Annotated in this window: 57 protein-coding genes and 1 pseudogene (1 of these 58 running past the window's edge); 20 read left to right on the forward strand and 38 right to left on the reverse strand. The window is 45.8% G+C overall.

Annotated elements, in window-relative coordinates; genetic code table 11:
• Nucleotides 1-597 (forward strand): annotated as a pseudogene (locus L5M10_RS10570) (IS3-like element ISSba5 family transposase); the annotation flags it as partial.
• 136 nt (nucleotides 598-733) lie between these two features.
• On the opposite strand, the gene L5M10_RS10575 reads toward L5M10_RS10570, so the two are convergent.
• The 10 genes from L5M10_RS10575 to ffh form a co-directional block, all read right to left on the reverse strand.
• Nucleotides 734-1,069, reverse strand: a complete 336-nt coding sequence (locus L5M10_RS10575; protein ID WP_028760805.1) for a hypothetical protein — start codon at nucleotides 1,067-1,069, stop codon at nucleotides 734-736.
• A 156-nt stretch (nucleotides 1,070-1,225) separates the two neighbouring features.
• Nucleotides 1,226-2,401 carry a hybrid-cluster NAD(P)-dependent oxidoreductase gene (locus L5M10_RS10580; RefSeq protein ID WP_263180815.1) on the reverse strand — a complete coding sequence of 392 codons (1,176 nt, stop codon included), beginning with the start codon at nucleotides 2,399-2,401 and terminating at the stop codon, nucleotides 1,226-1,228.
• A 74-nt stretch (nucleotides 2,402-2,475) separates the two neighbouring features.
• Nucleotides 2,476-4,140 carry a hydroxylamine reductase gene (gene hcp, locus L5M10_RS10585; protein ID WP_263165645.1) on the reverse strand — a complete coding sequence of 555 codons (1,665 nt, stop codon included), beginning with the start codon at nucleotides 4,138-4,140 and terminating at the stop codon, nucleotides 2,476-2,478.
• A 216-nt stretch (nucleotides 4,141-4,356) separates the two neighbouring features.
• Nucleotides 4,357-5,496 carry a bifunctional chorismate mutase/prephenate dehydrogenase gene (gene tyrA / locus L5M10_RS10590; RefSeq protein ID WP_263160814.1) on the reverse strand — a complete coding sequence of 380 codons (1,140 nt, stop codon included), beginning with the start codon at nucleotides 5,494-5,496 and terminating at the stop codon, nucleotides 4,357-4,359.
• Nucleotides 5,497-5,523: 27 nt separating this feature from the next.
• Nucleotides 5,524-6,615 (reverse strand): 3-deoxy-7-phosphoheptulonate synthase, encoded by a 1,092-nt coding sequence (locus L5M10_RS10595; RefSeq protein ID WP_263160815.1) that lies wholly within the window; start codon nucleotides 6,613-6,615, stop codon nucleotides 5,524-5,526.
• A 260-nt stretch (nucleotides 6,616-6,875) separates the two neighbouring features.
• Nucleotides 6,876-7,229 carry a 50S ribosomal protein L19 gene (gene rplS, locus L5M10_RS10600; RefSeq protein WP_006080791.1) on the reverse strand — a complete coding sequence of 118 codons (354 nt, stop codon included), beginning with the start codon at nucleotides 7,227-7,229 and terminating at the stop codon, nucleotides 6,876-6,878.
• Nucleotides 7,230-7,263: 34 nt separating this feature from the next.
• Nucleotides 7,264-8,010 carry a tRNA (guanosine(37)-N1)-methyltransferase TrmD gene (gene trmD / locus L5M10_RS10605; protein WP_028760810.1) on the reverse strand — a complete coding sequence of 249 codons (747 nt, stop codon included), beginning with the start codon at nucleotides 8,008-8,010 and terminating at the stop codon, nucleotides 7,264-7,266.
• 15 nt (nucleotides 8,011-8,025) lie between these two features.
• Nucleotides 8,026-8,556 (reverse strand): ribosome maturation factor RimM, encoded by a 531-nt coding sequence (rimM, locus tag L5M10_RS10610; RefSeq protein ID WP_006080789.1) that lies wholly within the window; start codon nucleotides 8,554-8,556, stop codon nucleotides 8,026-8,028.
• A 20-nt stretch (nucleotides 8,557-8,576) separates the two neighbouring features.
• Nucleotides 8,577-8,828, reverse strand: coding sequence for a 30S ribosomal protein S16 (gene rpsP, locus L5M10_RS10615; protein ID WP_006080788.1), 252 nt, complete (start codon nucleotides 8,826-8,828; stop codon nucleotides 8,577-8,579).
• Between the two features lie 217 nt (nucleotides 8,829-9,045).
• The gene (gene ffh, locus L5M10_RS10620) at nucleotides 9,046-10,419 is read right to left on the reverse strand and encodes a signal recognition particle protein (RefSeq protein ID WP_006080787.1); all 1,374 of its coding nucleotides are present in this window, start codon (nucleotides 10,417-10,419) and stop codon (nucleotides 9,046-9,048) included.
• Between the two features lie 289 nt (nucleotides 10,420-10,708).
• Between ffh and L5M10_RS10625 the strand changes: the two genes are divergently transcribed.
• Both L5M10_RS10625 and L5M10_RS10630 read left to right on the forward strand, forming a co-directional pair.
• Nucleotides 10,709-11,497, forward strand: coding sequence for an inner membrane protein YpjD (locus tag L5M10_RS10625; RefSeq protein ID WP_028760813.1), 789 nt, complete (start codon nucleotides 10,709-10,711; stop codon nucleotides 11,495-11,497).
• Between the two features lie 99 nt (nucleotides 11,498-11,596).
• On the forward strand, nucleotides 11,597-12,871 hold the full coding sequence (locus L5M10_RS10630) for an HlyC/CorC family transporter (protein WP_263255248.1): 1,275 nt from the start codon (nucleotides 11,597-11,599) through the stop codon (nucleotides 12,869-12,871).
• Between the two features lie 100 nt (nucleotides 12,872-12,971).
• Here the strand turns inward: L5M10_RS10630 and L5M10_RS10635 are convergent, their stop codons facing one another.
• The 12 genes from L5M10_RS10635 to rpoE all read right to left on the reverse strand — a co-directional run bounded on the left by L5M10_RS10635 (nucleotide 12,972) and on the right by rpoE (nucleotide 23,062).
• Complete coding sequence (locus L5M10_RS10635) at nucleotides 12,972-13,493, reverse strand: DUF962 domain-containing protein (RefSeq protein ID WP_006080784.1); 522 nt, start codon at nucleotides 13,491-13,493, stop codon at nucleotides 12,972-12,974.
• 210 nt (nucleotides 13,494-13,703) lie between these two features.
• Complete coding sequence (gene acpS, locus L5M10_RS10640) at nucleotides 13,704-14,087, reverse strand: holo-ACP synthase (RefSeq protein ID WP_012088606.1); 384 nt, start codon at nucleotides 14,085-14,087, stop codon at nucleotides 13,704-13,706.
• The gene (gene pdxJ / locus L5M10_RS10645) at nucleotides 14,087-14,824 is read right to left on the reverse strand and encodes a pyridoxine 5'-phosphate synthase (protein ID WP_263255249.1); all 738 of its coding nucleotides are present in this window, start codon (nucleotides 14,822-14,824) and stop codon (nucleotides 14,087-14,089) included. Before pdxJ ends, acpS begins: the two co-directional genes overlap by 1 nt.
• A 70-nt stretch (nucleotides 14,825-14,894) precedes the next feature.
• Complete coding sequence (gene recO, locus L5M10_RS10650; protein WP_263255250.1) at nucleotides 14,895-15,605, reverse strand: DNA repair protein RecO; 711 nt, start codon at nucleotides 15,603-15,605, stop codon at nucleotides 14,895-14,897.
• Between the two features lie 28 nt (nucleotides 15,606-15,633).
• Complete coding sequence (era, locus tag L5M10_RS10655; RefSeq protein ID WP_028760819.1) at nucleotides 15,634-16,650, reverse strand: GTPase Era; 1,017 nt, start codon at nucleotides 16,648-16,650, stop codon at nucleotides 15,634-15,636.
• Nucleotides 16,647-17,327 (reverse strand): ribonuclease III, encoded by a 681-nt coding sequence (gene rnc, locus L5M10_RS10660; RefSeq protein ID WP_012088603.1) that lies wholly within the window; start codon nucleotides 17,325-17,327, stop codon nucleotides 16,647-16,649. The genes era and rnc overlap by 4 nt, the downstream gene beginning before the upstream one ends.
• A gap of 1 nt (nucleotide 17,328) precedes the next feature.
• The gene (lepB, locus tag L5M10_RS10665) at nucleotides 17,329-18,246 is read right to left on the reverse strand and encodes a signal peptidase I (RefSeq protein ID WP_028760821.1); all 918 of its coding nucleotides are present in this window, start codon (nucleotides 18,244-18,246) and stop codon (nucleotides 17,329-17,331) included.
• Nucleotides 18,247-18,429: 183 nt separating this feature from the next.
• Entirely contained in the window at nucleotides 18,430-20,220 is a 1,791-nt protein-coding gene (lepA, locus tag L5M10_RS10670) for a translation elongation factor 4 (protein ID WP_028760822.1), read from the reverse strand.
• 166 nt (nucleotides 20,221-20,386) lie between these two features.
• Entirely contained in the window at nucleotides 20,387-20,860 is a 474-nt protein-coding gene (locus tag L5M10_RS10675; protein WP_105249858.1) for a SoxR reducing system RseC family protein, read from the reverse strand.
• Between the two features lie 10 nt (nucleotides 20,861-20,870).
• Nucleotides 20,871-21,803, reverse strand: a complete 933-nt coding sequence (locus tag L5M10_RS10680; protein ID WP_028760824.1) for a MucB/RseB C-terminal domain-containing protein — start codon at nucleotides 21,801-21,803, stop codon at nucleotides 20,871-20,873.
• Nucleotides 21,804-21,815: 12 nt separating this feature from the next.
• Complete coding sequence (locus tag L5M10_RS10685) at nucleotides 21,816-22,442, reverse strand: sigma-E factor negative regulatory protein (RefSeq protein WP_028760825.1); 627 nt, start codon at nucleotides 22,440-22,442, stop codon at nucleotides 21,816-21,818.
• 41 nt (nucleotides 22,443-22,483) lie between these two features.
• Nucleotides 22,484-23,062, reverse strand: coding sequence for an RNA polymerase sigma factor RpoE (gene rpoE / locus L5M10_RS10690; RefSeq protein WP_028760826.1), 579 nt, complete (start codon nucleotides 23,060-23,062; stop codon nucleotides 22,484-22,486).
• Nucleotides 23,063-23,252: 190 nt separating this feature from the next.
• Between rpoE and nadB the strand changes: the two genes are divergently transcribed.
• Nucleotides 23,253-24,866, forward strand: a complete 1,614-nt coding sequence (gene nadB / locus L5M10_RS10695; protein ID WP_168823426.1) for an L-aspartate oxidase — start codon at nucleotides 23,253-23,255, stop codon at nucleotides 24,864-24,866.
• A gap of 34 nt (nucleotides 24,867-24,900) precedes the next feature.
• On the opposite strand, the gene L5M10_RS10700 is transcribed toward nadB, so the two are convergent.
• The 10 genes from L5M10_RS10700 to rppH all read right to left on the reverse strand — a co-directional run bounded on the left by L5M10_RS10700 (nucleotide 24,901) and on the right by rppH (nucleotide 33,641).
• The gene (locus tag L5M10_RS10700; protein ID WP_263255251.1) at nucleotides 24,901-25,341 is read right to left on the reverse strand and encodes a protein YgfX; all 441 of its coding nucleotides are present in this window, start codon (nucleotides 25,339-25,341) and stop codon (nucleotides 24,901-24,903) included.
• Nucleotides 25,322-25,570 (reverse strand): succinate dehydrogenase assembly factor 2, encoded by a 249-nt coding sequence (locus L5M10_RS10705; RefSeq protein ID WP_028760829.1) that lies wholly within the window; start codon nucleotides 25,568-25,570, stop codon nucleotides 25,322-25,324. The genes L5M10_RS10700 and L5M10_RS10705 overlap by 20 nt, the downstream gene beginning before the upstream one ends.
• Nucleotides 25,571-25,655: 85 nt before the next feature.
• The gene (nhaR, locus tag L5M10_RS10710) at nucleotides 25,656-26,564 is read right to left on the reverse strand and encodes a transcriptional activator NhaR (RefSeq protein WP_028760830.1); all 909 of its coding nucleotides are present in this window, start codon (nucleotides 26,562-26,564) and stop codon (nucleotides 25,656-25,658) included.
• Nucleotides 26,565-26,679: 115 nt separating this feature from the next.
• Entirely contained in the window at nucleotides 26,680-27,066 is a 387-nt protein-coding gene (locus L5M10_RS10715; protein WP_212599984.1) for a hypothetical protein, read from the reverse strand.
• Between the two features lie 2 nt (nucleotides 27,067-27,068).
• On the reverse strand, nucleotides 27,069-28,238 hold the full coding sequence (nhaA, locus tag L5M10_RS10720) for a Na+/H+ antiporter NhaA (RefSeq protein ID WP_028760832.1): 1,170 nt from the start codon (nucleotides 28,236-28,238) through the stop codon (nucleotides 27,069-27,071).
• Nucleotides 28,239-28,355: 117 nt separating this feature from the next.
• Nucleotides 28,356-29,150, reverse strand: coding sequence for a thymidylate synthase (thyA, locus tag L5M10_RS10725; RefSeq protein WP_263180807.1), 795 nt, complete (start codon nucleotides 29,148-29,150; stop codon nucleotides 28,356-28,358).
• Nucleotides 29,147-29,956 carry a prolipoprotein diacylglyceryl transferase gene (gene lgt / locus L5M10_RS10730; RefSeq protein ID WP_028760834.1) on the reverse strand — a complete coding sequence of 270 codons (810 nt, stop codon included), beginning with the start codon at nucleotides 29,954-29,956 and terminating at the stop codon, nucleotides 29,147-29,149. The genes thyA and lgt overlap by 4 nt, the downstream gene beginning before the upstream one ends.
• A gap of 42 nt (nucleotides 29,957-29,998) precedes the next feature.
• Entirely contained in the window at nucleotides 29,999-30,799 is an 801-nt protein-coding gene (locus tag L5M10_RS10735; RefSeq protein WP_028760835.1) for a sulfite exporter TauE/SafE family protein, read from the reverse strand.
• 59 nt (nucleotides 30,800-30,858) lie between these two features.
• Nucleotides 30,859-33,093, reverse strand: coding sequence for a phosphoenolpyruvate--protein phosphotransferase (ptsP, locus tag L5M10_RS10740; protein WP_105249864.1), 2,235 nt, complete (start codon nucleotides 33,091-33,093; stop codon nucleotides 30,859-30,861).
• 23 nt (nucleotides 33,094-33,116) lie between these two features.
• Entirely contained in the window at nucleotides 33,117-33,641 is a 525-nt protein-coding gene (gene rppH / locus L5M10_RS10745) for an RNA pyrophosphohydrolase (RefSeq protein WP_006080762.1), read from the reverse strand.
• Nucleotides 33,642-34,331: 690 nt separating this feature from the next.
• Between rppH and mutH the strand changes: the two genes are divergently transcribed.
• Both mutH and L5M10_RS10755 read left to right on the forward strand, forming a co-directional pair.
• Complete coding sequence (mutH, locus tag L5M10_RS10750; RefSeq protein WP_131523041.1) at nucleotides 34,332-35,003, forward strand: DNA mismatch repair endonuclease MutH; 672 nt, start codon at nucleotides 34,332-34,334, stop codon at nucleotides 35,001-35,003.
• Nucleotides 35,004-35,125: 122 nt separating this feature from the next.
• On the forward strand, nucleotides 35,126-36,193 hold the full coding sequence (locus tag L5M10_RS10755; protein ID WP_105249866.1) for an adenylate/guanylate cyclase domain-containing protein: 1,068 nt from the start codon (nucleotides 35,126-35,128) through the stop codon (nucleotides 36,191-36,193).
• A gap of 55 nt (nucleotides 36,194-36,248) precedes the next feature.
• Here the strand turns inward: L5M10_RS10755 and oxyR are convergent, their stop codons facing one another.
• The 3 genes from oxyR to L5M10_RS10770 all read right to left on the reverse strand — a co-directional run bounded on the left by oxyR (nucleotide 36,249) and on the right by L5M10_RS10770 (nucleotide 38,942).
• Nucleotides 36,249-37,160 carry a hydrogen peroxide-inducible genes transcriptional activator OxyR gene (gene oxyR, locus L5M10_RS10760; RefSeq protein WP_028760839.1) on the reverse strand — a complete coding sequence of 304 codons (912 nt, stop codon included), beginning with the start codon at nucleotides 37,158-37,160 and terminating at the stop codon, nucleotides 36,249-36,251.
• Nucleotides 37,161-37,442: 282 nt separating this feature from the next.
• Nucleotides 37,443-37,808, reverse strand: a complete 366-nt coding sequence (locus L5M10_RS10765) for an Hpt domain-containing protein (RefSeq protein ID WP_028760840.1) — start codon at nucleotides 37,806-37,808, stop codon at nucleotides 37,443-37,445.
• A gap of 204 nt (nucleotides 37,809-38,012) precedes the next feature.
• Nucleotides 38,013-38,942, reverse strand: a complete 930-nt coding sequence (locus L5M10_RS10770; RefSeq protein ID WP_173246136.1) for a TIGR01212 family radical SAM protein — start codon at nucleotides 38,940-38,942, stop codon at nucleotides 38,013-38,015.
• A 588-nt stretch (nucleotides 38,943-39,530) separates the two neighbouring features.
• On the opposite strand from L5M10_RS10770, the gene gltB reads away from it, so the two are divergent.
• The 8 genes from gltB (at nucleotide 39,531) to L5M10_RS10810 (ending at nucleotide 49,542) form a co-directional block, all read left to right on the forward strand.
• Nucleotides 39,531-43,979: a glutamate synthase large subunit gene (gene gltB / locus L5M10_RS10775; protein ID WP_263255252.1), complete on the forward strand. Its 4,449-nt coding sequence runs from the start codon at nucleotides 39,531-39,533 to the stop codon at nucleotides 43,977-43,979.
• Nucleotides 43,980-43,985: 6 nt separating this feature from the next.
• The gene (locus L5M10_RS10780) at nucleotides 43,986-45,392 is read left to right on the forward strand and encodes an FAD-dependent oxidoreductase (protein ID WP_263255253.1); all 1,407 of its coding nucleotides are present in this window, start codon (nucleotides 43,986-43,988) and stop codon (nucleotides 45,390-45,392) included.
• A gap of 322 nt (nucleotides 45,393-45,714) precedes the next feature.
• Complete coding sequence (locus L5M10_RS10785) at nucleotides 45,715-46,425, forward strand: 5'-methylthioadenosine/adenosylhomocysteine nucleosidase (RefSeq protein ID WP_263255254.1); 711 nt, start codon at nucleotides 45,715-45,717, stop codon at nucleotides 46,423-46,425.
• 22 nt (nucleotides 46,426-46,447) lie between these two features.
• A complete protein-coding gene (locus L5M10_RS10790) occupies nucleotides 46,448-47,437 on the forward strand; it encodes a cobalamin biosynthesis protein (protein ID WP_212599976.1) in 990 nt (329 codons plus the stop codon).
• A 56-nt stretch (nucleotides 47,438-47,493) separates the two neighbouring features.
• Nucleotides 47,494-47,871 (forward strand): DUF2721 domain-containing protein, encoded by a 378-nt coding sequence (locus L5M10_RS10795; protein WP_012088590.1) that lies wholly within the window; start codon nucleotides 47,494-47,496, stop codon nucleotides 47,869-47,871.
• Nucleotides 47,868-48,494, forward strand: a complete 627-nt coding sequence (locus L5M10_RS10800; protein WP_105249873.1) for a trimeric intracellular cation channel family protein — start codon at nucleotides 47,868-47,870, stop codon at nucleotides 48,492-48,494. The genes L5M10_RS10795 and L5M10_RS10800 overlap by 4 nt, the downstream gene beginning before the upstream one ends.
• A gap of 1 nt (nucleotide 48,495) precedes the next feature.
• A complete protein-coding gene (locus tag L5M10_RS10805; RefSeq protein ID WP_028760847.1) occupies nucleotides 48,496-48,987 on the forward strand; it encodes a nuclear transport factor 2 family protein in 492 nt (163 codons plus the stop codon).
• A 126-nt stretch (nucleotides 48,988-49,113) separates the two neighbouring features.
• Nucleotides 49,114-49,542, forward strand: coding sequence for a hypothetical protein (locus L5M10_RS10810; RefSeq protein WP_113940677.1), 429 nt, complete (start codon nucleotides 49,114-49,116; stop codon nucleotides 49,540-49,542).
• A gap of 99 nt (nucleotides 49,543-49,641) precedes the next feature.
• Here the strand turns inward: L5M10_RS10810 and tyrS are convergent, their stop codons facing one another.
• On the reverse strand, nucleotides 49,642-50,835 hold the full coding sequence (gene tyrS, locus L5M10_RS10815; RefSeq protein WP_263200188.1) for a tyrosine--tRNA ligase: 1,194 nt from the start codon (nucleotides 50,833-50,835) through the stop codon (nucleotides 49,642-49,644).
• A gap of 126 nt (nucleotides 50,836-50,961) precedes the next feature.
• On the opposite strand from tyrS, the gene L5M10_RS10820 reads away from it, so the two are divergent.
• The 5 genes from L5M10_RS10820 (at nucleotide 50,962) to L5M10_RS10840 (ending at nucleotide 55,635) form a co-directional block, all read left to right on the forward strand.
• On the forward strand, nucleotides 50,962-52,368 hold the full coding sequence (locus L5M10_RS10820; RefSeq protein WP_263255255.1) for a peptidoglycan DD-metalloendopeptidase family protein: 1,407 nt from the start codon (nucleotides 50,962-50,964) through the stop codon (nucleotides 52,366-52,368).
• Nucleotides 52,369-52,388: 20 nt separating this feature from the next.
• Nucleotides 52,389-53,498 carry an anhydro-N-acetylmuramic acid kinase gene (locus L5M10_RS10825; protein WP_263255256.1) on the forward strand — a complete coding sequence of 370 codons (1,110 nt, stop codon included), beginning with the start codon at nucleotides 52,389-52,391 and terminating at the stop codon, nucleotides 53,496-53,498.
• Between the two features lie 433 nt (nucleotides 53,499-53,931).
• On the forward strand, nucleotides 53,932-54,627 hold the full coding sequence (gene aqpZ / locus L5M10_RS10830; RefSeq protein ID WP_263255257.1) for an aquaporin Z: 696 nt from the start codon (nucleotides 53,932-53,934) through the stop codon (nucleotides 54,625-54,627).
• 152 nt (nucleotides 54,628-54,779) lie between these two features.
• Complete coding sequence (locus tag L5M10_RS10835; protein WP_263255258.1) at nucleotides 54,780-55,160, forward strand: DUF2750 domain-containing protein; 381 nt, start codon at nucleotides 54,780-54,782, stop codon at nucleotides 55,158-55,160.
• Between the two features lie 25 nt (nucleotides 55,161-55,185).
• A complete protein-coding gene (locus L5M10_RS10840) occupies nucleotides 55,186-55,635 on the forward strand; it encodes a hypothetical protein (protein ID WP_212599970.1) in 450 nt (149 codons plus the stop codon).
• Between the two features lie 115 nt (nucleotides 55,636-55,750).
• Here L5M10_RS10840 and erpA read toward each other — a convergent pair whose 3' ends face one another.
• Nucleotides 55,751-56,101 carry an iron-sulfur cluster insertion protein ErpA gene (gene erpA, locus L5M10_RS10845; RefSeq protein ID WP_006080742.1) on the reverse strand — a complete coding sequence of 117 codons (351 nt, stop codon included), beginning with the start codon at nucleotides 56,099-56,101 and terminating at the stop codon, nucleotides 55,751-55,753.
• Nucleotides 56,094-56,897 carry a DUF6776 family protein gene (locus L5M10_RS10850; protein ID WP_263255259.1) on the reverse strand — a complete coding sequence of 268 codons (804 nt, stop codon included), beginning with the start codon at nucleotides 56,895-56,897 and terminating at the stop codon, nucleotides 56,094-56,096. Before L5M10_RS10850 ends, erpA begins: the two co-directional genes overlap by 8 nt.
• Before the next feature lie 74 nt (nucleotides 56,898-56,971).
• On the opposite strand from L5M10_RS10850, the gene L5M10_RS10855 reads away from it, so the two are divergent.
• Nucleotides 56,972-57,671 carry the 5' portion of a chloride channel protein gene (locus L5M10_RS10855; protein WP_263255260.1) on the forward strand. The gene runs 1,025 nt beyond the window's last position, so the window shows 700 of its 1,725 coding nt (coding positions 1-700); the start codon lies at nucleotides 56,972-56,974; its stop codon lies beyond the right edge, outside the window.

Genomic DNA, 57,671 nt, shown 5'->3' on the forward strand with positions numbered 1-57,671 from the left:
CAGCCTAAGCATTCTTATAGGAAAGCGACACAAGAGCATGTTGCAATCCCCAATACGCTAAATCGACAGTTTGCAGTAACTCAACCAGATCAAGTGTGGTGTGGCGACGTGACGTATGTTTGGGTCGGTAATCGCTGGGCCTATCTAGCCGTTGTTTTAGACTTATTTTCCCGCAAACCTGTTGGATGGGCTTTGTCATTATCACCAGATAGTGAGCTGACCTGTAAAGCTTTGAAAATGGCATTTGAGTTAAGGGGTAAGCCTGAGAATGTGATATATCACAGCGATCAAGGTTCGCATTACACGAGCTTGAAATTCAGACAATTAATATGGCGTCTTCAGATTGAGCAAAGTATGAGTCGCCGCGGGAATTGTTGGGATAACGCACCAATGGAGCGTTTCTTTAGAAGTTTGAAATCTGAGTGGATACCCGCCAATGGTTATGGGAATTTTACAGAAGCAGATAAAGAGATCACAAATTACATCACTGGATATTACAGTGAGACCAGACCCCATCAATATAATGGTGGGTTAACGCCAAATGAGTCAGAACGTTTATATTGGAATGACTCTAAAATCGTGGCCAATTTTACTTGACCACTACACCTGCAGTTTATGGACGCGAGAGGAAATAACCGAAGTCACTAGCGCCAACGCGCAGAGGACACACAGAATTTGGTAGCTGGACATAAGAGCCTCTAAAAATCATCAATTTAGAGACTCTAGCACAAGTTTAGATTTCTAAACCATCCAATAGACTTAACCACCCTTTAATGATCCTGTGGCAAAACCAAATGATCCCAAAGAGATAAATCGAAAGACTGAGCCAAGTCAGTGGAACGCAATAGCCGAGCACTAGCAAGCCAAGAAAGGCGAGATTAGAATGCCGTTGCCAACGCAAATGCGACGCCAATAATGGATTACCATGGAATTGGCGTTGGGAAAGATTAATGAACAAACTTAGCAGCACAGGAAGTAATAATAAGGGAAAACCCGACATCAAGGCGTACAACAAATGTCCCAGAGTACGGTCTTCAATTTTTGCGGCATAAGTGGTTGTCATTGTCATTGAGAGACTCCAGCCAGACTAATAGACTGGGCGCGAACATCATACGCCCTTGTCATTAACCTTACGTTCTCACTGAGATAAGCGCAACTAAGGATTAGAAATATTTCCATCCATTTAAAAATAAGTCACAAGTAAATGATGCTAATTAGCAGCACGTTAAAGTTTAAGTGTCACGTCGGATGCTAATGTTGTGGAGCAAGCGAGTACAAAACCGGCTTCAATTTCTGCAGTAGTCAGTGTCATCACGCTTGTCGATACCGTTTCGCCCTCCAAGACTTGACACTTACACGCGCCGCAAACGCCCGAACGACAGGCCGCAATAATCGGCAAACCTTCCGCCTCAATTCCCTCCAGCAGACTTTGTCCTTGATTTAGCGTCGTGCTTCGATCGCCAATAGACAAGGCGAAAGCCACTTCTGGTGGGTTTTCACTCGTTCCATCTGACGAGTTTGCTTGCATAAGCTGACTGCGGGCAACTTTCTCGGCCGTGGCAAAACTCTCATGGTATAACCGACTCATATCAAAATTGAGTTCGACCAATAAGGTTTTTACCGCTTGCATATAAGGTTCTGGCCCACAAAGGTAGATAGTACGCTCTGCAAAATCAGGTACTAAGGTTTGTAGCATCTGTGCACTTAACCGCCCGAAATCGAATGCTATCTTTGGTGAACACCCCAGTGTTTCAGTGACAGTCTCAAGTGCGTAGCTGAGCTTAAATGCATTAAAACGGTTGGCCATAGTCGCCAATGATGACTTAAAAATAATATCATTCTCTGATCGCGCACTGTGCACAAAGGCAATATCGGCATCAATTTGTGTATCAGTCAGATAACGCGACATAGAGTACATGGGGGTAATACCGCAACCAGCACTCAAAAAAAGGTATTTCTGCGCCGTTATAGCTAACAGATTAGCATCTAACTTTTCAGTCTCTGGCTGTTTATGGCTTAGCCGAGCAATATCAAACAGATTAAATTGCCCCGCGGGCGGCAGCACTCGCACACTCTGGCCGAGTAATAGATTGTCGATAAGATAATTAGATACGAGTCCACCCGCAACACGCTTAATCGTCACCATCAAGGAATATGGCCTAGATGGCGATGATGACAAGGTATAACTGCGGCACACTTGCTCGCCATTAATCTCAAGCACAAAGGTCATAAACTGACCGGGTTTATAGTCAAACTTCATCGGCTCGCCCGCTTGAAAACGAAAACTCACGACATCCGAGGTTTCATTCCAGCGTTCGACGCACACTAATTGATTAACACTTCCGGGTTTATGGGGCGAAACCGATAATGCCCGCGCTCCCGCTATCACACTCATGTTCATAGCATTTACCCACAAAACACTGCGGCCTCAGTAAACAAGCCAAAACCGCAGTTCAGCAACAATTCTTGGTTGATTTAAGCCACGTTTAACATATTTTTTAAATCGGCTTCGACTGTCGTGGTATTACGCAAGCCAAACTTATCTTCCAAAACTTTGGCTAAATTGGCCGTCAGGAATGCAGGTGGCGTCGGGCCTGTTCGAATATTTTTAACGCCAAGTGACAACAGCGTCAGCAGTACTACAATGGCTTTTTGCTCAAACCAAGAAAGCACTAAGCTCAGAGGTAATTCATTGATATCACATTCAAACACTTCAGCTAATGCAATCGCTAACTGAATCGCTGAATAGGCATCGTTACATTGGCCCACATCGAGCAAACGTGGAATACCGTTAATGTCACCAAATTCGAGCTTATTGAATTTGTACTTACCACAGCCTAGCGTCAGGATTATTGAATCCTTAGGTGTGGATTTAGCAAGTTCAGTGAAGTAGCTTCTGTCAGCTTTGTCGCCATCGCAACCGCCAACAAGGAAGAAATGCTTAATCGCACCACTCTTTACATTTTCAACCACGGCGGGCGCTGCGGCCATCAAGGCATTGCGGGCAAAACCAATAGTGATAGTGTGTGGGATTTCATCATAGATAAAGCCTTCTAAGGCTAACGCTTTATCAATGACAGCCGAGAAATCATCTCCTTCGATATGCACCACACCAGGCCAGCCCACTATGCTGCGAGTAAAGATACGATCACTATAACTACCCACATTTGGATCGATAATACAGTTAGATGTCATCACCACAGCGCCAGGGAAATTGGCAAATTCTTGCTGTTGATTCTGCCAAGCACTGCCGTAATTTCCTACAAGATGTGCATATTTTTTAAAGGCTGGATACGCCAGTGCAGGAAGCATTTCACCGTGGGTAAACACATTGATACCCTTGCCTACCGTCTGCTCGAGAATAAGCTCTAAATCCTTCATGTCATGGCCAGAGACTAGTATGGCTTTGCCCTTAACTGACTTAGTGTTGACCACAGTTGGCTCAGGATGACCAAAGGCCTGAGTTTCACCCGCATCCAGCATTGCCATTATGCGGTAGTTCAACTGACCTATGTCCATAGCCGTAGTAAACAGCTTATCGCCATCTACACTCGGCTCACCTAAGAAAGACATGATTTCATGGAAGCGCCCTGCCACATCAGCATCAGTCTGCCCCAACACGCGAGCATGCTCCATATAAGCAGCCGCGCCCTTAAGACCATATAAACACAATAACCTCAATCCCATGATGTCTTCATGAACTTCATGCTTATCTTTATTCAGCAGTGCAATCGGTGCCTGCGCTAGCATTTCAATCTTACTGGTCCCCAGCACTAACTGAGCGACTTGCGGCACTTGCTCAGCAGCAATACCGGCTTGTTCACAAGCCGCTTCGTAAGAAGCTTTTAACTGAGCACGATACTTAGCCGCCTGCTGGGTATAGGCCATAATGCGCTCATCATCGAAGTTGACGTTGGTGAGGGTCGCGAAAAAGGCTTTAGGCACAAAACTATCAATTTCAGCATCGATAATGCCCAGCTCGCGAGCTTTAACCGCATAAACAGACACGCCTTGCAGCATGTAAATCAGCAAGTCTTGCAGATCGGACGTTGCCGCCAACTTGCCACACATACCTTGGGAATAACTACAACCATTGCCAGCGGGTGTACGAATGGTTTGCTCACACTGAATACAGAACATGGATAGACTCCTAATTTAAATTCATGCTTTATTTTTGCATGTTTAAAACTAGTCTACCTAAACGTGCCATAAGCGACAGTCATTTCTAAAGTGAGATGCTAAATGTTAGAGAAAGATCACCTTAAGCAATTACTAATAAATACAATGTGACCTGTTAAAAATCCATAAAAAAACGCCCATCAATGATGGGCGTTTTAAAGAGTAACTGTTTATTTATTAATTGGTTTTCATATCATTTACCGATTGCAGCATAATACGGCTTTCGCGTTGGAATTGAGGGGCAAAATCCCCAAACCATTTGGCGACACTTTGGAACTGCTTAATAAACTCGTTCCTGTCACCCCGTTTTAGTAGCTCTAACGCTTCACGGTAGTTATCTAAATAATCACCAATAGCATGCTGGCTATCTTGCTGTGCAAAAATAATATCGGCGTAAAGCTCTGGGCTTTGGGCGAATAAGCGCCCTACCATAGCTAATTCTAATCGGTAAATCGGCGAGCTAAATTGCAGTAAAGTATCAATATCGGCCTCTTCCTTACACAGATTCAAACCATACACAAAGGTCGAGAAGTGACGCATTGCCTGCACTAGCTGCATCGCATTGTCGTGACGCTCAGGTTCTGCTTCGACAATCCGAGCTCCCCAAATGGCGATCTGCTCAAGTAACCACTGGTATTTTTCCGGCGAGCGACCATGACACACCACCACGACTTGCTTCGCCAGACTGCCCACATCAGGACCAAACATAGGATGAAAACCAACGACGGGACCAGAATGCGCCTCAAGCATGGCTTTAACTGGCTCAGTCTTGATGGAGGTCAAATCCGCCAGAATGCAGTCGGCTGGTAATTGGGTCAGCTTTTCACGAATAAGCTCGCAAGTAATCGCAATCGGCACAGTCACTAACACCATCCCCGCATCGGCAAATAAGCTATCCGCTTGCCGCCAATCGTCTTTATCGAGCAAATTCACTTGGTAGCCGGATAAGGTCAGCATTTGTGAAAATAGTCCACCGAGTTGCCCTTTACCGCCGACAATCACCACTGAGCCAAGATCTTTTTTAACTTGCTTAAAACCAACATCTTTTTCATTGAGGTAAGACTCACGCATCAAGCGACGCAAAATATCTTCGATCAACTGCGGCTCGATCCCCATAGTTTTTGCTTCTTCACGGCGTTTAGCCAGCATGGCGGCTTCACGCTGAGGCGCATAAATAGGTAAACCGGCGCCGTGTTTCACCGTGCCCACTTGCGCAACGAGATCCAAGCGCTTACGCAGTAAGTGCAGTAATTGCTGATCAACACCATCAATCAGGCCGCGAAGGTGTTCTAATTCGGCCGTTGTTTTTTCATTCATACCTGAGTCCATTAAGCTGTAACCAATTTAAGCGTTAGCTACTTTAAGCATATCGAAACGCGTTGGAAGTATTGAAGATAACTTCGCTGCGCCTTCCCGTAAAATGGTTTCTGTTTTTTCCCAATTAATACAAGAATCTGTTACAGAAACACCGTAAGCAAGCTCGCTTAATGGCCTATCACAACTTTGATTGCCTTCATTTAAATGACTTTCTAGCATGACGCCAATAATCGACTTATTGCCGTTAAAAATCTGCTCGAACACATCTTCACAGACAGGCTTTTGGCGGCTGTAGTCTTTGGATGAATTACCATGGCTGCAATCGATGATCAAACGTGCATTGAGTTTGGCTTTATGGAGCTGCGTTTCACACTCTGCCACACTCGCCGCATCATAGTTGGGCGTTGCACCACCGCGTAAAATCACATGGCCATCGGGATTACCTGCAGTTTGCAATAATGCGACTTGGCCCTGTTGGTTTATGCCCATAAATCTGTGGCTACTGGCCGCCGATTTTAGCGCATTAATCGCTACATCGAGCTTACCATCGGTGCCATTTTTAAAGCCCACCGGCATAGAAAGACCCGATGCCATTTCCCTATGGGTTTGCGATTCAGTGGTGCGAGCGCCAATGGCAGACCAAGTGACAAGCTCAGAAATGTACTGAGGACTGATAGGATCGAGTGCTTCGGTGGCAACAGGCAGTCCTAACTCGGCCAACCAAATCATTAGCTCACGGGCCATTTTCAGGCCTTTTTCGACATCGAAGGATTCATCCATATCGGGGTCGTTGATCATGCCCTTCCAACCTACCGTGGTACGCGGCTTTTCGAAGTAGACTCGCATTAAGATGTAAAACTCATCACTGAGTTCATCGTGCAACTTTTTAAGCTTTAAGGCATATTCCTTAGCCGCGGTGATATCGTGGATAGAGCAAGGGCCAGTGACGATCAATACTCGATTGTCGCGCTTGTGGACGATATCAGCCACGGTTTTGCGAGCATTAAGAATATAACGATAAGCATGCTCAGAGAGTGGCAAGGCATTTTTAAGCTCTTGCGGCGTGATTAAAACTTTCTCTGAACTAATGTGTACGTTGTTAATCGTATCTTGTTGCATGCTTACCACCTAAGACTTAGTGTTTAACCCAGTTATCGAAGCAGGACTTCAAGTCAGCTTGGGCATTCATTTCGGATATAAAATAGCGTAAACCCATCGCAATGTACTTTTGTAATGCTACACCATTACAATCAGGCGACCACTATGCCTGTTCATTCTCTTTAGATCAAGTATAAATACTCAAAAAACAGCAACAAAAAACCGCCACTAGGGCGGTTTTCTGTGCGAACACTACGTCTTGTTTTCTGTAGCGGTAACTATTACTTAGTTGCCAGCTTCTCACGGATACGTGCAGATTTACCTGAACGATCACGCAGATAGTACAGTTTGGCGCGACGAACGCGACCACGACGCTTAACTTCAATGCTAGCGATCAGCGGGCTGTGCGTTTGGAAAGCACGCTCAACACCTTCGCCATTAGAGATTTTACGTACTGTGAATGCAGAGTGCAGACCACGGTTACGCTTAGCAATTACAACGCCTTCAAAAGCCTGTAAACGCTCTTTATCGCCTTCTTTAACACGAACCTGAACGACTACTGTATCACCAGCACCAAACGCAGGTACGTCTTGTTTCATTTGCTCATCGTTGAGCATTTTAATGATGTTGTTCATAACTTACTCCGTTCTAGAATTAACTGAGCTACGACTAAGCATGCTTGTTCATTGCTTCAACGAACTGCGCTAATAGAGTCGTTTGTTCGTCAGTCAGAGCTAGATTTTGCAATAATTCTGGCCGTCTAAGTAAAGTCCTACCAAGGCTTTGCTGTAAACGCCAGAGTCTAATTTGTTCGTGGTTGCCACTTAGCAGCACTGCCGGTACGTCAAGACCATCCAAGCTTTCAGGGCGAGTGTAATGTGGACAATCCAGTAAACCGTCGGAGAAAGAATCTTGCTCCGCCGAAGCTTGTTTTCCTAGCACGCCAGGAACCAATCTCGATACTGAATCTATTAGAGTCATCGCCGGTAATTCGCCGCCCGAAAGCACGTAATCCCCTATCGACCACTCTTCATCCACTTCCGTTTGAATGATGCGTTCATCAATACCTTCGTATCGACCACAGACCAAAATCAAACGTGATGATTGAGCCAACTCAGTGACGCCTTGCTGATCCAGCTTGCGTCCTTGAGGTGACAAGTAAATCACCTTCGCACCTTCACCCGCTGCGGCTTTCGCTGCATGGATGGCATCGCGCAAGGGTTGCACCATCATCAACATTCCGGGACCACCGCCGTAAGGCCTGTCATCTACCGTATTGTGTCTATCATGGGTGAAATCACGGGGATTCCACGTGTGCAACTCGAGCAGGCCGTTTTTCACGGCTCGACCCGTAACACCAAAGTCTGTCACGGCACGGAACATCTCTGGGAACAGGGTTATTACCCCTAACCACATCTGTTGTACCTCGACTTAGAAGTCAGGATCCCAATCCACTAAAATCTGTTTACCTTGCAGATCCACCGTTTTGATGAACTGCTCAGGGACAAAGGGGATCATACGTTCCACTTTGCCGAAACTATCTTTAGCGTTGGCTTTAACGAGTAATACGTCGTTCGATCCTGTTTCCACGATCTGATCGACAATCCCCATGTTATAGCCTGTTGTATTGACCACTTCGCAACCGATGAGATCACGCCAGTAGAATTCATCTGCTGGCAAATCGTTCATCTGTTCCGGCAAAATCGCAATCTCACAATTTGTGAGCATTTGCGCTTGCTCCCGTGTTTCTACGCCATCAAGTAAGGCAACAACGGCCTTGCCTTGATAACGCCACTGGGTGACCTTTATTTCGCGCCATTCACCATTTTCTTTAATAAGCCAAGGTGAATAGTCAAAGATACCTTCAACAGAATCGGTATAGGCGGTGATTTTCAGCCAACCTTTAATGCCATGACAGGAGCCTAATTTCCCCAGTACGACTGGCTGTTGGTTACTGCTCATCAATCTATACCTTAACGCTATTAAGCTGTTGCTTTACGAGCGTCTTTGATCAGTTTTGCTACACGTTCTGTAGCAGCTGCACCGTTAGAAACCCAGTGCTCAACACGAGCTAGGTCTAAACGTAAAGTTTCTTCTTGGCCACGGGCCAATGGGTTGAAGAAACCAACACGCTCGATGAAACGACCGTCACGAGCGTTACGGCTATCAGCAACAACGATGTTGTAAAATGGACGCTTTTTTGCGCCGCCACGAGCTAAACGAATGGTAACCATGCGTTTTCAATCCTCTAATGATTTGCTTGAAGCAAAAATAAAAACTGGAACCCCGTGTTCGCGAAGAGTCCCAGATAGAAAGCCGGAAGATTTTACCTGACTTTCCAACGAATGCAACCAAAGATGGCGATTATTACGCCTGCGCCCTCAGTAAGCGGTTCATTGTTGCCAGAGTCAACCGACTGATAAAGTGCTAAGTTTAACTAAAAATGCCCGATTAACGTCCCGGAAATTTCATTCCTGGCGGCATCATGCCACGCATTCCGCGCATCATTTTTTGCATGCCGCCCTTAGCAGACATTTTTTTCATCATCTTTTGCATTTGAGTAAACTGTTTCAATAAACGGTTTACATCTTGAATTTGCGTGCCAGAACCGGCAGCGATGCGACGTTTGCGTGAGCCCTTGATTAAATCAGGGTTCTTACGCTCCTTGGAAGTCATCGAATTAATGATGGCTTCCATTTGGCCTGTCATCTTGCCGTCTTGGATTTGCGCTAAGGCTTCTGGGGGCAATTGACCGACACCGGGCAGTTTTTCCAGCATATTCATCATGCCGCCCATGTTTTTCATTTGCTGTAACTGCTCACGGAAATCTTCTAAATCGAAACTGCCACCTTGCTTCACTTTCGAAGCCAGCTTCATGGCCTTTTCTTTATCGACGCCACGCTCAACTTCTTCGATAAGCGATAACACATCGCCCATGCCCAAAATGCGTGAGGCGATACGATCGGGATGGAACGGTTCTAGCGCGTCGGTCTTTTCACCGACACCAAGGAATTTGATCGGCTTGCCCGTAATGTGGCGAATCGATAACGCCGCACCACCGCGCGCATCACCATCGACTTTGGTTAAGATCACCCCTGTCAGTGGTAAAGCTTCGTTAAACGCCTTAGCCGTGTTCGCCGCATCTTGACCTGTCATAGCATCAACAACGAACAAGGTCTCGATAGGCTTGACCGCAGCGTGTAAGCCTTTGATCTCGTCCATCATGGCTTCGTCAACGTGCAGACGACCCGCGGTATCGAGGATCACCACATCGATAAACTTTAATTTAGCGTGGGCAATCGCCGCTTTCGCAATGTCAATTGGTTTTTGGCTAACGTCCGATGGGAAAAACTCCACCGCCACTTCTTGCGCTAACGTCTCAAGCTGTTTAATCGCCGCGGGGCGATAAACGTCAGCACTGACGACTAATACCGATTTTTTATGGCGTTCGCGTAAAAATTTACCCAGTTTGGCCACACTGGTGGTTTTACCCGCACCTTGTAAACCCGCCATCATAATCACAGCTGGCGGCTGAGTGGCTAAATCTAGGGCTTCATTCGCCTCGCCCATGGATTTTTCAAGTTCACTTTGAACTATCTTAATAAAGGCTTGGCCTGGGCTTAAGCTTTTAGAGACTTCTTGGCCAACGGCACGTTCTTTTACATTATTAACGAATTCGCGCACCACAGGCAGGGCAACATCGGCCTCCAGCAGTGCCATACGCACTTCGCGCAGGGTTTCCTTAACGTTTTCTTCAGTTAAGCGACCACGGCCACTGATATTTTTCAGTGTGCGTGACAGTCTGTCGGTTAGGTTCTCAAACATCGTCCTGTTCTATACCTTTAAGAATCTCGATTGATGGGCTGTATTATAACGATGCATGCGCATTATGCTACTGCTGCACCCATCTTGATTGTGGTTAAGTGTTTTACTTGCGCTGAGTCATGTTTTATTGTCGTCGACACACTATTTAACCCTAACAATAAGAATCTGCTAAATTTTGCAACTCATGTCACTGCCCATTTGCCGACAGCTCATGTTATTCTAGGGAAAATATTGATCTGTATGCCCCGTTTTTAAGGCACCTTTAACTACACAAATAGGTTAATTACCCATGGTCATCTTTTCTGCCTCAGCCATGTTTTTTTATTGCATTGCATTGGTACTAGTGACGAGTAGATTGTTTCACCCAGACGGTCCGAATCGCCGTGCTGTCGCAGGCTTTGCCGCTATTGCGGTTATTTTGCATGCTGCAGCATTATCACAAGTGATTTTCACCACAGATGGCCAAAACTTTAGCCTGACGAATGTGATTTCCTTAGTGAACTGGATTATCGCTTTTACTTTTACGATATTGATGTTCAGGCTGAAAGTCATCGTCGTCGTGCCCGTGGTTTACGCCTGCTCAGTGCTTTCGGTTGCCCTACTCTGGTTATTGCCGCCTAAATTCATCACGCATTTTGAGCTTTATCCTGAAGTATTAGCCCACGTCGTATTGTCACTCATGGCCTACAGCGCCCTGATGATTGCCGCCCTATATGCAATACAACTGGCGATGATCCAAAATAAACTGAAGAAAAAACAATTTATGCTGAGCCCTGGCATTCCGCCGCTGATGACAGTTGAAAAACAACTTTATCACCTGGTGATTATCGGCGTTATCTTGCTCAGTTTGTCGCTCGCGACTGGTTTTATCTTCCTTGAAGATATGTTCGCCGATGGTAAAGGTCATAAGGCAATTCTGTCGATAATGGCTTGGTTTGTATACATTACTATGCTGTGGCAACAGTATTGGGTCGGTTGTAAAATTCGTACCGCAGTCATTTACACTCTGACTGGCGCATCCTTACTTTCGCTCGCATATTTTGGCGCGCGCATTGTCAAAGAATTAATCCTCAACTAAACATTTAAGTCGGCTGGGGCAGTTATTGCTGCGGCCGACTTGACACTTTTTTTAAATGTCGGTATTTACTTAAGTTTACTGGCCACATTGGAGCCTTTTTTGGACGCTATATCGACAAGCGCACTCCTGATCGTTTTACTAGTGCTTATCCTATTCTCTGCCTATTTTTCAGGCTCAGAAACCGCAATGATGACTCTCAACCGTTACCGTTTACGCCACTTAGCCAACAATGGCCATAAAGGGGCGATTAGAGCCTTGAAGTTACTTGAGCGTCCTGACCGTTTGATTGGATTGATCTTAATTGGCAATAACTTAGTCAATATTTCCGCATCTGCTATTGCGACTATCATTGGTATGCGTCTTTGGGGCGACTTAGGGGTCGCTGTTGCAACAGGCGTGCTTACGTTAGTCGTGCTCGTTTTTGCTGAAGTCACGCCAAAAACCATCGCAGCGCTAAATCCTGAGCGTATTGCTTTTCCCTCTAGCATACTGCTACTTATACTTTCCTCGACCTTTGCCTATGTTGTCTCAAGCGTTAATTTGATAACCACAGGCATCTTACGTTTGATGGGGATAAAAACCGTTAATAGTAACGATGCACTAAGCCAAGAAGAGTTGCGTACTGTGGTACATGAGGCAGGGGCACTCATCCCCCGACGCCACCAAGAAATGCTGTTATCTATCTTGGATTTAGAGAAAGTCACCGTTGAAGATATTATGGTGCCACGCTCAGATATCTACGGAATTAACGTCAATGACGAATTTAAGGTTATCAATCGTCAGGTGATCCAAAGTCCACATACCCGAGTGTTAGTGTATCGCGACACCATAGACGATGCAGTGGGCTTTATTCACTTACGTGACGCCCTGCGCCTCCAATCTAAAGAGCAATTTAGCAAGTCATCTTTGCTACGTGCAGTGAAAGAACTCTACTTTGTGCCAGAAGGTACGCCACTCAATGTGCAGCTAGCTAACTTCCAACAAAATAAAGAGCGCATCGGCTTAGTCGTTGATGAATATGGTGATATTCAAGGTCTAGTAACACTCGAAGATATTCTCGAAGAGATTGTCGGCGACTTTACCACTTCTATGTTGACCACACCGAGTGAAGACATTAAGGTCCAGCAAGATGGCAGCTACTTAGTCGATGCGGGCATTACGATCCGCGATTTGAATAAAGAAATGAAGTGGAACTTTCCCACCGATGGCCCTAAAACCCTAAACGGTCTGATCCTAGAATACCTAGAGGAAATCCCCTCAGCTAACACGAGTTTACGTTTAGCCGGTTATCCCTTAGAGATTATCGATGTGGCAGAAAATATGATTAAAACCGTGCGTATCATACCGCTGCATTATCACCCGCCTAGAGCTTAGCTTTCGATTTTCCCCATAAAAAATCGGCCGAACCACATACTAATATGTCGTTCGGCCGACTGCTCCCCCGAGCAATACTTTTCCCAAGTGATGTAACGAGTTAAATCTTTTTCGCCTCAAGTGCGCGGCGCTTTTCAATCGCCATCGGCGTTATCTGGGCATTGAGCGCCTTTTCTAGGCCCAACATAAAATACACTTCCGCCATCAAGAAGAATGGCCCAATTAATAACTGATTCAAATCATCTACAAAGGCAGGCTTGGCTTTTTCATATTTATGGCCAATTAACTGGAACACCCAGCCCACCACAAATACCCCGAGGGCAAGCCAAGTGGCACCGGCAATATGCGCCGCCCATTCAGTTGTGAGCAGTACAGGTACCATGAATAATATGAGTCCCATTGAAAGCCTTAAGTGTAAACGGACATAGTAGGCCGACACTAACACGCCGACAATCAAGGCTAAACTGGTCTCGCCCAGACTGCCCAGCGGAATACGTACAGTGGCCAGCAACAAGAAAGCAGACCAAATAATCAGTGGGATACCAATAAAATGGGTCTGAATATTACGATGATTTAAATGCACACTTTTGTAGGTCGATAACTGCTCTGCGGCGGATTTCATTTTAGGTTCCTCTTCATTTGCCCCTGCTTTTAACTGCGCCAAATTGAGCGACGCGCAAGCCATAAACTAGCGCAAAACAATTAAGCTGAACAGTAAAAGTAAACGAATTGTTGCACTTTATTGTTTGGTACTTATTTTGATACCCATCCAGAAATGAAAAAAGGAACCCTAAGGTTCCTTTTTTACCGCCGACAGACACAAAACTCGGGTTTATTGAGACTCTATGATTACCGTCGCAATCGCATAGGATTTTTCATCGGCAATAGAGATATGTCCAACCGTCGCTTTAAGCTGCTGTAAGCGCGTCAGCGCCCCCTCGGTAAAGTGAATCGTCGGCGCACCATCCTCATTGTTGCCAATGTGAATATGCTGAAACGACACGCCGCGGCCAATGCCCGTACCGAGCGCTTTGGCTGCGGCTTCTTTGGCGGCAAAACGCTTGGCAAGATAACGGCTTGGCTGACTATGGGCAGTATAAATGGCCAACTCAGCCTCGGTCAGCACACGTTTCGCCAGCTTGTCGCCTGCGCGCGCCACATGCGCCTGAATACGCTCAATCTCGACGATATCTGTGCCTAGGCCGACAATCGCCATTATTCGCCTCGACGACCTTCAAGCATTAACACTTTCATGTCTTTCACTGCTGTCGCTAAACCGTCAATGGCGGCACGGGCGACAATCGCATGGCCGATATTGAGTTCATATAACTCAGGAATCGCCGCGATGGGTTTCACGTTGTGGTAATGCAAACCATGACCCGCGTTAACCACTAAACCTTTGCCATGGGCGTATTTGGCCATTTCGCTAATACGTGCTAACTCAGTGGCTTCTTCTGCTTCCGTTTTCGCATCGGCATAACAGCCAGTGTGGATTTCGATAAGCGGTGCGCCAGAGGCAACAGCGGCATCAATTTGAGTTTTATCGGCATCGATAAATAAGGAGACTTGAATACCCTTAGCAGCTAAACGACTAACTGCTGCAGTGATTTTATCTAATTGCCCCGCCACATCTAAACCGCCTTCAGTGGTGACTTCTTGACGTTTTTCTGGCACTAAACAGACATAGGTCGGCTTAATTTCACAGGCGATGTTAAGCATTTCTTCGGTCACAGCACATTCAAAATTCATGCGGGTTTTCAAGGTTTTTGCCAACAGATATACATCGCGGTCTATGATATGGCGTCTGTCTTCACGCAAATGGATAGTGATGCCATCGGCGCCAGCATGTTCAGCAACGGCAGCAGCATGCACAGGATCAGGATAACTGGTGCCACGGGCTTGGCGCAGAGTAGCAATATGGTCGATATTCACGCCCAATAAGATACGGCTCATCGGGAACTCCTTAATGTTTAACGCTGATATTGCGGCCTATTGTACTTAGGCTCACGCTAAAAAACAGGAGCTAGGGCAAATTATTCCCATCAATCTTAGTTGGTACGGCAGTGCTGACGAACAATTGTCGACTCAACAAAGGTTTAGTCCCGAGTAATGGCGTTAACAGGGAGCGCATCAACAACTTAGCGCTCAAAAAATGTGCGTCGGTGAGCTGGTTATCGTTAAGCGCCGTCAACATTGCCCCTTGATAGGCATTGCGAGCACGGGAGTTGAGTACAAATTGAAAACCTAACTCAGGCACGAGCTGGTAATAATAGTCAGGCACGAGGGGTTCACCTTGAGTATCGCGGCTAAGAGAAGGCATAAAACCTAATTCCCGCAGCAAGGCAAGCTCAATATAACGCAGTTGGGATTGGCAAAACTTCGCGGCAAGGCCGACTAAGGCTTGATGATAAATGAGGAACAACTCTTCGGCATTGTGCTGTACAGACAAAGTGCGAACCAATAACTCATTGATATACATGCCAGCAAACAAGCTTTGACCAGAAAGAGGCACAGCAGGCGCAGCGGCTTCGACTTGAGTTAAGGTTTTTAATTCAGACTTACCGCTAAATTCGAAGATCAGCGGTTGAAAGGGCTGGAGAATACTCTTGATAGAGCGCTTACCGCTGCCGGTTCGGGCAACCACATCAACCCGTCCAATGCCGTCAACTAAGAGGTTAACTAAGACACTGGACTCTCGATATGGGCGATGATGTAAAACGTAACCACGTTTCATCGGTAAGCGCGCTCGCTGAAATTAATGCTTAATCGTCGCCGTAACCTAAGCTACGCAAGGCGCGTTCATCATCGGCCCAACCGGATTTCACTTTCACCCACACTTCGAGGAAAACTTTATTATCAAACAAGGTCTCCATGTCTAAGCGAGCTTGAGTTGCGATAGTACGAATACGTTCGCCCTTGCTACCAATCACCATACGTTTTTGACCTTCACGCTCAACAAGGATCAAGGCATTGATTTGATAAACACCATTTTCCATCATCTTGAACTGTTCAATCTCAACTGTCGCATCATAGGGTAATTCATCACCTAAGAAGCGCATCAGTTTTTCACGCACAATTTCCGACGCCATAAAACGTTGCGAACGATCGGTAACATAGTCTTCAGGGAAGAAGAAAGGTCCTTCAGGAATAGACGCCGCCGCTAGCTCTAAAATGCGCTTAACGTTGGTACCTTTACTGGCTGAAATCGGCAAAATTTCATCGAAAGGATATTTTTTGGCGACTTCTTCCAAATACGGGAACAGCGATTCTTTGTCTTTGATATTGTCGACTTTATTGATCGCCAGAATTGTCTGACGCTCTTCACCACCACGGCGTAATTTACTCAACACCATCTCATCATCGGCGGTCCACGTCATGCCATCGACCACAAAAATCACCATAGCCACATCGGCAAGCGAACTGGCTGCTGCGCGGTTCATCAGGCGGTTAATCGCCCGCTGCTCTTCTATGTGTAAACCTGGTGTATCGATGAACACGATTTGCTTCGGACCATCGGTATGAATACCCATGATACGGTGGCGCGTTGTTTGTGGCTTTTTAGAAGTAATACTTACCTTCTGACCAAGCAAACGGTTGATTAACGTTGATTTACCGACGTTAGGGCGACCAATGATCGCCACCATGCCGCAATAAGTGACATCGTATTGGGCCGACGGCGTTGGCGCGGCCGCATTCATCCTTGCCAGTAATTCATCTAAACTCGGCTCAGTTGCCGCTTTTGCAGCATCGATACCTGACAAGTCTGTTTTTTTGGTCATTTCTTTAGTAACTCCAATACTTGAGCGGCCGCGATTTGCTCGGCTTTACGGCGTGAACTCGCCACACCAATGACGCTTTGGCTCAAGTCTTCAATACGACATTCAACAGTAAATGTCTGATCGTGGGCATCGCCTTCTATGTTGATTACTTGGTAATCAGGCAGCGGCTTTTTAAACCCTTGTAAATGTTCTTGCAGTAATGTCTTAGCGTCTTTCTGGCTGATCCCGGGTTGGATTTCGGCCAAACGCTCGGCATACCATTTCAACAGTAATGCACGGCAAACTTCGAGATCGGAATCAAGGTAAACGGCGCCAATAATGGCTTCAACCGCATCGGCAAGAATCGACTCGCGTCTAAATCCGCCACTTTTCAACTCGCCAGGACCGAGATATAAATAATCGCCGAGCTTAAACTCTTGGGCGATGATAGTTAGGGTATCACCGCGAACTAAGGTGGCACGCATCCGGCTTAAATCGCCTTCGGTTGCCTTCGGAAACTGATGATACAAAGCATCAGAAATCACGATAGATAAAATTGAATCACCTAAAAACTCTAAGCGCTCATTATGCTTATTTGCCGCACTTCTGTGGGTCAGCGCTTGAGTCAAAAGCTCAATATTCTTGAACTCATAACCTAAGGTACGACACAAACGTGGCAAATTTTTAATCGGTTCCATGCTATTTAATTCCACCTACACGCTCAAAACGCACACCGCTAGGCACCCAAGTTGGGAGGAAGTCGGCTTTTGAACGGTCAAATTCAAAACTAATCCAAATCGCTACCGCTTTACCGACCAGGTTTTCTTCTGGCACAAAGCCCCAGAAACGACTGTCGGTACTGTTATCGCGGTTATCGCCCATGGCAAAGTAATGGCCTTCTGGCACTAAAAACTCACCCGCGGGTAAATTACCTTCGCGCTTAAAATACCCCAGCATGTCAGGTCGACTTGGGTTGATCAAAATATCGTGGGCAACATCGCCCAATTCCTCTTTATAACGCAGTAATGGCACACCATCTTGGCTGTAATCACCACGACTGATCTCTGTGCGGGCGATAACTTGCGGTTCTGGACAAGCTGTTTGCTCAACACCACAAGCCTTTTGGATCATCAACTGTTTATTACGGTAAATAATTCTATCACCCGGCAAACCGACTACACGTTTAATGTAGTCAATGGCAGGGTTTTCAGGATATTTAAATACCACCACATCACCGCGTTTGGGCTCGCCAGTTTCAACCAACTTGGTTCGCCATACGGGATCTTTAAGCCCATAACTAAATTTTTCCACCAGAATGAAGTCGCCCACTAAGAGGGTTGGCATCATAGAGCCCGATGGGATTTGAAATGGCTCATAAATGAATGAACGTAGGATCAACACAAAGGCAATCACAGGGAAGATAGAGTGCGCGGTTTCGACTATGGTCGACTCACGAATGATTTGGTACTCAGCTTCTTCAGTTAAATTCGCTTGTGATGCCTTTGCTAACGCTAAACTCTCACGACGCTTTGGCGCGAAAACGAGCACATCGACTAACCATATAAGTCCTGAGATCAGGGTGATTAGCACTAGAATAATGGAAAAATACGCTGCCATTGCTTATTGAACTCCTGCCTTAAAAATAATTAAAGGTGCCTAACTCAGCGAATATCATACTTTAGTTAACTTACCGTATTCGACCTTGGTAAACCAAAGTGATAAACCAATGCGATAACCTAACTAAAGCGCCGCAAACAGCGGCGCAATAGTCAACTAAATTGTCACTTCTTATGCTAACGATTACTCGTTTAGCTTAAGTACCGCTAAGAATGCTTCTTGTGGCACCTCAACGTTACCTACTTGCTTCATCCGTTTCTTACCCTCTTTTTGTTTATTTAAGAGTTTTTTCTTACGAGAAACGTCGCCGCCATAACACTTAGCCGTTACGTCTTTACGCAGGGCTTTCACGGTTGAACGGGCAATAATTTGACTGCCCACCGCCGCTTGAATCGCAATATCAAACATCTGACGTGGAATAAGTTCTTTCATCTTATCCACTAAAGCTAAACCACGGTGACGAATGTTTGATCTATGGATAACCATAGCCAAGGCGTCGACTCGGTCGCCGTTGATGAGAATATCTAAACGCACCATGTCTGCAGGATCGAAACGAATAAAGTTATATTCGAGTGATGCATAACCACGGCTAGTGGATTTCAAACGGTCGAAAAAGTCCATGACCACTTCCGCCATTGGCAGATGGTAAGTCACAGCCACTTGGTTACCGTGGTAAACCATGTTCACTTGGGTGCCACGTTTTTCAATACACAGGGTAATCACGTTACCTAAGTATTCTTTTGGCACTAAAATGTTGGCCTCAACAATCGGCTCACGCATTTCTTCAATGTTGTTAATCGCAGGCAGATCAGACGGGTTATCAACGTAAATCGTTTCACCGCTGGTCATGACAACTTCGTACACTACGGTTGGCGCAGTGGTGATCAACTCTAGGTTATATTCACGCTCTAAACGCTCTTGTACGATTTCCATGTGGAGCAGGCCTAAATAGCCAATGCGGAAACCAAAACCGAGTGCAGATGAACTTTCAGGTTCAAAGAATAATGACGCATCGTTCAGGCTGAGTTTGTTCAGCGCATCACGGAAGTTTTCATATTCGTCGGTCGAAATTGGGAATACGCCAGCGTATACCTGTGGCTTCACTTTCTTAAAACCAGGTAACGGCTTTTCAGCACCATTTTTGGCTAAAGTTAACGTATCGCCCACGGGCGCGCCGTGAATTTCCTTCAGACCCGCAATCACAAAGCCGACTTCACCGGTTTTAAGTTCAGTTTTGTCAGTTTGTTTTGGCGTGAAAATACCCACGCGATCCGCAGTGTGGTTTTGCCCTGTAGACATGACCTTAAACTTGTCACCTTTTTTCAGGCTACCGTGTTTAATTCGCACTAACGACACTACGCCTAAGTAGTTATCAAACCAAGAATCGATGATCAAGGCTTGCAATGGTGCGTCAGGATCGCCTTCTGGCGGTGGAATTTTGGCAACAATGACTTCTAAAACCTCATCGACACCGACACCGGTTTTAGCCGAACAACGCACAGCATCCATCGCATCAATACCGACGATATCTTCAATCTCGGCAGCAACACGTTCCGGATCGGCTTGTGGTAAGTCAATCTTGTTTAAAATGGGTACCACATCTAGATTCATATCCAGCGCGGTATAACAGTTTGCCAGTGTCTGAGCTTCAACGCCCTGACCCGCATCAACCACCAGCAAAGCACCTTCACAGGCAGCTAATGAGCGCGAGACCTCGTAGGAGAAGTCAACGTGACCTGGGGTATCAATAAAGTTGAGTTGATAGACAAGGCCATCTTTGGCTTTATAATCCAAAGTGACACTTTGTGCCTTAATCGTAATACCACGCTCACGTTCTAGATCCATAGAATCTAAAACTTGAGAATCCATTTCACGGTCGGTTAAACCGCCACAAACCTGAATAAGACGATCTGATAGCGTCGATTTACCATGGTCGATATGGGCAATAATTGAGAAGTTTCTAATTTGTTTCATTATGCTGCAATGACTAATACTGAAAATGGATACGGTTCAAAGGAGCGAAATTGTACCTGATTGCGGTTTCAATACCAATCACATTCACTCCTACTTAAGACAGGCCGATAAAACAACGTCCAAAACCGCAGTTAGCTGTTATTTGATAAAAAATAACACATTGAAATTATTGAGCTAATTCGTTTAAATTGATGCTCCTACCTAAATAGGCCAAAATCACAGGCTGAGCATCAACTTCTAAACGTTTGGCCTGTTGCTTACCAAAAGACCACGCAATCAAGGCACCAACGGCCGCAAAGCCCATGGCACCTAGGTTAGGATTAAACTCAAGCAACTGGCCTAAAAATTGTCCTAACGCCGCGCCGACAAACAGGCCAAACAGCGGCATTAAATAGATTAATGCTGCTGCTTTGAGGATCACGCTCTCGGGAAGGCCTAATTTGAGTAATTCACCAGCCTCACAGCGGCGGTCACTCTGAATAGAAAATTGCTGGGTTTTCGAGGAAAAAGCCTGAGCGACAGCAGAGGTCCCGCAAGACTCACTGTTACTGCAGCTCTTGCAGGTACTCTTAAGTTCCACTTCAACCGTCAACCAGCCTTGACTATCACTGGAGACGACTCTGGCAATTTCTTCCATCATAATCGGCGTCCTATTCTAGCGTCAGACTTTTAGCAATGCGCGTTAAGGTTTCTGTCGGCACTTTACCCACAGCAACCACTTCGGCATTACCGACTTTTTCTGAGACTAATGACAAGCCATTACGGGTAATTAATTCTTCAGGCAATGGACTTGTGCCCGCACGCGCCACATAAACAGAAATATTTGCCAGTCCATCGGTCAGTGCTATGTATTCCACCGCTTCGTGACTGCCAATTAATCTATGGTGGTCGCGCACTACCACAGTAAAACCTGCGGGTAACCAAGCAAATTGCCAGTTTTGACCGTCTTGGCGCTCGGCTTGATCTATAACTGCCGGCCACTCTTGCTTATAGGCCTCTTGCAAAATAGCTGGCGGCTCGCTGAATTCAATGAGTTCAATCACCATGATCTGCTCAAGTAATTGCTTATCTTGAGTCAGCATGTCGTATCTCAGCGGCAGATAGGTTTCCATATCAAGCCAAATTTGAAAGCCATAACGGAATTCATCATTAGGCAACAGGCGGATCATCTGCCCCGGACGCCCAGCGATACGGGTACGGCCACCGAGTACAAACTGATAACCCACTTCTAAGTCCGCCATATTGGCAGAGAAAGCAGCAGGCCAGACACCTTGAATATGATTAGAAACGATACTATACGCAGGCTCATCGTGCTCAATAAAGGTGACACGATTACCGACACGCACTGCATTTTTGGGTGGACCGTTAAGGTATTCTAGAAAGGCAACTTCTTGATTATTCACCTTACCATGCAGGTAAACCAAAGGCCGAATATGATCGGCCTGAAGTTGAATAATCGATGCTTTAAACTCTTTCTCTCGTAAAGCCTGACTCATTTTCTCGAGCCAAGCTTTGGCAGGCATGTCTTCCTGCGCGGTTGCAGGAAAGACCAAGGCTAATAAAGCCAACAGGATTAGACGCAAGCTAACTCCTCGTTATTGATTGACCGGAACGGGTACGACCTCGGTATTGTCCTCTACAACCGCACCAGTATTCAATCGTTGTTGCAACATATGATCTTGGATATAAGTATTAATTCGGCGACGTTGCTCATTCACCTGATCATTGGTATAGCCTTGATTCTGTTGTACAGGACCGGTTTGTAGGCTCACAGGTGATGCGCTACCAATAAGCGGCCTTGTAATTAACACGGGCGATGGTGACGCGGCATCATCGGCGGTTTGATTGTAATTCTGCACACCCACAATCGCAAACATAGCAACCGTCGCAGCAATGGCATATTGACCAAATTGCTTAAATAAAGGTACGACGCGGCTTTGCTCCGAATTGGCGGCAATTTGTGGCGTTACAGGTGCAGTGACTTTAGACGCATGATGCTTAGGCGCAACTATCGCTGGCTCAAGTTCAATGGCGGCAGCAATGCTAGCAGAGAGATCTAACACAATAGTCTGCGGCAATTCGCCACGCATGGCATCGCCTATCATATGATAGTTATGCCATTTATCATGTGAATGTGTATCAGCAGATAACTCTGCCATGGTCTGCGCATCAGTCTCTCCATCGACTGCGGCAGATACCCATTCTTGACCTAATTTATCCATTTTTCACCTGTCTAAATATAAGGGGTTCTTAAAATAAGAATTTAGGCTTCCAGCAACGGCTGGAGCTTTTTATCGATTGCCTCTCGAGCTCGGAAGATACGCGATCTTACGGTCCCGACAGGACAATCCATGACTATGGCAATATCTTCGTAACTCATACCATCGAGTTCACGCAATGAGATGGCCATTCGTAATTCTTCAGGCAAGGTCTCTAATGTATCGAAAATCACTTTTTTGATTTCATCCGATAACATTAGCCGTTCTGGGGAGGCAAACTCCTTCAGCGCGTCACTGCCTTCGTAATATTCGGCATCTTCTGCATCAACATCATTCGCAGGCGTTCTACGCCCCTGTGATACGAGATAATTCTTCGCAGTGTTTACTGCGATGCGGTACAACCAAGTATAAAATGCACTTTCACCGCGAAAGTTTGGCAAAGCTCTGTAAGCTTTGATAAACGCTTCCTGTGCCACATCAGCAACGTCCGCTTGGTTCCGTACATAACGGGATATCAAGCTAATGACTTTACTTTGATATTTAAGCACTAACAGGTTAAAAGCGTTTTTATCACCTTGTTGTACGCGCTCAACTAATTGTTGATCACTTAATTGTCCACTCATCCGAGCCGACTTCTCCTAAATCTAAAATGCTGATTTCTCAGTCGCTCGAATCATATTCACTTATGTAGACTCGCGGGCTTTGAAAAAGTTCTAAAAATTATACAAAAAAAGTAAGGTAAAAAGGAAAGTACCCATAATCGGTGAGTTGGTTTACCATAGTTGGCACTCTTCAGTCACATCATGATACCCGATGAAACAAGTAGTTGAACACCAATCTGACATATTAGTCATAGGTAGCGGTGCCGCAGGTCTGACACTAGCTTTGCATCTTGCTGAAAAAGCAAAAGTAATTCTGCTTTCAAAAGGCCCACTCTCGGAAGGGTCGACTTACTACGCCCAAGGCGGTATCGCCTCCGTCTTCGACGAAAGTGACACTATCGAATCCCATGTTGCAGACACCTTAATCGCAGGGGCGGGTTTATGTGACAAAGACGTTGTCACTTTCACGGCTGAAAATGCCAAGAGTGCGATGCAATGGCTTATCGAATGTGGCGTTGCCTTCGATAAAGAAGAAACCACTGACGGTAATGCAAAAGACGCACCTTACCATTTAACCCGTGAAGGCGGCCATAGCCACAGACGTATTCTGCACGCTGCCGATGCCACAGGCAAAGAAGTGCAAACCACACTGCAAGAGCGCGCACTCGCCCACCCCAATATTCAAGTTTTAGAACGCTATAACGCCATCGACCTCATCACCACCCGTAAGTTAAATCGCCCAGGTAATCGTGTGTTAGGCGCTTATGTGTGGAATCGCAATGAAGAGCACGTCGAAACCGTTAAGGCCAAGTTTGTTGCGTTAGCAACAGGCGGTAGCTCTAAGGTTTATCAATATACCTCAAACCCCGATGTCGCTAGTGGTGATGGTATTGCCATGGCATGGCGTGCAGGTTGCCGCGTGGCGAATATGGAGTTCAACCAATTCCATCCGACGTGTTTGTACCACGCAGATGCGCGCAACTTCTTACTCACCGAAGCCCTGCGTGGTGAAGGGGCTTATCTGCGTCGTCCTGATGGCAGCCGCTTTATGCCGGACTTTGATGAACGCGCTGAACTCGCTCCCCGTGACATCGTTGCCCGCGCCATCGACTATGAGATGAAACGTCTCGGTGCCGACTGTGTATATCTGGATATCAGCCATAAAGATGCTGACTTTGTGATGAAGCATTTTCCGACCATCTATAGCCGTTGCTTAGAGCTGGGAATCGATATCACTAAAGATGCGATTCCTGTGGTACCCGCCGCACACTATACCTGCGGTGGTGTAATGACAGATATGCACGGTCAGACGGATCTCAATGGTCTCTATGCTATTGGTGAAGTCGCCTATACGGGCTTACATGGTGCCAATCGTCTGGCGAGTAACTCGTTACTCGAATGTTTAGTGTTTGCCCGTGCGGCGTCACAGGACATAGAAAGCCAACTGCATAAAATTCAAATCCCGGGACAAATACCCGCATGGGATGAAAGTAAAGTGTCGAACTCGGATGAGGAAGTGGTCATCGCCCATAACTGGCACGAACTGCGGTTATTCATGTGGGACTACGTTGGAATTGTACGCTCTGATAAACGTCTGGAGCGAGCACTGCGCCGATGCCTGATGTTACAGCAAGAAATTCAGGAATATTACAGTAACTTCAGGGTTAGCAATAACTTGCTCGAATTACGTAACTTAGTGCAAGTGGCCGAATTAATTATTCGCTGTGCCATGGAGCGTAAAGAAAGCCGTGGGCTGCATTTTAATATCGATCATCCAGAGAAATTAGACGCGCCTCGCCCAACAATTTTACTACCAGAAAAGTAACCGCATACGCATAGGTGACTTCATCATAAACAGACTAAATCTCAGAATGAGGTTTAGCCTGTTGCATTTTAGCCCGCAGCAACAGCCGACATAAATGTCGATAGTCAGTATCGTCTAACATATCAGCCCAAACCAGCAAGAGCCGTAGCTGAGTATCCACTTCGATATAAATCAAGCAAACAAAGGGCGTGACCCAAGTGCGTTTTAGTACCTGAAAGTGCTCCCCCGTTGACAAACGTCCCTCGCCTTTATCACTCAGCACAAAATCTAAACGCCAATGCTGCAGTCGCCACAACTGCGACAGCAAAAAAATACTGACAAGTACGATAAACAAATATTTAAGCAGAGATAAGGCGATAATGTCGCTTTGGGGCCAAAGCAGAAATGAGCTAGAACAGACACAAATAAAAACGACCAACGAGAGTCGTTGGTCGAAAGAAGCTTTTACGCTGAAACTATGGTGCCGGTCTTCCACGGACTTTTACTATCATACGAGCCAGTTCAGTATCAGGGCACACTTCATGGCCCATAAACCAAGCAAACAATTCTGGATCTTCACATTCCAACAAACGGATAAACACGGTTTTATCTTCATCGGACATTTCTTGATAGAAGTTTTCAACAAAAGGTTGAAGCAAGACGTCTAATTCCAGCATCCCACGGCGACATGCCCAGCGAACCCTTGCGATGTTCATTAATTCCAAGGTATTTCTCCCAACACAGATTTGGCATTAGTCTATCAGTTCACTGACTAAAGTGTCGATTAACCCTTCATATTGACTTACAAAATTAGCATTGTTGTACTTGCGTATCGAGCCCCTCAAAGAGATCGCTAAAATCTGTATCCAATAATCGCTTTACCGCAGGATGTTGGATCATACGTTCGGCAAACATCACATGGTATTCCTCTTTCACATCGGTAGTTTCACCGAGCAAATTCATACCATGGGAAATCACTTCTTGGCGATAAATCGACGGTGTGACAAAAATACCTCGTTTAAGGTAACCAAAGGCCTTCATCATGGCCGCATCATCGAACTCGCCCAAAATACTGACTTTAAGGTTTTGCTCGTCAAACCAGCGATATAGCTGTTGTCCAAGTGATGTTCTGCGGCCAGGAATTAATAGCTGGCCTTGCTCTAAACAGGCTGGAAAATCTGCGCTATAAGTCTCAGCGGAGAAAAAACTCACGCCACACTCGCCCAATTTTTTAGATAAAATTTCAGGGTATTTCAGTGACTCACCTGCACAATCCGAAAGGATCATATCCAGTTTATGCTCACGTAAACGCGCCATTAGGCTCTCGTGAGTCGCCTCATAGCAGGCTAAGTGCATAGAATTGTCATTAGGCACTACAGATAATAAAACTCGGCTGACTAAAGCTTTAGATAAGGCATCGGCAATACCCACCTCGAATAACATGGCATCCGCTTTTTGATAGTTAAGTAAATCGAGCATTTCATAGCTAAGGCTAAACATCTTATCGGCGTAGCGAAACACCAATTCACCTAACTCTGTCGCCTCCAATGTCCGCCCGACTCGCTTGAACAGACTGCCGTTTAACCTATCTTCTAAGGCACGAATTTGCCCCGTTATCGTTTGCGGCGTCAAACATAGGGCTTCGGCCGCCTTCGCGACTGAGCCCTTTTTCTTAATCATCCAAAAATAATACAAGTGGTTATAATTCAAGTGCAGCATGCTAACCCGCTGTTAATGCTCCCTCAAACGCCAAAGCGCTGAGGGGTTACTGTGTTATTTTAAACTCGATTAGTTTAAAATCAGATGATTAAAAACCTGATGATTCCCAGTCAAGTTACTTTAAACGCTGGCAGTCGAGTAAGTTAGTAACTATGCCTTGTAACTGCTCCAAATCGGCAGCATTCCCCAGACTTACCGCTTCAGTGACTCCTGAAACTAAAACGTTACGTTCTGGAATACGTTCGGCGCAATAGGTTCGATTCGCTTCTTGGAAACGTTTACCACCGCGATACTTAAGTGCCCTCGATTCATAACCATTAGTTTCTAATCTCGCCCCTAAGGAATCAGATTTAAACATCAAAGCGCCATCCACTATCCCTTCAAGATAGCTTTGGCAAGTCTGCGAGTTTGCATCCTGATTACAGGCCGAAATTTGCGATGCCGTCGCGGATGTCGATAAACATAAGAGCGTTGCTATTCCCATTAATTTCAACTTTATCATAGTTATACTCCTTTATTAGGTAACACTTTTGATAACCAGAAATACCCGACTAACGCTGCCATAATCGAACCGATTAAGGTCCCTAGGCGTGCTAAGTCACCGTACATAGGGTCTGCATGTTCAAAGGCTAACGACGCAATAAACATAGACATAGTAAAACCAATACCGCACATGGCAGCGACGGGGGCAATTTGCTTCCAACCTACGCCATCGGGCAATTGCGCTAATTTTAGTTTCACCGCAATAAAGCTAAATAACATTACACCGATTGGCTTACCTAACATCAGGCCCAATGCAATACCAACAGGAACAGGAGAAATTAACGTCTCCAAATTCATATTGCCGACATAAACGCCCGCATTGGCAAAAGCAAACACTGGCAAAATGAGGAAAGTACTCCAAGGATGCAAACTATGCTCTAAGCCTTCTGAGGGTGAACTGCCATCCTTTGCCCGCAATGGAATACAAAAAGCAATGATGACGCCAGCCAGAGTCGCATGCACTCCAGACTTGAGTACGGCAACCCAAAGAATTAACCCTAAGATGCCATAGGGTAAAAGTGAAGTAACCCCTTTGCGGTTTAACCCGACCAAGCCCGCAATCGCTAAACTGGCAATCACTAAACTGATGGTTGATAAGTCAGTACTGTAAAACAGCGCGATAATCACTATGACGCCTAAGTCATCGATGATAGCTAAAGCAAGTAAAAAGACTTTCAGTGAAACAGGAACGCGGCTTCCGAGCAGCGCCATAATACCTAAGGCAAAGGCAATATCGGTCGCGGCAGGAATCGCCCAGCCCGCTTGTGTGACAGGATCACCGTAGTTAAACAGTAAGTACACACCAGCAGGGACTAACATGCCGCCAATGGCTGCAAAGGTAGGCAGGGAAGCTTGGGCGACACTCGATAAGGCGCCTTCAAGTAACTCACGTTTCACTTCTAAACCAATCAGCAAAAAGAATATGGCCATCAAGCCATCGTTTATCCACAGGATGAGTGGCTTGTGTATATTGAGCTCGCCAATTTTGACTTGAACGTCAGTGCCTAAAAAGCCTTGATAAAGTCCAGATAAGGGGGAATTGGCCATCAGCATGGCTAAGGCAACAGCAACCAATAGTAGGATACCGCCAGCCGACTCTTGGCTCAGAAAATTTCTAATTGCTTTTTCCATCTTGCACTCCTAAAAATCATAATGAATTGAGTGTAGACGAATTGTAATAACAAATATAATCGTAAGTTTCTCCCTAACACCTCGGTTATCCCGAAGTGTTAGGCTAAAAAACATGCATCACACAGCAACAGGGGCTTTGATATGAGGGTGTGGAGCGTAGTTTGTTAATTCAAAATCATCGAATTGATAGTCAAAAATCGACTCAGGTCTGCGTACAATAGTCATGGTCGGCAACGGTTTTGGATCACGACTTAACTGCAGTGCCGTCTGTTCCATATGATTAGAATATAAATGGGTATCGCCACCCGTCCACACAAAATCACCTAAGGCCAAGTCACATTGCTGGGCGACCATCATAGTTAACAAAGCATAACTGGCAATATTAAATGGCAAACCAAGAAACACATCACAACTACGCTGATACAGCTGACAAGATAATTTGCCATCAGCTACATAGAACTGAAAAAACGCATGGCACGGTGCCAAAGCCATTTTATCCAGTTCGCCCACGTTCCACGCAGAAACGATAAGACGGCGAGAATCTGGCTGAGATTTTATCTGGGCGATAACTTGCGAAATCTGATCGATAGCATCACCACTCTGGGTTGGCCAACTGCGCCACTGGGCACCATAAACTGGGCCCAAATCGCCATTATCATCGGCCCATTCATCCCAAATGCTGACCTTGTTTTCGCGTAAATAGGCAACGTTAGTTTCACCCTTCAGAAACCACAGCAATTCATGGATGATAGAGCGCATATGGCATTTTTTGGTGCTCACCAAAGGAAAACCTTTGCTCAAATCGAAGCGCATTTGATAGCCAAATACCGAGCGAGTCCCAGTACCTGTGCGATCCGATTTATTCACGCCTTCGGCTAATATGTGCTTCATTAAGTCTAAATATTGTTTCATTGCTGCTTACCTTGCTTACGAAAAATCAAGTACAAACCGATTAACACCATAGGCACAGAGAGTATCTGCCCCATAGTCATAAATCCCCAGTAGAGTCCCAACTGTGTGTCGGGTTGCCTCACAGTTTCAACCATAATACGGAACATACCGTAACCGACTAAGAACATACCAGAGACTGCACCGACTTTATCGGTACGTTTGCTAAACCAGTAAAGTAATAGGAATAATGCTACGCCTTCAAGGGCGAACTGATACAACTGGGATGGATGACGTGGGTCAGGCCCACCAGTTGGAAACACCATAGCCCAAGGCAGATCAGTGGTTCGTCCCCAAAGCTCGCCGTTGATAAAGTTACCAATACGACCAGCGCCTAAACCAATAGGCACAACAGGTGCCACCATATCGGCGACAGCAAAAAAAGTACGTTTTTGTTTCCACGCGATATAGAGCATCGCCGTAATCACGCCCATCAAACCGCCGTGGAAGGACATGCCACCTTCGGAGATTTTAAATAAATAGAGGGGACTGGCGAGGAAATAATCGAAATGATAAAAAAGCACGTAACCGATACGGCCACCTAAAATCACCCCAAGAAAACCGTAAAAGAGTAAATCTGAAACTTGCTCCCGCGTCCATATCCCCTTTGAACGGTCGGCTTGGCGGTTCAACAACCACATGGCCGCAACAAATCCGACTAAATAGGTAAAACCATACCAACGCAGTGCCGGTTCAAAGGTTTGTCCAAAAAGATTAAACGGTCCAAATGAAACGATCACGGGATCGATATTGGGGAAACTCAACGCCATAACACATCCATTAGCAGCCTAAAACAAAGATAAACATAAAAACTAGGTCAGAATTAACTTAAGGCCGACACATAGAAGTAACAATGCAAATATCTTTTTAAGTACAGGTGTTGGCCAAGTGCTCGCCGCTTTTACCCCCACAGGCGCCATCAAGACAGAAGTAATCACTAAACCAAACAATGCAGGTAAATAGATATAGCCTAAGGTACCATAGGGCAACTCAGGGGCATTCATTCCTGCAATAATATAGCCGAAACTGCCAGAAAGAGAGATTAAGAAGCCCATCGCAGCAGAAAAACCCACGGCTTGACGCATCTGTAAACCATAAAAAGTCAAAAATGGCACTATCAGTATACCGCCACCTATCCCGGTCAAACCTGCCAAAACCGCAACAAAAGCCGATACAACAAAAAGCACTACTGAATTAGGTAATTGACGATTTGATTCGGCCTTAACGGGATAAGCCATTTGAATTGTCATTAAAATAACAAAGATGGCAAAACCTTGTTGTAACTTATCAGCGGGAATACGCTCAGCAATAAAACCTGAAGCCAGCGCGCCTATAATCAGGCCCGGTAACATTGATTTGAATAAATCCCAAGGCACATTGCCACGCTTATGGTGGGCACGTGCCGACGAAATAGAGGTGAGAATAATGGCTGCGAGCGAAGTGGCAATTGCAATATGGGGGAGCTGAGTAGAGCTAATACCGACCGATGGCAAAATATAAAGCAGTGCAGGCACTACAATCAAGCCGCCACCGATACCTAATAATCCTGCCATAAAGCCGACAAATGCGCCTAAAGCCAAGCAAATAAAGAACACCAACAACAAACTATCCACACGAGTACCTACAGCGTGATAAATTGAGGGCCTTAGCTTAAAGCAAAACACAGCATTAGTTAATTAAGAATTGTTGCAAGACCCTGCTGGGTCAAATATTCTTTAACCAGCTCACGCACTTGGAAGCCGTTTGATAGGCTCAGCGCTTTAGCAAGTAATTGATCTAAATCGGCCCGCGCAACACGTCGCAATAGATAATTGATCCGCGCTAAACTGCCCTGATTCATACTCAACTGATCGTATCCCATAGCCACCAGCAAAATGGCCCCCATAGGTTCGCCCGCGAGCTCTCCACAGATACTAATATCGAGTTTATGGTATCGACAATCGAGGTGCGCCTGATGCAAAGCCCGCAATATTCCAGGATGATAACTGTCAAATAACGAGCTCACCCGCGGGTTATTACGGTCAACAGCCAGTAAATATTGGGTTAAATCATTACTACCAACAGAGACAAAATCCACTCGTTTTGCCACATCATCCAACTGATATAGCATGGCGGGCACTTCGAGCATAATGCCTATTCGTGGCATCACTATGTCGCTGTTAACATCGTTTTTTAATTCGACATAGGCTTGTTGCAAATATTCTAAGGATTGATCGATTTCATCTAAGTTGCTGACCATAGGCAGCAAAATACTTAACTGTTTACCGTCTCCCCCAGCCTGTAGCATGGCCCGTAACTGCACCAAAAACAGCTCAGGATGATCCAGAGACAAGCGAATACCGCGCCATCCAAGGAAAGGATTGTCTTCTTTAATCGGGAAATACGGTAAAGGTTTATCGCCTCCCACATCTAAAGTACGCATCACCACAGGTCGACCGGACGCTGCCGATAAGACCTGTTGATAGACTTTGACTTGCTCAGATTCACTCGGGAAGCGCTGTTGTAACATAAAAGGAATTTCAGTGCGATAAAGCCCAATACCGTCGGCGCCCTCTGCAATTTCAGAGGCCACACCACTGAGTAATCCCGCATTGAGATACAAGCGAATACGTGAACCATCTAAGGTTACAGAAGGCAGCGCTAATTCTTGGGCATACTGGCGTTGCAAGGCTTTTTGTGCCGAAATCAGGCTACGATACTCACCGACAATCGCAGGTGATGGCGACACCAATAACTGACCACGGCTTGCGTTTACGACTAAAAGTTTTTGGTCAATATTGGCGGATAACAGTTGCTCTACACCTGTGATTGCAGGCACACCTAAGGCGCGGGCTAAAATAGCGGCATGGGAGTTTACGCCACCAAGCTCCGTGACAATACCCGCAAGCTTTTGCCTTGGGAACTCAGCCAACATAGTCGCATCGGCTTCACGGGTAATGAGGATTACAGGTTTATCGGGCTCAAGCTCTAGACGTTCTGGCTCAATAAGTTGGCGCAATACTTTTTGACCTAAGTCGCGAATATCGCTAGCCCGCTCCTTAAGGTAAGGGTCTTCCATTGCTAAAAACTGTTGAATATAACGTAGAGACACTCGGCTCACCGCCGACTCAGCAGCCCAGCCTAATTGCACTTCACGGGTATATTCGCCGCCTAAACTAGCATCATCGAGCAGTAACTGTAATGCATTGAAAATGGAGACAACTTCGTCATCTTGCTCGCGATCAAACCGTTGAGATAAGGCACCTATCGCTTCTTTACAACGCACCATAGCCGTGGTTAAGCGACTCGATTCATAGGCAATATCGTCAGAACGCACCTCAGGCTGTTCAAGGGGAATTTCCCCACCAAGTACGAACGCATACGCAATGGCGATACCGTTTGACGCTGAAGTACCTTGAAACAGAATTTGTTGATGATGGGAGCTGACTTGAGCTTTTTGTTTTAACCCACGCACCGCCATCGCTAATTGGGCGGCGAGCGTCATCAGGAAGGCTTCTTCGCCCTCACTGAATTGGCGAGCACTCGCCTGCTGTACCACTATCACCCCAACCACAGCCTTCTGGTAGATAATAGGTACAGCTAAAAAAGCGCGGTATTCTTCTTCGGCGACTTCAGGAAAAAGCTTAAACCTTGGATGAAGCCGAGCATCCGCTAAATTAACGGCCTCTTCTCGCTGGGCAGCAAGTCCAACTAAACCTTCAGTCAGCGGCATACGTACTCGACCAACGGCGCTTTTTTCAAGACCATCGGTTGCAGATAACACGAGTTCTTGCTCTTCTAGGATATAGATGGAGCAACATTGGGTTTCCATCGCCGCTTTAGTCGATGAAACTAAGATTTCTAATGCGGTTTCCAAACTGTGGGCAGATGCCACAGCCTGAGTAATATCCCTAAGCGTATTTAACACTGTTTTCAATCCTCTTTTGAAAATCAGCCCGTTGTTTTTTGTCTTCCCCGTTTCCTAGGTATTTCTAGGGTTTGGAATGACAATGCCGTTACCGCAAACTCTTTCATCACCTTACGATAAACATCACGCTTAAATGACACAACTTGCCGCACAGGATACCAATAACTTACCCAGCGCCAATCGTCAAATTCAGGATGCCCAGAAGAACTCAAATTAATCGCACTATCTTGGCTTTTCAGTTGTAACAGAAACCACTTTTGTTTTTGCCCGATACACACAGGTTTACTGTCTTGCCTCACTAAACGCTTTGGCAAACGATAGCGCAACCAAGAACGGGTCGAGGTTAATATATGCACGTGTTCAGGTCTTAGGCCCACTTCTTCATACAACTCACGGTACATAGCCTCTTCTGCTGTCTCGCCATCATCGACGCCACCTTGAGGAAATTGCCATGAGTGTTGACCGAAACGTCTAGCCCACATGACTTGGCCATATCTGTTACAAATTATAATGCCCACATTTGCGCGAAAGCCGTCGCTATCAATCACATGGACTCCAAATCACATTAAATTTTAATAAACTGATTGTTTCATAAAGCTAGTCTCTCAGCAAACCTCTATTTTATCCTAAGCTTTGGATAACATCTGACTTAAAAGACATTTATCAACAATGCTAGGGGATGGAATCCAGGGATATCCACATTTTCTGTGGATATCTCTGTTTGAAACTCAGGTGAACTTGTTATAACGTTCAAAAAACATCTATTTACCATCGTTTTTAAAATTTAGCGTTAAAACTTAATAGCAAACAAATTCATAAACTTGCATATTAATCATGATTTATTTTAGACTAAAAAACCAATAAAGCTCATTATTTGACCAGCAAGAAGTATTTCTATCATTCTCGCGATATTACTCAACTTTATACACAAATAGTGTCCACAACTGTCCACAAAAGCCAGAATAAATGCACTTTATTCGCATTGACTTAGGGTTTTTATTAGGTTAAGAGGCTCACTTTACTGAGTTATCCATAATATCTGTGGATAAGTATGTGGGGAACGCAAGGGAAAGCAGAGAGTAACTTTGAACACTTTTTTGCAAAACGGGGGTTAACACGGATATAAAATTTAAAATCAGTCACTTAGAATAAAAACATTCGGTACAAGTTAATCCACCCTGTAGGGCTCATTTTTTAACCACCATTGCTAAGCGGTTATTTTTAAGTAAAATCCAGCCATGAATCGAATTATCCCCCCTGAAAATCTATCTGAACTACTCGAACGTGCCAACATGATGGCGGGCGTGAGTTTGGCGCAGATAGCAAGCCAAAGAAGCATTCGTGTTCCCAAGGATCTTAAACGCGATAAAGGTTGGGTCGGTCAATTAATCGAAATGGAATTAGGCGCAACGGCGGGTTCTAAACCTGAGCAAGATTTTCTGCATTTAGGGGTCGAGCTTAAAACTATCCCCATTGATACACAGGGGCGACCGCTGGAGACCACTTATGTCTGCGTGGCGCCGCTATCAAATATCCAAGGATTAACCTGGCAAAACAGCTTAGTCTGCCATAAGTTACAGCGAGTACTTTGGGTACCCGTTGAAGGAGAGAGGCATATTCCTGTGGGTGAGCGCCGTATAGGTACGCCAATATTGTGGGAACCAGATCCGCACGAGTTGCAATTACTGCAACAGGATTGGGAAGAGATCATGGAGCTTATCGCCCTCGGAAAAGTAGAGAGGCTTACAGCGCGCCACGGCGAAGTGCTGCAATTGCGCCCTAAGGCCGCTAATAGTAAGGCGTTAACACAAAGCATTGCCGAAGATGGTAGCCTCAAAATGACCAACCCTAGGGGCTTTTATTTAAAGACCAGTTTCACTGCTATGATACTTAATAAGGTATTTGGTTAATTTTTAGTAACGATATGGACTTGGATTGATCCAGATCACAAATTTCACTGGCACTAAGGTGACTCTTTTCTATAAACTACGGCATCCTGAAATCACAGCCGTATTCGGATACCAATCAAGCAGTGAGAGCACGTAGACAAGCGAAAAAACTCCTTTTTGCGATTTTAGCTTGGGCGATTGCCATGGCTGCATTCGTGTTTTTTCGATATGCCCAATCACCAGAACTGCCCCAATGGGCGGTAAGTTCGGCTGATCTCGCAACACTTGCTATCTACATGGGGATAATTTTTGGCAGCTTACATTGGATGTCGAACGTCATTGCCGATTTCAGTGCAATCAATCGCCTCCCCTATGTGTTTTCAGTCATCTTTAAGGGCTTGTTTTTATTACTGGGTGCTACGACGTTAGCTTACATGACTCAGTTTTTAAATATGTGGGCCATCGAAAATCACATGTCGACCCTCAGACAAATGCTGACGGCGCACATTCTCTATAGTCCTTCATTCCAAGCATTGATCGTATATTTGGTCGTTGTACGAGTCAGCTTAGCTTTTGTCGAGCAAATGGCATTATTAGTCGGGCCGCGTATTTTACTCAACATAGGCCTTGGTAAATACCACAAGCCAAGATATGAGCAGCGCTTATTCCTCTATTTAGACATGGTCGCCTCAACCACACATGCCGAATCACTTGGCGATTACCGCTTTAGTCGATTGATCCAAGACAGCTTTAGTTTACTTTCAGATACAGTGTCCAATAACGAAGCTGAAATCTACCGCTATATGGGAGATGCAGTGCTGCTTCACTGGCCATTAGAAGAAGGGATAGTTCACGACCGCTGCATGAATATTTATTTTGAATTTAGCCAACAACTGAACTGGCAACGCCGCTACTTTGAAGAGCATTATGGCTTTGTGCCGAAATTTAAAGCGGCGGCCCATTGTGGCCAAGTCGTCGCTGCAGTTGTTGGTGTACAGAAACAAGAAATTAGTTTCTTTAGTGACGTGCTCAATACCTTAGCAAGACTGCAAGATCAATGTAATCCACTAGGACAGCGCATGTTGATTTCAGGCGCACTCGCAGGACGTTTAGATAACCCCAACACTCAGTATCACCTATCAAATCTAGGCCCAGTCAAACTCAAAGGGAAACAACACTCAATTGAAGTGTTTGGCGTTTCCCCGCTCTGATTTGTAATCGACTTTAAGCTTTAGCTTGAATTAATGCTTTGCAGTTACAGTCAGTTTATTCCTCGTCCTTAGCTAATAATTTTTGGATCATTAAACCTAAAGTGCGGAAAGTTAAGATCCGACTGGTGGTTTGACGCCAGACAAGGCCGATATCACGGTAAGGTGCCTCACCCGGTGGCGTCATCACCACTAAATCTGTGTCATTCAAAATACCCGCGTCAATGGCCATTTGCGGAAGAAACGTGGTGCCCAGTTTACTGTTCACCATCTGCACTAAAGTATGCAAACTGGTGGCGGCAAACGGATTGACTTTCGCACTATCACCTAGCTGACATGCAGTAATAGCATGGCCTGTGATGCAATGCTCACTTTGCAGAAGAAAAATACTCTCGTCCGGCAGAGTTTGATAATCAATAGGTTGATGTATGCCACCCGCTAAATCTTTGTGGGCCACCATTTTGAAAGGATCTATGCCCACTTTCATGCTGTGGTAACCGCTAGTATCAACGGGTAGCGCTAGGATTAATAAGTCCAGCTCTCCTTTCCCCAAAGCATCTAACAAACGCTCAGTGGTATCTTCCTTCAATAATAAACTCATCGCCGGATAAGATTGCTGACACTGGCGGATCACACGACTCAATAGGAAAGGCGCTATGGTTGGAATACAGCCTAAGCGAATATCCCCCGTCATCGGCTCACCTTGATTTTTCACTAATTCCACCAAATCATCCACATCAGTGAGAATTTTACGGGCGCGCTGCACCACTTCTTCACCAATGGCGGTAAACATAAATGACTTATGGTCTCGCTCAATCAACTGATGCCCTAACTGCTCTTCTAGGTTTTGGATCCCACTTGAAAGTGTTGATTGACTGACGAAACACACCTTAGCGGCGCGGTTAAAATTCTGCTCTTGATGGAGATTCACCAAATAGAATAAGTTTTTTAAGCTAGGTAAACTTTTCATTTTCTCGATTGCCATGAAGGTTATGAATTAAGAAATTAAATCTACTTTAGCATAAGTGATGAGCAATAACGCGGCATAAGATATCAGGATTGTGACCCGAATCGATATTCAATCGGTTCGCCGTAAAACTTAAGTGGGAGTAACAAAATAAGATGGGAAAAGCGCTAACAAGAAAATGTCGAAAACAATAAACTTAATCGTAAAACCAATGCAAGATTCACTCAATTGAGCGCAACAATAGACATTATCGCTGCGCCTTAACTTACCTTAGCAAGTAATATTTTATGCTTTGGCTTGGAGGAATAACTTTAACTGTTGTAAATCTGCACTCGCGTGTTCAACGATGTCAGCAACCCAAGAGCCATGTTCAGCATCCCATCTTGCTTCTTCGCCATGCTGTAATAACTGGGCGATCTGCTGAATACGTTTTAACCCCACAGAACCTGCAGCACCTTTAAATTTATGTGCTTCTGAACATAAGGTATCTTTGTCTGCTGCGTCGTTAGCTTTCACTAGATTTCCAACATATTCAGGCATTAACTGCTCAAATAACACCACACTCTTGAGTAAGGTACCGGCACCAATGGCGCTGCAGTACTGTTCGAGAGTATTGAGATCTAGGATTGCTTCTAATTCAACTGTGGCCATAAGGCCTCCCTTAAGTGGTTCAATGCTTAAAACGAATTTATCACATGATACCCACTAAAATTGTCAGTGCAACTTATAGCGATATTCATGGTCTAATTCAGATTAAAATTAACAAAAAACAAACTAATAGTCGTAAATAAACGCTTACGAAATAATAGCGACGACATAACATTTAGGGAGTAAATTTATCCCACTAACTTGCCTCTATCGTTGCGCTAATGCGTGCCCTTGTCCACCATAATGCTGCAAATTATCCACAATCGCCACCAATCCATCCCAACGATAGGCACACCAATCGGGTGCTAATAGCATAGGCTTTTTCGCATAAGCGGTGACACGGTGAAAAATCACGTCTAGGGGGGTATGGCGGATCATCTCGCCGACACTGTGGGCATAATCCTCAAGACTCAATAAAGGTAAGCGCCCACTTCGCCACGACTTAGCCATAGTGCTACCTTCGACGATATGCAAAGGATGTAGCTTCAAGCCATCAACGCCATGCTGCAATACAGCAGCTAAAGTCGCCATATAATCGCTATGGGTTTCATCGGGTAAACCAAGAATGAGATGAGTGCACACCTTAAGACCGCGAGCTCTCGCCCTAGACACAGTGTCACAATAACAGGCGAAATCATGGCCACGGTTAATTCTACGCAGTGTTTCATCTTTGGCTGTTTGCAACCCGAGTTCTAACCACACATCGACACCATTTGCCTGATAACGCGCCAGTAAATCCAGTACATTATTCGGCACACAATCGGGGCGAGTTCCAACACATAAACCGACTATCTCGCCATCTTTAACCGCTTCATCGTACTTAGCCATTAACACTTGATATTCATCATAAGTGCTAGTGTAAGCTTGAAAATAAGCAATAAATTTATCGGCTTGTGCCTGAGGCTTCGCCTCACGATAGCGGCTCTTACCCTGTTCGAGTTGCTCAGTAATACTCAATAGTTCGGCGGTTTGATGGCTAAATGACGCCACATTACAGAAAGTACAACCTCCGCGCCCTAAAGTGCCGTCACGGTTAGGGCAAGTAAACTTGGCATCTATAGTGAGTTTTCGCAGTCGGGTGCCATATCGCGCCTTACAAACGGCACCAAAGGTGTTCACATATGCATCAAGCCCCATCAGAGCACCCACCAAATTTCATATCGCTTCATTGAGAATAACCAAGATAAAATCACAAATAGAAAAGAAAATACGTGAACAAATAGAAGAAAAAGCTTAGTGTAAATAAGGTAGCGAGAGTTTTCTTGGCGCTACATCAAATTCCCGCCTGACTCATACCGTTATTATCATAAATGTGCGCATCCTCAAATTAACACACTAACCACTGAGATCTTGCTCACACCGGCAATGAATAATAATTCAACAATTATAATTTTTTATTTAACCACTGTGTTTGCAATAAAAATCACTATTTCTAAATCAAAAACAATCCCACCTGCATGTTGCATTTTGGTAAACCCACAGTTTCCTCATTTTTAAAATTCTTTTTATTCATAATGTTATACAGCACATTTTACTGTTGACGTTAACGTAAGGCAATTGTGATTTGTGTATGAAACATGAATTAATACCCATGTTTTATGCAAATTTTTGGTTTGACCTTTATTGAATCTCAGGCTAATTTGGGTGGTTCGGGTGCATATCTATAGAAAGTCTTTACATTTTCTCCCCGAGTAGTAATCAGTTGAGGTCTAGGGAGGTTTTTGTATGAGCTTATATCATCCCAGTTTTGAGCGGGACAATTGTGGTTTTGGGTTGATAGCACAGATGGATGGCGAAGCCAGCCACCGTATAGTGCGCACGGCAATCCATGGTCTAGATCGCATGAAGCACCGAGGGGGCATTGCCTCCGACGGTCGCACTGGCGACGGCTGTGGTTTATTAATGCAATTACCCGTGCAATTTTTTGAAGCGATTGCCGCGGAAAATGATTGGCATTTGAGCAGAAAATTTGCCGTAGGTATGCTGTTTTTAAGTCAAGATGATGAACTGGCTGACCAAGCCAAGTTTATTCTTGAGCGCGAACTCGAGCGTGAAACCTTAAGTATTGCAGGCTGGCGCAAGGTGCCTGTCAATCCCGATGTGTTAGGTGAAATTGGCAAGGCTAGCCTGCCACAAATCTATCAAGTGCTGATCAACGCCCCCATTGGCTGGCGTGAAAAAGACTTGGAACGCCGCCTTTATATGGCGCGTCGCCGCTTAGAGCAGCAAATCACCGACGACAAAGACTTCTATGTCGCAAGTTTATCTGGCCAAGTTATCGTCTATAAAGGTCTGATGATGCCTGTGGACTTGCCCGCGTTTTATCCCGATCTCGCGGACATTCGCTTAAAAAGCTCTATATGCCTATTCCATCAACGTTTCTCAACGAATACTTCTCCTAAATGGCCATTAGCTCAGCCGTTTAGATATTTAGCCCATAACGGCGAAATCAATACGATTACGGGTAACCGTCAATGGGCCCGCGCCCGTGCCTATAAGTTTAATTCACCGCTACTGCCAGATTTGCAGCAGGCCGCTCCCTTTGTGAATGAAACAGGCTCAGACTCTTCATCTTTAGATAACATGCTGGAAATGCTGTTATCCGGTGGCATGGACTTATACCGTGCAATGCGTCTATTGATCCCGCCTGCTTGGCAAAGTAATCCGGAAATGGATGACGAATTAAAAGCCTTCTACGACTTTAACTCTATGCACATGGAGCCTTGGGATGGTCCGGCTGGTATTGTGATGACCAACGGTCGCCATGCCGCCTGCGCCGTAGACCGTAACGGTCTGCGTCCATCGCGTTATGTGATCACAAAAGATCGTATTTTGACCTTAGCCTCCGAAGTGGGTATTTGGGATTACGCCGCCGATGAAGTCATCGAAAAAGGCCGTGTTGGGCCTGGTGAATTGCTGGTATTAGATACCTTGAACGGCCGCCTGTACCAATCTTTTGAAATTGATAACGATCTTAAACGCCGCCACCCTTACAAAGAGTGGATGGCGAAAAACAGCCGTACTTTAACGCCAGCGGAAGATTTAGCCTCTGAGCAGCACGGTGCCAGCGAGTTAAGCCCTGAGCTATTGCTGCAATACCAAAAACAATTTGGCTATACCCGTGAGGAATTAGAACAAGTCATTTGGGTATTGGCGAAGCAAGGTGAAGAAGCCACAGGCTCCATGGGCGACGACACACCTATGGCGGTATTGTCGAAAAAGTCACGTTCACTGTATGACTATTTTAGGCAGAAATTTGCTCAAGTAACGAATCCACCTATCGACCCCTTACGTGAAAAGCACGTCATGTCGTTGACCACTTGTATTGGCCGTGAACAGAACCTCTTCAATGAAACGACTGGGCATGCTTACCGGGTAATGTTCAATTCACCTATTTTATTATTCAGTGATTTTAACCAGTTACTGGGATTAGATAGCACTTACTATCGCGCCAATATTGTCGATTTAAATTACGAACCACAGGAAGGCTTAGAAAGTGCCATTCGCCGTATCACAGCCGAAGCCGAGCGTTTAGCCCGCAGCGGCACGACTTTGTTGATCCTTTCGGATAGAGCCATAGGTAAAACGGCGCAAGTGATCCCCGCGGCCATGGCGGTCGGTTCTGTGCAGCAAATGCTGGTGAATAAGAGCCTGCGCTGCGACACCAACATTATTGTTGAAACCGCATCGGCGCGAGATCCGCATCACTTTGCTGTATTGCTTGGCTTTGGTGCCACGGCGATTTATCCGTATTTAGTGTATGAGTCAATTTCCGAACTGGCGAAACGCCATGACTTAACCGATACCACGGCATTGATGTTGAACTTCCGCTACGGCATCGAAAAAGGCTTGCGTAAGATCATGTCCAAAATGGGCATCAGCACTGTCGGCTCCTATCGTTGCAGTCAGCAATTTGAAGCCATAGGCATTGCCAGCGAAGTGATCGAACTGTGTTTTAAAGGCGTAATTAGCCGCATCGAGGGTGCAGGCTTTGCAGACATCGCTCAAGACCAAGCGATTCTGCACAAAGCTGCCTACCGTGCCCATGTGCCATTACCGCAAGGTGGCCTGCTGAAATACGTTGAGGGCGGCGAGTATCACTGTTTCAACCCTGATGTGGTCAACACCTTGCAAGCATCATTGATTGACAAAGACTTCGCGAGCTATAAAAAATTCACCGAACTCGTCGACAATCGTCCCGTGGCCACACTGCGTGACTTAATCGGTATTAAGGGCGCACAAACATCGATTAATGTCGCCGATGTAGAAGCGGCATCAAATCTATATTCACGTTTTGACAGCGCAGCCATGAGCATCGGCGCCTTGAGCCCTGAAGCCCATGAAGCGCTGGCTATCGCGATGAACCGCTTAGGTGGCCGCTCGAACTCAGGTGAAGGTGGTGAGGATGCTCGCCGCTTTAATACTGAACGCAACTCTGCGATTAAGCAGATTGCCTCGGCACGCTTTGGCGTTACGGCGCATTATTTAGTTCATGCTGATGTGTTACAGATTAAAGTCGCCCAAGGGGCAAAACCCGGTGAAGGTGGCCAGTTACCCGGCCATAAAGTGAGTGTTGAAATCGCCGGACTGCGTCATGCACGTCCTGGTGTGACCTTGATTTCACCGCCGCCGCACCACGATATTTACTCTATCGAAGATTTAGCCCAGCTGATTTTCGACTTGAAGCAAATCAATACTAAAGCGCTGATTTCAGTGAAACTTGTGTCAGAACCCGGTGTGGGCACTATCGCCACCGGCGTGGCCAAAGCCTATGCGGACATGATCACGATTTCAGGGTATGACGGCGGCACAGGTGCTAGCCCAATTACCTCAGTGAAATATGCGGGCAGTCCATGGGAGCTAGGGTTAGCAGAAGTGCATCAATCGCTAGTGGAAAATGGTCTACGCCATAAAATTCGCCTGCAGGTCGATGGCGGCTTAAAAACCGGTACCGATGTGATTAAAGCCGCGTTATTGGGCGCCGAAAGCTTTGGTTTTGGTACTGTGCCTATGATCGCCCTAGGTTGTAAATACCTGCGTATTTGCCACTTGAACAACTGTGCGACTGGCGTAGCAACGCAAGATAAAAACCTGCGCGACAACCATTACCATGGTCTGCCAGAGCGAGTGATGACTTACTTTGAGTTTGTTGCACAGGAAGTTCGTGAATGGATGGCGACCTTAGGGGTGAGCAAGTTTGAAGACTTAGTCGGTCGCAGCGAATGGTTATATGCCCTCGAAGGCCAAACCGCGAAGCAACAAGGCTTAGATCTGTCACCGATTTTGTATCAACCCAAGGTGCCTGCAACCTCGTCACGCACTTGGCAAGAAACCAATCCACCGGCGGATTTAGGGCTGCTTAACCAGCATTTATTAAACGAATGCCAAAGCGCCGTCGATAAGGGCGAGAGTTTCGATGCTGCTTACAGCATCAACAACACCGACCGTTCCGTTGGCGCGACGTTGTCAGGCTATATCGCGAGCACACTCGGCGTCAAAGGCACCAAAGCGCCGGTCAAACTGAGCTTTAACGGCAGTGCCGGCCAAAGCTTTGGCGTGTGGAACAGCCTAGGCCTTGAGTTAAAACTCTGCGGCGATGCCAACGACTATGTGGGTAAAGGCATGTCTGGCGGCCAGATTGTCATATACCCGCCTATTGGCAGCCCGTTCCAAAGTGAGCGCAGCGCCATTGTCGGTAACACGTGTCTTTACGGCGCGACGGGCGGCAAGTTCTTCGCCGCAGGTCAAGCGGGCGAGCGTTTTGCAGTCCGTAACTCTGGGGCGATTGCTGTGGTTGAAGGGCTTGGCGATAACGGCTGCGAATACATGACCAGCGGCATTGTGGTTGTCCTTGGTAAAACAGGGGTGAACTTCGGCGCTGGGATGACAGGCGGTTTTGCCTATGTGTTCGATCAATTCGGCCGCTTCAATCGCCGTGTGAATACTGAGCTTGTCGATACTCAAAAACTTGAATCACCGATCCATCAACAACATTTAAAAGGTCTGATTGAAGCCCACGTGGCCGAAACGGGCAGTGAACATGCCAAGATGATCTTAAGTGATTTTGGTAACTGGTTAGATTGCTTCGTATTAGTAAAACCTAAAAATATTGCCGTGGCCGATCTGCTCAAATTAGAGAAATCGAGCCCAGAATTAGTTGTAAAAGCGGGGTAATGGCGCATGAGTAACGATTTTCAATTTATTGAAGTGGGTCGTAAAGACCCCGCTAAACACCCTGCGGCTAAACGTGCGACTCAGTTTATTGAGATTTATCAGCCTTTTGCTCAGCCTCAAGTGGCAGAGCAAGCGGACCGCTGTTTAGATTGCGGCAATCCTTATTGTGAGTGGAAGTGCCCGCTACACAATTATATTCCTAACTGGCTCAAGCTAGCGGAACAAGGTCGCATCATGGAAGCGGCAGATTTAGTGCATGAGACCAACACTCTGCCCGAAATCTGCGGCCGTGTTTGTCCACAGGACAGACTCTGTGAAGGTGCTTGTACTCTGAACGACGACTTTGGCGCTGTCACTATCGGTAATGTCGAAAAATACATTACCGACACAGCGATCGCCCAAGGCTGGCGCCCCGATATGAGCAAGGTCACGCCACGCCCTGAACGAGTGGCGATTGTCGGTGCGGGTCCTGCGGGTTTAGGCTGCGCGGATATTCTGTCTCGCAACGGTGTTAAAGCTGTGGTCTTTGATAAATATCCACAAATTGGTGGTCTACTCACCTACGGTATTCCGTCTTTTAAACTCGACAAAGCCGTTATGGCGACCCGTCGCAGTGTATTAGAAGGCATGGGCATTGAGTTCAAACTCGGTGTCACTGTCGGTAAGGACACCCCATTTACTAAACTGCTCGAAGAATACGATGCCGTCTTCCTCGGCATGGGCACCTATACCCCGATGAAAGCAGGTCTTGAGGGTGAAGAAGCCCAAGGCGTATACCAAGCCCTGCCCTATTTGATTGGTAACACCCATCATTTAATGGGCACTCAGAATGCTGAAACGCCCTACCTGAACCTTGAAGGTAAACGTGTGGTGGTATTAGGCGGTGGTGATACTGCGATGGATTGTGTGCGCACAGCCGTCAGACAAGGTGCAAGCAGCGTAGTCTGTGCTTACCGCCGGGACGAGGCCAACATGCCAGGCTCACGTCGTGAAGTGCAAAATGCGCGGGAGGAAGGAGTTAACTTCCTGTTTAACCGTCAACCTGTGGCAATTAAAACCCAAGATGGCAAAGTAGTTGGCATTGAATGCGTCGAAACCGCCATGGGCAAAGCCGATGCCAGCGGTCGTCAACGGGCCGAAGCGATTGCAGGTAGCGAACAGTTGCTCGAAGCCGATGCGATTATTATCGCCTTTGGTTTCCAGCCTAGCCCAGCACCTTGGTTTGCCGAACACGGTATCGAGCTAGATCAATGGGGCCGAGTTAAAGCGAGTAAGTTAGATGAAAACCCATTCCAAACCACAAACCCGAAAGTGTTTGCCGGTGGTGATATGGTGCGCGGTTCTGACTTAGTCGTGACAGCCATTGCCGAAGGTCGCGATGCCGCCCAAGGTATTCTTAACTACTTAGACTAAGCGCTATAGATTAAGCGCCAACATGTTTGTTTTATCGGTAAAAAACATTTTACCCTTGTCATTTTAACAAGCACTCCAATGGCTGGACTCGTGCAAACGAGTTCAGCCATTTGCTTGTGGCTTATCGCAATCGGTTGATGGATAAAATAGATAGATAAAGCGTGCATCTTAGGGATGCACTTTTCCGTTAACCCTCCCACCTTTTTACCCCGCGATTATCAAGCAATCCCAATCTCGCCATAACGACTGCATAAAACTGTGTGGTATATTAGCCAGCATTACCGTGTCCCACTCTTTAAGTGTTGAATCAAAAAGGTCTCCCATGAAAATTGGAATTATTGGCGCAATGGAGCCAGAAGTCGCTCACCTGATCGCCGCCATGACAAATGCGACATCGCAAACCATTGCTGGTATTGAATTTATTGCTGGTACTCTCGCGGGTAAAGACGTAGTAGTAACTCGCTCAGGCATAGGTAAAGTCGCCGCAAGTATTGCGACCACGCTACTCATCGAAAAATATGCGCCGGATGCGGTGATCAATACTGGTTCTGCCGGTGGTTTTGTGGATTCGCTAGCCATTGGCGATATCGTGATTTCTTCTGAAGTGCGTCACCATGATGTGGATGTTACCGCCTTTGGTTATGAAATTGGCCAAATGGCACAGCAACCTGCTGCGTTTATTCCTGCCGCACATTTAGTTGAAGCAGCCAACAAAGCGATTGCTCAACTGGGTGAAGTCAAAGCGATTGAAGGTTTGATTTGTACTGGCGACAGCTTTATTTGCGATCCTGTTCGGACCCAAACCATGCTCAAAAACTTCCCGACTATGGCTGCCTGTGAGATGGAGGGCGCAGCTATCGCTCAAGTTTGTCATCAGTTTGGAGTGCCATTTGTGGTAATCCGCTCTTTATCGGATAACGCCAACAATGACTCGCCAGTGGATTTCGACTCTTATATTGTCAAAGCGGGTTATCACTCGGCTCTGATGGTGATGTTGCTGCTTGAGCAACTGAATCCTAGCGCAATAAAATAATCACTTAAGTGGAAAGTACCGAATGCACACCTCTTTTTATCAACAACTTGTCGAGATAGATGGCGCTTTGTTTGAAGGCTTTTTGGTACTTTTTTTTGCTTTGTTATTGGCGCGGTTAGCGCCATTGCCACGGGAAATGCAGCCGCTTATTTGGTTTAGCCATTTAGCTAAGCAACTCGCAGCCAAAGTGAATCGCCCTGAACGATCTCCAAGCCAACAAGCCACAGCAGGCTTTTTAGCTATGATGCTGTTACTGTTTCCGTTTTGGGCCATTATCACCTTTTTGCTCGAACTGGCCGCCTTTCCATGGTTTTTCGAATTTTTGGTGCTTTATCTATGCTTAACCGATGCAGGGTTTAGCCAAGTCGCCGATGAAATCGCTAAAGCCTTAAAACGTGGAGACAATGCCAGCGCAAAAAAGCTTTTACAGCCTTGGGTAGTGCGCGATACCGATAGTTTGTCGGAAATCGGCCTAGCCAAAGCCACCATAGAAAAACTCGCCACAGCGCCTATTTACGGCACAGCATCGACCATTTTCTTTTTCGCTATTGCTGGAGCACCGCTAGTACTAGCTGTGCGAATGCTCAAACAACTCGAATTGAGCTGGCCGCCCATTCAACCAAAGTATCAACATTTCTGCAGTACTGTGAATGGTGTATCCATTATCTTGCTGGCGATTCCGGCTTGGTTGTGGAGCCTGTCGCTCGCCATTCAAGGCGGGCCTAAGGCGTTTGCAAAACTTTTTAGAGCCCCTAAAAATCATCACGCTATTAGAGGTTATGTTCTCAGTGTGAATCTCGTGGCCAGTATTTTGAGAATCGAGCTCGGTGGACCACAGAAGTTTGCTGGCGTGCGTATCAATGTGGATAAATTGTGCTACGGTCCGCAGCCAACCTGTGATGACATCACGCCTGCAATTAAGCTGACCTCACGTGCCTGTGCTATCTGGTTTAGCTTTATCATTATACTGCCCTTGTTATGGGCAAGTTTACGTTGGTTACAAAGCCTGTGATATGATGCCGCATTATCTCAACGTGAAGTTAAAGGCTGACCATCTTGCTCGAAAACATGCATGTTTCATTAACAACACCTGCGTTGTTATTTCCTGCTATCTCATTGTTATTATTAGCTTATACCAATCGTTTTTTTGCCTTAGCCGCATTAATCCGAAATTTAAGCAATGGTGAAAAACCCGTACATAAAGATCAAATTAAGAACCTGAGCCAGCGTATTACTATCATTCGTCGAATGCAGGAAGCAGGCGTGTCAAGCTTTGCCCTATGCGTACTGTGTATGATTTTTATCTATATCGGCTTTAATAAAACCGGCTCAGTGATTTTTGGCGCTAGCCTACTGCTCTTGCTCTATTCACTGATTTTATCTGTGATTGAAATCCGCATCTCTGTTGACGCATTAAATATCCATATCAAAGAGATGAGTAAATGAGCCAGTGGATCTACTTTTTTGATTTATGGGGTACCGCTGTATTTGCATTATCCGGCGCACTTGCCGCTGGACGCCATAGAATGGACCCCTTTGGCGTAATCGTGCTCGCCTCGGTTACCGCTGTCGGTGGTGGCAGTATTCGTGATGCCTTAATTGGTGCAACGCCAGTGTTCTGGATCCGCGACCCGAATTACATCATAGTGATCCTCGCAACCGTGCTCGTCTGTTTGCTATTAGTCCGTCGCCCTCGTAAGGTACCCGAGTATATTTTACCCGTCGCAGATGCCTTTGGATTGGCCCTCTTTACCGTGATAGGTGCTGAAAAGGCCCTCAATATGGGCTTGAGTGGGATGATTGCCGTCGTAATGGGCTTGATCACAGGCGTGGGAGGAGGCATTATTCGAGACTTACTGTGTAGACAAGTTCCTATGGTCTTACGCACAGAAGTCTATGCCACAGCTTCGATCATAGGTGGTATCGGCTATACCGTGAGCTTAGCCTACGGTATGGGCGAAAAAATGGCGCTGTTTCTGGCGATGGCCAGTGCCCTGTTAATCCGCTTAAGTGCCATCAAGTGGCATCTTTCATTACCGGCCTTTGATCTCAAGACCAAGAGGGAATAGTTTGCGAATATTGTGTTTTATTTTGTGCCTCATTTTTGTTCCAGCCCTCAATCCTGCAGCGGCGCAAGCCAACTCAGGTGAAATGCCACAAGAACAGCAGTTAGCCGTAAAATATATGAATGCGCTAACTGAACACGACTATAAGACACTGCGCAAATTCTATAACCGCGAAAGCGTCTTCTTCGACAAAACCGCCAACCGCAAATACACCGGCGGCCGCTTCATCATCGACTTCCTTGAGCGCGCCCACGAGGGCGTGCTCGAGTACAACTTCAACATAGAACATATGTATAACGCAGGCTCTTTAGTAGTGATGATAGGTAACTATCATTTCAAGGGTCCAGGTGAACAATTTGGCAAACCGGGGAAAATCATCGATGTTGCGATACCTGGTGTGACAAGCCTTAAGATCGACATGCTCAATCGCAGAGTAACGGAACATGTCGACCTAATCGATTACCAGACCATGTCAGACCAATTAGCGATGCAATAGTCACAAAATTTATCCGTCTTTGAAACTTGATCCCTAAAAACGAGTCGAAACTAACAATGAGTCAATACCACTGCGTGTTTCACCCTTGAAAAATTGACTGATCCGTTTCGTTTCAATGAGGTTTGTATGAAGTTTTTTGGATTGATTGCCCTACTCGCCCTTAATGGCTTAATACTGGCCCCCAAAGCACAGGCCTTACAGCCCATTATCGTTTCCTACGCCGTTCAGCCAGTAAGCCATTTTAATCAACAACTACGTACCGCTCAGGCGCAACATCAGCCTTGGTCGGAAGATCCCAATAAAATCAGCAGCCAATATGCAGGCAACAAATTTACCTTAGTGCGAACTCAAACCAATAAAGACGGCATTTTAACCTATCAAGTGAGCGAGCTTTCCAAGCAGCATCCACAGATGCTGTTGATTATCTCACTGAAACAAAACGCTAAACTTTGGCAGGTAAGTTCGGCCCAATTGGCATGGAAATGCAGTGGCGGGCAACACTTTGGCACCGACAGATGTAATATCGCCGAGCATGAGGCCAGCACAGCGCCTTAATCTTGTATTGTCAAAAGATTCAAAAACAAAGAGCGCCCTAAGGCGCTCTTTTTGTTCGTTTAAACTTACTGTAGCGTAAACCTAACTAAACCAACGTCACTATACCAAAGTCACTTTGGCAAACTTACGTTTACCGACTTGGAATACAGCAACAGTACCCGCGAACAAAGTCATACGGCTATCTTCTAGCTTTTCGCCGTCCATCTTCACCGCGCCTTGCTTGATCATCCGCATCGCTTCTGAAGTCGATGACACTAAGTCAGCGTCTTTCAACAGATTGGCAATCGCAATACCTTCACCCGCAGCTAACTCAATTTCTTCGATATCATCGGGGATCATGCCCTTAGAACGATCGACAAAGGCTTGATGCGCACTTTCGGCAGACGCTGCATCGTGGAAACGTGTGATAATTTCCTTAGCTAAGGCGATTTTAATGTCACGTGGGTTAGACCCATTCGCCACATCTTGCTTAAACTGTTCAATTTCAGCCAGTGGGCGGAATGACAGTAGTTCAAAGTAGCGCCACATCAAGTCATCCGAAATTGACATCAGCTTGCCAAACATTTCGTTGGCAGGTTCGCTCACGCCAATATAGTTATGCGCCGATTTAGACATTTTCTTCACGCCATCTAAACCTTCAAGCAGCGGCATCATGATCACAGCTTGTGGCTTTTGGCCTTCGGCTTTTTGCAGCTCACGGCCCATTAACAGGTTGAACTTTTGATCTGTACCACCCAGCTCAACATCGGCCTGTAGCGCAACTGAGTCATAGCCCTGAAGTAAAGGATACATAAACTCATGAATCGCAATCGACTGACCCGAGGCATAACGCTTCTTAAAGTCATCGCGCTCCATCATACGAGCCACAGTTTGCTTAGACGCGAGACGGATCATACCTGCGGCGCCCAATGGCTCTAACCAGCTTGAGTTGAATTCGATACGAGTCTTAGCAGGATCGAGGATCTTGTAAACCTGTTCTTTATAGGTTTCTGCGTTTGCTAAAACTTGTTCACGGGTGAGCGGCGGACGTGTGCTATTTTTACCACTTGGGTCCCCCACCATACCAGTAAAGTCACCAATCAAAAAAATGACTTCATGACCTAACTCTTGGAATAATCTTAATTTATTCAAGATTACTGTGTGTCCAAGATGGATATCCGGAGCGGTAGGGTCAGCGCCTAACTTAATACGGAGTGGACGTCCTTCTTTGAGTTTTTCCAGCAGATCCGCTTCGAGTAAAATCTCATCGGTACCACGTCTAATTTCTGCTAATACTTGGTCTAAATCAGCCATCTCGGCAGGGACTCCTAAGGCCATGATCATAAAATGAAGAGACTTATGTTACTTGTTAGCCACCACAATTGAAAGTGTGTACACTAACGGGATTATTTAAGTCTCTGGTTATTGGTATCGGCGTCAATGGGAAAGGTTATAACGTTATTTAAATTGTTGCCTAAAAAGCATCAAATTCTCCTTAGCATTCTTTCAGTTATCACAATGATAACCATGCTTCTACCTTCTGAAGAAGCGCAAGCTTCAAGACAAACCACTAGCATTGATGACCAAGCTCAAATCAACACCCGTTATGATGTGCCCTTAGCTTTTCGCTCGCCTGAACGCCCTGAGTTGCCAGAAGGTCAAACAGATAATGCTCCGACAACGGCTGAACCGTTATCCTCACCCGATGCGCTCGCTGCAGCTGGAGCCAATAATCAAACCGCAGGATCCCACGAAAGCGCTCTTCACAGAGATGTCGAACATTTTAACGTCAAAAATGGTGATACTTTAGCCGCGGTATTTGATCGCGCTGGCTTAACCAGCAAAGACGTTTATGAAATCACCCAGTTGCCTTTAGCCAAGCAAAACTTGCTTAAGATAATGCCGGGCGAAGAAATTGTGATTTCAAAGGATGAAAACGGTAATTTGACTGAAGTGCGTTATCGAGTCGATGCTATTTCAACCCTAGTCATCACTAAAAGCCAAGAGCAATACAACGAAAAAATCTCCGAAAAGGATGTGGAAATCCGCAACCATTTCACCAGTGCCAAAATTAAGAGCAATTTCTGGAATGCCGCTGTGGATGCAGGCATGTCTGCTAACCAGATATTACAATTATCGACCGTATTCGGCTGGGATATCGACTTTGCCTTAGACTTACGCGAAGGCGACAGCTTCGCCATTATTTACGAGCAAGAATATGCCGATGGTGAATTTTTGCGTAATGGCAATATCTTAGCTGCAGAATTTGTTAACCAAGATGAGCGCTATACTGCCATTCGCTATACCGACGGTAACTATTATTCCGAAAATGGCACTAGCATGCGTAAAGCCTTCCTGCGCTCACCGGTCGATTTTAAGTATGTCAGCTCCAACTTTAACCCAAGACGTTTGCACCCAGTGACAGGCCAAGTCAAAGCCCATCGCGGTGTAGACTATGTCGCAGCCATTGGCACGCCCATTAAAGCTGCGGGTAGTGGACGCGTTATTGAGTCTGGTTATAATCAATTCAACGGTAACTATGTGTTTATCAAACATAACGATACCTATACCACCAAATATCTACACCTCACAAAACGTAATGTCAGCAAAGGCGCCAACGTTAAGCAAGGACAAATTATTGGTACTTTAGGTAAAACAGGCCGTGTCACTGGGGCTCATTTACATTACGAATTTATCGTCAATGGCGTACACCGCAACCCGAGAACGATTACGCTACCGAAATCCGAATCAATTGCGAGAAAAGAAAAAAATCAATTCGATGCACTTAGCAAGCAATTGATGACTACACTTTCGCAAAACAAGCAAACGCAATTGGCAATGCAATAACGACGGATGGATTCCTCCCAATGAAAAACGCTTATTATATTGGACTTATGTCAGGCACCAGCATGGACGGTGTCGATGCAGTATTGGTCGACTTTTCAGGCGCACAGCCGCAGCTTATCGCCAGCCATACCGAAGCTATTCCGAGCCATTTGCTCAAAGGTCTACAGCGCCTGTGCTTACCCAGCTCAGATGAAATTAACCGCCTCGGCCGTTTAGATCGTAATGTGGGTCAGCTGTTTGCCTTAGCCGTCAATAATCTGATGGCTAAATGTGCTATTGCGAAAGAAGATGTCATCGCCATTGGTAGCCATGGTCAAACTGTGCGCCATATGCCAAACCTCGAAGTGGGTTTTACCTTACAAATTGGCGATCCTAATACTATTGCGACCGAAACAGGCATAGATGTCATTGCCGATTTTCGTCGCAAAGATATTGCTCTTGGTGGGCAAGGTGCGCCCTTAGTACCCGCATTCCACCAGCAAACCTTTGCCCAAGTCGGTAAAAAACGTGTCATCCTCAATATTGGTGGTATTGCCAATATCACCTATCTGCCGGGCAATAGCGAAGAAGTTTTAGGCTTTGATACAGGGCCTGGCAACACCTTAATTGATGCCTGGATGCAACAGGTTAAAAGTGAGCCCTTCGATAAAAATGGCGAATGGGCTGCATCCGGAAAAACTGATCAAAGCTTATTAACTCAGTTGCTTTCGCATCCGTATTTTTCCCTTGCTTACCCTAAAAGCACTGGTCGCGAACTGTTTAACCAAGCTTGGTTAGAGCAGCAATTATCGCCCTTTAATCATTTAGATGAAGAAGATATTCAATCAACTTTATTGGATTTAACCTGCCACAGCATAGCCCAAGACATTATAAAACTATCCAATGAAGGAGAATTATTCGTCTGTGGCGGCGGTGCATTTAATGGTCAACTGATGCAGCGTCTTGCAGCCTTATTACCAGGTTATAAGCTGGATACTACCTCGGCCCTTGGCGTAGATCCTAAGTGGGCAGAAGGCATCGCCTTTGCCTGGCTCGCCATGCGCAATCACTTATGTTTACCCGCTAATCTCCCTGCTGTAACAGGCGCCTCCCGCGAAGCAGTACTCGGCGGACGATTTATCGCTAAGTAATTGGCCTTCGCAAAATACTAAAGCGATAACTTAAACAAGAGCTTCTACATGAAGCTCTTGTTGTCTTTAAAAGACAAACTAATCTTTTCCCCTCTTCCTGCCTAAATTTATCAAGAAAATCAGCAGCTATTTTAAAGCCATCTATTCTTAATTACTGAAGTATTTAGTGACAGAAACATGAGTAAAAAAGTTTCGTCACTGAAGCTTAATCAAGTCTCACTATAGTAAAAACGGATACAGGATATTGCTCTAAACAGCTCAAACACTTAGGAATAGCCTCATAGGCGTCCAATAAGAAACTGGTTTTAAGGGAACTCGTGTCTACAGCGCGATTTTGCTCACTCAGACAAGATCCGTTAATAGGCAGGTAAATTAGGAATAAAGACGCACTGATTAACAAACAAGCGTCTTTAAAAGAATAGGAAATCAAACAATGAACATGTCACAAAAAATGGCGGCAGAATTTCTTGGCACCTTATGGTTAGTCCTTGGAGGTTGTGGCAGTGCGGTACTTGCCGCTGCATTTCCCGAGGTGGGCATAGGCTTACTCGGTGTCGCGCTCGCATTTGGCTTAACGGTTCTGACTATGGCCTTTGCGATTGGCCATATTTCAGGTTGTCATCTCAACCCTGCAGTGTCATTCGGCATTTGGGCTGGGGGACGTTTTCCGGCAGCAGAATTATTGCCCTATATCATAGCCCAAGTCGCGGGTGGAATTGTGGGCGCTGGCATCTTGTATCTCATCGCTTCAGGACAAGAGGGATTTTCACTCGCGGGCGGATTTGCCTCTAACGGTTTTGGTGAGCACTCACCGGGTGGCTATAGCATGCTGTCGGTGATGATTTGTGAAATCGTTATGACACTGTTCTTCTTGATTATTATTTTAGGCGCCACCGATGAGCGAGCGCCTAAAGGATTTGCCCCAATTGCCATAGGGTTAGGTTTAACCCTAATTCACCTTATTAGTATTCCTGTGTCCAATACTTCGGTGAACCCAGCGCGTAGCACAGGCCCTGCACTGTTTGTCGGTGACTGGGCGGTATCACAACTCTGGTTGTTCTGGGTAGCACCGATTGTCGGCGCTATTTTGGCGGGCTTTATCTATCGCTACTTCCGCGCGGCAGAATAAAAGCCGAAGATCTAACACAACAGCGCTCTCTTGGCGCTGTTGTTCTTTTTCTAATCCCGCTCTAATGTTACCATTTAGCCAACTGGCGAATTTTGCTGTGCGACTAAATACACAACAGGCTTCGCCCTATCCAAGCAAAAGAGATATTTTTCATGAGCAAGACTGTTAAAAAACTCGCTGAGACAGCAGCAATGACGCCAGAAGCCCGTTACGATTACCTCGTTGAACAAGTTAAAGAACACAAAATACTTTGGACATTACAAGATCAAGACGGTTGCGTGATGTTAACCACTGAAGAAGAAGATTGCATCCCAATGTGGCCAACCGAAGAAGCCGCTGATTCTTGGGCTATGGATGAATGGAGTGATTGCCAAACGTTAGCGATTCCACTCGACGAATTTCACGAAAGATGGGTGCCAGGCATGGAAGATGACGACCTCTTTGTCGCCGTATTCCCAGTATTAGATGATTTAGGTGTGGTAATCCCACCTTATGAGTTAGATCAAAGATTAGCGCCTAAGCAAAGCCACTAATCGCTATCGCTAAACGAGAATGCCTATGAGCGAGCAAAAATCGGCGATACCGACACCAGAGGCAAGTACAGCCCTTAGTCAGCACTTTCCGAAACGACTCATTGCCCTATTGCTAGTGTATGTTGTTGCGTCAGTGAGTGGCTTAATCGCTAAACAAGGGGTGTTATTTTGTCTGCTAACCCTCCTGATGGTGATTGCCATTATCGGTCGGCAAAAAGCAGGGCTTATCATGCTGCGCGGCTACACAGTCGTGCAGCTTGGATTGATTAGCATGCTGCCAGTGATCATGTACGATCCGGGCAACTTAGTGGTAGGTCCAACGACAGTGTACTTAGGTGAATGGCAGGGAAAACTGCCTGACTATATAATTTTTATCGCTTTGATCGTCTTGTCATTGCTGCAAGTTTGGATAGCCTTTGATAAAAAGGTAAAGGCATGGTTTAAGCCTAAGCTTAACCTGAACATCATGAGCTAAGCTCTTGTAGAAAATAAATTTAGCCCAACAAAAAGCCGTCATTGCGACGGCTTTTTTGATCTCACTCCACGCCTAAAAAGATGCAAAGTTAGTCATCATTAAACAGAAAAAATTTTTACACAGAGAAACTGGCACCACAGCCACAAGTTGTGGTTGCGTTAGGGTTTTTCACGAAGAAGCGAGAACCTTCCAGTCCTGAAGTGTAATCCACTTCACCACCGACTAAATATTGTAGGCTCATAGGATCGACAACCAAGAGAACGCCTTGTTTTTCTATCGTAAAATCGCCGTCATTAACCTTTTCATCAAAGGTAAAGCCGTACTGAAATCCAGAACAACCACCACCAGTCACATAGACTCGTAGCTTAAGTGCAGGATTTTGCTCTTCTTCCAGCAAACCTTTCACCTTAGCGGCTGCCGCATCGGTAAATTGGATTGGCATTGCTGTATCAGCTTGATCAGTCATTACTACCTCTTACATCAGTTTTCTGGGGCAAATTATCCTTTACCTGACTGTTTTGTTCAAGTATTACCCGTGGTTCTTTTTCACCCTGTAATAACTCAGGGGCACTATAGACATGTTCGGTCTGCGAATTCTTAGTCCAGCGGCTCGAAGGCACCAGCACTTTGACTTTCACTTGTTGTAAATTAAAGCCAGCAGGAACAGTGACCTTGGTATCTATGACTTGAAAATAACGAAAATCAAATTCCAACTTAGAACCCGTGAGTTTGTTCACACTCAAACTAACAGATTTGCCATTTTGCACACCAATGAGCGTCAATTCAGTTCGACCTTGAATAGCTTGCTTACGCTTTTGCAACTGAGTCAACACCAACTTGAGATGATATTCATCGGCCAAAGCGCCCCGCGTCATTTCAAGTCCGTGAATAGCAACACCTTCAGCATTATCATCCGGTGTCATAATGCTGCGGTAAAATGCCAGCTCATGTTCCAATTCTTTTTGCTTTTTCATTTGCTGGCCAAACATTTCTTGCATTTGGGTATTAGCCTCTCGCTCGACGGACAGCTCTAAATTTCGGGTTGCAAGTAGTTGGGTCTGTGCCTCTAACTCAGCGGTCAAGCGTTGAGTCTTGCTGCAGATATGCTTAACAACAGGCTCATCGCTACTTAATAGCAAAAAACTTATCCAAGCCCCAAAAAGAATAGAAACTAACACTAAAAGCGATAAATATACAGAAGATGGACGATACTTGAGATCCATCACTTGCAGCCGATCTAGCCAACGATGATAATTTGGCATTAGGTAACAGCCCCTTATATAAAATACAATCAACTCAAGAACGAGTTCGATACAATACAACTCAGGCCAATGTAGTGCAATTAACGATAAATAAAGTCGCTATCCAACATGCCATAGTCACAGCCAAAAAGTATTTAACCAATGAGCTACGTGACCATTTATCTCAAGCCCGCATCAGTGCACAGCTGTGCATACTGGCACTGTTATTTGCTATTTTTGCATCCTGTGTGATCTTACTGTTTCGACTCTTGCTCGTTTGGGCTAATCATTACACCCAAATACAGGCGCTGGATTTTACGGGGAACGTCGCCGACTGGCGAGCCCTGTTACCCCTTTTAGGCGCAATATTAATTTGGATAGTGGCGAAGTTGGGCTCCAAACGCTACAAACGTATGGGAATAGCCTATGTATTACATAGAGTTAAACTGCATTATGGTAAAATCCCCCTACAATCCGCCGCTGGGCAATTTTTTCAAGCACTCTTTGCCCTAGGCACAAATTTCTCAGTCGGCCGTGAAGGTCCAGCCATTCATCTGGGTGCTGTCAGCGCCAGTTTTCTCGCTGAAAAATTCAATCTTCCCGATAATAGCGTACGCATCATGTGTGCCAGTGGGATTGCCGCAGGGATTGCCGCCACTTTTAACGCGCCCTTAGCGGCGGTGATTTTTGTACTCGAAGTGATAGTACGTGAATATAAAATCCATTACTTTTTCCCGATTATGCTCTCCACAATTTGTGGCGCAGTTTCAAGCCAACTGGTGTTTGGTAATGTGC

The organism is Shewanella sp. SM32 (assembly GCF_025654235.1).
Taxonomy (GTDB): domain Bacteria; phylum Pseudomonadota; class Gammaproteobacteria; order Enterobacterales; family Shewanellaceae; genus Shewanella; species Shewanella oncorhynchi.

Bases quoted from the DNA above. Each gene is read 5' to 3' on its own strand.
- L5M10_RS10575 (WP_028760805.1), bottom strand. From the start codon at position 1,069: ATGACAATGACAACCACTTATGCCGCAAAAATTGAAGACCGTACTCTG.
- L5M10_RS10580 (WP_263180815.1), bottom strand. From the start codon at position 2,401: ATGAACATGAGTGTGATAGCGGGAGCGCGGGCATTATCGGTTTCGCCC.
- hcp (WP_263165645.1), bottom strand. From the start codon at position 4,140: ATGTTCTGTATTCAGTGTGAGCAAACCATTCGTACACCCGCTGGCAAT.
- tyrA (WP_263160814.1), bottom strand. From the start codon at position 5,496: ATGAATGAAAAAACAACGGCCGAATTAGAACACCTTCGCGGCCTGATT.
- L5M10_RS10595 (WP_263160815.1), bottom strand. From the start codon at position 6,615: ATGCAACAAGATACGATTAACAACGTACACATTAGTTCAGAGAAAGTT.
- rplS (WP_006080791.1), bottom strand. From the start codon at position 7,229: ATGAACAACATCATTAAAATGCTCAACGATGAGCAAATGAAACAAGAC.
- trmD (WP_028760810.1), bottom strand. From the start codon at position 8,010: ATGTGGTTAGGGGTAATAACCCTGTTCCCAGAGATGTTCCGTGCCGTG.
- rimM (WP_006080789.1), bottom strand. From the start codon at position 8,556: ATGAGCAGTAACCAACAGCCAGTCGTACTGGGGAAATTAGGCTCCTGT.
- rpsP (WP_006080788.1), bottom strand. From the start codon at position 8,828: ATGGTTACCATTCGTTTAGCTCGTGGCGGCGCAAAAAAGCGTCCATTT.
- ffh (WP_006080787.1), bottom strand. From the start codon at position 10,419: ATGTTTGAGAACCTAACCGACAGACTGTCACGCACACTGAAAAATATC.
- L5M10_RS10625 (WP_028760813.1), top strand. From the start codon at position 10,709: ATGGTCATCTTTTCTGCCTCAGCCATGTTTTTTTATTGCATTGCATTG.
- L5M10_RS10635 (WP_006080784.1), bottom strand. From the start codon at position 13,493: ATGAAATCCGCCGCAGAGCAGTTATCGACCTACAAAAGTGTGCATTTA.
- acpS (WP_012088606.1), bottom strand. From the start codon at position 14,087: ATGGCGATTGTCGGCCTAGGCACAGATATCGTCGAGATTGAGCGTATT.
- pdxJ (WP_263255249.1), bottom strand. From the start codon at position 14,824: ATGAGCCGTATCTTATTGGGCGTGAATATCGACCATATTGCTACTCTG.
- recO (WP_263255250.1), bottom strand. From the start codon at position 15,605: ATGAAACGTGGTTACGTTTTACATCATCGCCCATATCGAGAGTCCAGT.
- era (WP_028760819.1), bottom strand. From the start codon at position 16,650: ATGACCAAAAAAACAGACTTGTCAGGTATCGATGCTGCAAAAGCGGCA.
- rnc (WP_012088603.1), bottom strand. From the start codon at position 17,327: ATGGAACCGATTAAAAATTTGCCACGTTTGTGTCGTACCTTAGGTTAT.
- lepB (WP_028760821.1), bottom strand. From the start codon at position 18,246: ATGGCAGCGTATTTTTCCATTATTCTAGTGCTAATCACCCTGATCTCA.
- lepA (WP_028760822.1), bottom strand. From the start codon at position 20,220: ATGAAACAAATTAGAAACTTCTCAATTATTGCCCATATCGACCATGGT.
- L5M10_RS10675 (WP_105249858.1), bottom strand. From the start codon at position 20,860: ATGATGGAAGAAATTGCCAGAGTCGTCTCCAGTGATAGTCAAGGCTGG.
- L5M10_RS10685 (WP_028760825.1), bottom strand. From the start codon at position 22,442: ATGGATAAATTAGGTCAAGAATGGGTATCTGCCGCAGTCGATGGAGAG.
- rpoE (WP_028760826.1), bottom strand. From the start codon at position 23,062: ATGAGTGGACAATTAAGTGATCAACAATTAGTTGAGCGCGTACAACAA.
- nadB (WP_168823426.1), top strand. From the start codon at position 23,253: ATGAAACAAGTAGTTGAACACCAATCTGACATATTAGTCATAGGTAGC.
- nhaR (WP_028760830.1), bottom strand. From the start codon at position 26,564: ATGCTGCACTTGAATTATAACCACTTGTATTATTTTTGGATGATTAAG.
- L5M10_RS10715 (WP_212599984.1), bottom strand. From the start codon at position 27,066: ATGATAAAGTTGAAATTAATGGGAATAGCAACGCTCTTATGTTTATCG.
- nhaA (WP_028760832.1), bottom strand. From the start codon at position 28,238: ATGGAAAAAGCAATTAGAAATTTTCTGAGCCAAGAGTCGGCTGGCGGT.
- thyA (WP_263180807.1), bottom strand. From the start codon at position 29,150: ATGAAACAATATTTAGACTTAATGAAGCACATATTAGCCGAAGGCGTG.
- lgt (WP_028760834.1), bottom strand. From the start codon at position 29,956: ATGGCGTTGAGTTTCCCCAATATCGATCCCGTGATCGTTTCATTTGGA.
- mutH (WP_131523041.1), top strand. From the start codon at position 34,332: ATGAATCGAATTATCCCCCCTGAAAATCTATCTGAACTACTCGAACGT.
- oxyR (WP_028760839.1), bottom strand. From the start codon at position 37,160: ATGAAAAGTTTACCTAGCTTAAAAAACTTATTCTATTTGGTGAATCTC.
- L5M10_RS10765 (WP_028760840.1), bottom strand. From the start codon at position 37,808: ATGGCCACAGTTGAATTAGAAGCAATCCTAGATCTCAATACTCTCGAA.
- L5M10_RS10770 (WP_173246136.1), bottom strand. From the start codon at position 38,942: ATGGGGCTTGATGCATATGTGAACACCTTTGGTGCCGTTTGTAAGGCG.
- gltB (WP_263255252.1), top strand. From the start codon at position 39,531: ATGAGCTTATATCATCCCAGTTTTGAGCGGGACAATTGTGGTTTTGGG.
- L5M10_RS10780 (WP_263255253.1), top strand. From the start codon at position 43,986: ATGAGTAACGATTTTCAATTTATTGAAGTGGGTCGTAAAGACCCCGCT.
- L5M10_RS10785 (WP_263255254.1), top strand. From the start codon at position 45,715: ATGAAAATTGGAATTATTGGCGCAATGGAGCCAGAAGTCGCTCACCTG.
- L5M10_RS10790 (WP_212599976.1), top strand. From the start codon at position 46,448: ATGCACACCTCTTTTTATCAACAACTTGTCGAGATAGATGGCGCTTTG.
- L5M10_RS10795 (WP_012088590.1), top strand. From the start codon at position 47,494: ATGCATGTTTCATTAACAACACCTGCGTTGTTATTTCCTGCTATCTCA.
- L5M10_RS10800 (WP_105249873.1), top strand. From the start codon at position 47,868: ATGAGCCAGTGGATCTACTTTTTTGATTTATGGGGTACCGCTGTATTT.
- L5M10_RS10810 (WP_113940677.1), top strand. From the start codon at position 49,114: ATGAAGTTTTTTGGATTGATTGCCCTACTCGCCCTTAATGGCTTAATA.
- tyrS (WP_263200188.1), bottom strand. From the start codon at position 50,835: ATGGCTGATTTAGACCAAGTATTAGCAGAAATTAGACGTGGTACCGAT.
- L5M10_RS10820 (WP_263255255.1), top strand. From the start codon at position 50,962: ATGGGAAAGGTTATAACGTTATTTAAATTGTTGCCTAAAAAGCATCAA.
- L5M10_RS10825 (WP_263255256.1), top strand. From the start codon at position 52,389: ATGAAAAACGCTTATTATATTGGACTTATGTCAGGCACCAGCATGGAC.
- aqpZ (WP_263255257.1), top strand. From the start codon at position 53,932: ATGAACATGTCACAAAAAATGGCGGCAGAATTTCTTGGCACCTTATGG.
- L5M10_RS10835 (WP_263255258.1), top strand. From the start codon at position 54,780: ATGAGCAAGACTGTTAAAAAACTCGCTGAGACAGCAGCAATGACGCCA.
- L5M10_RS10840 (WP_212599970.1), top strand. From the start codon at position 55,186: ATGAGCGAGCAAAAATCGGCGATACCGACACCAGAGGCAAGTACAGCC.
- erpA (WP_006080742.1), bottom strand. From the start codon at position 56,101: ATGACTGATCAAGCTGATACAGCAATGCCAATCCAATTTACCGATGCG.
- L5M10_RS10850 (WP_263255259.1), bottom strand. From the start codon at position 56,897: ATGCCAAATTATCATCGTTGGCTAGATCGGCTGCAAGTGATGGATCTC.